Annotated in this window: 58 protein-coding genes (1 of these 58 running past the window's edge); 30 read left to right on the top strand and 28 right to left on the bottom strand. The window is 72.7% G+C overall.

The window, feature by feature from the left end; translation table 11 throughout:
- Positions 1-182: 182 nt before the first annotated feature.
- Positions 183-746 (top strand): GNAT family N-acetyltransferase, encoded by a 564-nt coding sequence (locus AB0H53_RS15200; RefSeq protein WP_362112042.1) that lies wholly within the window; start codon positions 183-185, stop codon positions 744-746.
- Here the strand turns inward: AB0H53_RS15200 and AB0H53_RS15195 are convergent.
- The 9 genes from AB0H53_RS15195 to AB0H53_RS15155 all read right to left on the bottom strand — a co-directional run bounded on the left by AB0H53_RS15195 (position 736) and on the right by AB0H53_RS15155 (position 11,054).
- Positions 736-2,316 (bottom strand): type VI secretion protein, encoded by a 1,581-nt coding sequence (locus tag AB0H53_RS15195; RefSeq protein WP_362112039.1) that lies wholly within the window; start codon positions 2,314-2,316, stop codon positions 736-738. The genes AB0H53_RS15200 and AB0H53_RS15195 overlap by 11 nt on opposite strands.
- Before the next feature lies 1 nt (position 2,317).
- Positions 2,318-3,754 (bottom strand): ATP-binding protein, encoded by a 1,437-nt coding sequence (locus AB0H53_RS15190; RefSeq protein WP_362112036.1) that lies wholly within the window; start codon positions 3,752-3,754, stop codon positions 2,318-2,320.
- An 11-nt stretch (positions 3,755-3,765) separates the two neighbouring features.
- Positions 3,766-5,319 carry an SCO6880 family protein gene (locus tag AB0H53_RS15185; RefSeq protein ID WP_362112033.1) on the bottom strand — a complete coding sequence of 518 codons (1,554 nt, stop codon included), beginning with the start codon at positions 5,317-5,319 and terminating at the stop codon, positions 3,766-3,768.
- On the bottom strand, positions 5,316-6,677 hold the full coding sequence (locus AB0H53_RS15180) for a hypothetical protein (RefSeq protein ID WP_362112030.1): 1,362 nt from the start codon (positions 6,675-6,677) through the stop codon (positions 5,316-5,318). Before AB0H53_RS15180 ends, AB0H53_RS15185 begins: the two co-directional genes overlap by 4 nt.
- Positions 6,667-7,500 (bottom strand): hypothetical protein, encoded by an 834-nt coding sequence (locus AB0H53_RS15175; protein ID WP_362112027.1) that lies wholly within the window; start codon positions 7,498-7,500, stop codon positions 6,667-6,669. The genes AB0H53_RS15180 and AB0H53_RS15175 overlap by 11 nt, the downstream gene beginning before the upstream one ends.
- A 120-nt stretch (positions 7,501-7,620) precedes the next feature.
- On the bottom strand, positions 7,621-7,929 hold the full coding sequence (locus tag AB0H53_RS15170) for a hypothetical protein (RefSeq protein WP_362112081.1): 309 nt from the start codon (positions 7,927-7,929) through the stop codon (positions 7,621-7,623).
- Positions 7,930-8,281: 352 nt separating this feature from the next.
- On the bottom strand, positions 8,282-8,776 hold the full coding sequence (locus AB0H53_RS15165) for a hypothetical protein (protein ID WP_362112025.1): 495 nt from the start codon (positions 8,774-8,776) through the stop codon (positions 8,282-8,284).
- A gap of 58 nt (positions 8,777-8,834) precedes the next feature.
- On the bottom strand, positions 8,835-10,610 hold the full coding sequence (locus AB0H53_RS15160) for an alpha/beta hydrolase (protein ID WP_362112022.1): 1,776 nt from the start codon (positions 10,608-10,610) through the stop codon (positions 8,835-8,837).
- Positions 10,611-10,613: 3 nt separating this feature from the next.
- Entirely contained in the window at positions 10,614-11,054 is a 441-nt protein-coding gene (locus AB0H53_RS15155; protein ID WP_362112019.1) for a hypothetical protein, read from the bottom strand.
- 249 nt (positions 11,055-11,303) lie between these two features.
- Between AB0H53_RS15155 and AB0H53_RS15150 the strand changes: the two genes are divergently transcribed.
- A complete protein-coding gene (locus tag AB0H53_RS15150; protein WP_362112078.1) occupies positions 11,304-12,320 on the top strand; it encodes a bifunctional lytic transglycosylase/C40 family peptidase in 1,017 nt (338 codons plus the stop codon).
- A gap of 135 nt (positions 12,321-12,455) precedes the next feature.
- A complete protein-coding gene (locus AB0H53_RS15145) occupies positions 12,456-13,163 on the top strand; it encodes a phosphatase PAP2 family protein (RefSeq protein WP_362112016.1) in 708 nt (235 codons plus the stop codon).
- 58 nt (positions 13,164-13,221) lie between these two features.
- On the opposite strand, the gene AB0H53_RS15140 is transcribed toward AB0H53_RS15145, so the two are convergent.
- Positions 13,222-13,464 carry a hypothetical protein gene (locus tag AB0H53_RS15140; RefSeq protein ID WP_362112013.1) on the bottom strand — a complete coding sequence of 81 codons (243 nt, stop codon included), beginning with the start codon at positions 13,462-13,464 and terminating at the stop codon, positions 13,222-13,224.
- Between the two features lie 149 nt (positions 13,465-13,613).
- Here AB0H53_RS15140 and AB0H53_RS15135 point away from each other — a divergent pair, with 149 nt between their 5' ends.
- Entirely contained in the window at positions 13,614-14,429 is an 816-nt protein-coding gene (locus AB0H53_RS15135) for a hypothetical protein (protein WP_362112010.1), read from the top strand.
- 96 nt (positions 14,430-14,525) lie between these two features.
- Positions 14,526-14,729, top strand: coding sequence for a hypothetical protein (locus tag AB0H53_RS15130; protein WP_362112075.1), 204 nt, complete (start codon positions 14,526-14,528; stop codon positions 14,727-14,729).
- 10 nt (positions 14,730-14,739) lie between these two features.
- Here the strand turns inward: AB0H53_RS15130 and AB0H53_RS15125 are convergent, their stop codons facing one another.
- Positions 14,740-15,093 carry a metal-sensitive transcriptional regulator gene (locus AB0H53_RS15125; RefSeq protein WP_362112008.1) on the bottom strand — a complete coding sequence of 118 codons (354 nt, stop codon included), beginning with the start codon at positions 15,091-15,093 and terminating at the stop codon, positions 14,740-14,742.
- Between the two features lie 194 nt (positions 15,094-15,287).
- On the opposite strand from AB0H53_RS15125, the gene AB0H53_RS15120 reads away from it, so the two are divergent.
- The gene (locus tag AB0H53_RS15120) at positions 15,288-15,908 is read left to right on the top strand and encodes a DUF47 family protein (RefSeq protein ID WP_362112005.1); all 621 of its coding nucleotides are present in this window, start codon (positions 15,288-15,290) and stop codon (positions 15,906-15,908) included.
- Between the two features lie 5 nt (positions 15,909-15,913).
- Positions 15,914-16,912, top strand: coding sequence for an inorganic phosphate transporter (locus AB0H53_RS15115; protein ID WP_362112002.1), 999 nt, complete (start codon positions 15,914-15,916; stop codon positions 16,910-16,912).
- A gap of 392 nt (positions 16,913-17,304) precedes the next feature.
- Here AB0H53_RS15115 and pstB read toward each other — a convergent pair whose 3' ends face one another.
- The 9 genes from pstB to mshD form a co-directional block, all read right to left on the bottom strand.
- On the bottom strand, positions 17,305-18,081 hold the full coding sequence (gene pstB, locus AB0H53_RS15110; protein WP_362111999.1) for a phosphate ABC transporter ATP-binding protein PstB: 777 nt from the start codon (positions 18,079-18,081) through the stop codon (positions 17,305-17,307).
- A 23-nt stretch (positions 18,082-18,104) separates the two neighbouring features.
- Positions 18,105-19,178 (bottom strand): phosphate ABC transporter permease PstA, encoded by a 1,074-nt coding sequence (gene pstA / locus AB0H53_RS15105; RefSeq protein WP_362111996.1) that lies wholly within the window; start codon positions 19,176-19,178, stop codon positions 18,105-18,107.
- On the bottom strand, positions 19,175-20,164 hold the full coding sequence (gene pstC / locus AB0H53_RS15100; protein ID WP_362111993.1) for a phosphate ABC transporter permease subunit PstC: 990 nt from the start codon (positions 20,162-20,164) through the stop codon (positions 19,175-19,177). The genes pstA and pstC overlap by 4 nt, the downstream gene beginning before the upstream one ends.
- A gap of 148 nt (positions 20,165-20,312) precedes the next feature.
- Complete coding sequence (gene pstS, locus AB0H53_RS15095; protein WP_362111990.1) at positions 20,313-21,443, bottom strand: phosphate ABC transporter substrate-binding protein PstS; 1,131 nt, start codon at positions 21,441-21,443, stop codon at positions 20,313-20,315.
- Positions 21,444-21,831: 388 nt separating this feature from the next.
- Positions 21,832-22,248 carry an NUDIX hydrolase gene (locus AB0H53_RS15090; RefSeq protein ID WP_362111987.1) on the bottom strand — a complete coding sequence of 139 codons (417 nt, stop codon included), beginning with the start codon at positions 22,246-22,248 and terminating at the stop codon, positions 21,832-21,834.
- Positions 22,245-23,171, bottom strand: coding sequence for a CHAD domain-containing protein (locus AB0H53_RS15085; RefSeq protein ID WP_362111984.1), 927 nt, complete (start codon positions 23,169-23,171; stop codon positions 22,245-22,247). The genes AB0H53_RS15090 and AB0H53_RS15085 overlap by 4 nt, the downstream gene beginning before the upstream one ends.
- Positions 23,158-25,383, bottom strand: coding sequence for an RNA degradosome polyphosphate kinase (locus tag AB0H53_RS15080; RefSeq protein ID WP_362111981.1), 2,226 nt, complete (start codon positions 25,381-25,383; stop codon positions 23,158-23,160). The genes AB0H53_RS15085 and AB0H53_RS15080 overlap by 14 nt, the downstream gene beginning before the upstream one ends.
- A gap of 355 nt (positions 25,384-25,738) precedes the next feature.
- Positions 25,739-26,194, bottom strand: a complete 456-nt coding sequence (locus AB0H53_RS15075; protein ID WP_362111978.1) for a hypothetical protein — start codon at positions 26,192-26,194, stop codon at positions 25,739-25,741.
- Positions 26,195-26,270: 76 nt separating this feature from the next.
- Positions 26,271-27,206 (bottom strand): mycothiol synthase, encoded by a 936-nt coding sequence (mshD, locus tag AB0H53_RS15070; RefSeq protein ID WP_362111975.1) that lies wholly within the window; start codon positions 27,204-27,206, stop codon positions 26,271-26,273.
- Between the two features lie 139 nt (positions 27,207-27,345).
- Between mshD and AB0H53_RS15065 the strand changes: the two genes are divergently transcribed.
- Both AB0H53_RS15065 and AB0H53_RS15060 read left to right on the top strand, forming a co-directional pair.
- Positions 27,346-29,169 carry a bifunctional metallophosphatase/5'-nucleotidase gene (locus AB0H53_RS15065; protein ID WP_362111972.1) on the top strand — a complete coding sequence of 608 codons (1,824 nt, stop codon included), beginning with the start codon at positions 27,346-27,348 and terminating at the stop codon, positions 29,167-29,169.
- A gap of 101 nt (positions 29,170-29,270) precedes the next feature.
- Complete coding sequence (locus AB0H53_RS15060) at positions 29,271-30,140, top strand: phosphatidylinositol-specific phospholipase C (protein WP_362111969.1); 870 nt, start codon at positions 29,271-29,273, stop codon at positions 30,138-30,140.
- Here the strand turns inward: AB0H53_RS15060 and AB0H53_RS15055 are convergent.
- Both AB0H53_RS15055 and AB0H53_RS15050 read right to left on the bottom strand, forming a co-directional pair.
- A complete protein-coding gene (locus tag AB0H53_RS15055; protein WP_362111966.1) occupies positions 30,120-31,538 on the bottom strand; it encodes a HAMP domain-containing sensor histidine kinase in 1,419 nt (472 codons plus the stop codon). The two genes, AB0H53_RS15060 and AB0H53_RS15055, sit on opposite strands and share 21 nt — an antisense overlap.
- Positions 31,535-32,254 (bottom strand): response regulator transcription factor, encoded by a 720-nt coding sequence (locus tag AB0H53_RS15050; RefSeq protein WP_362111963.1) that lies wholly within the window; start codon positions 32,252-32,254, stop codon positions 31,535-31,537. Before AB0H53_RS15050 ends, AB0H53_RS15055 begins: the two co-directional genes overlap by 4 nt.
- A gap of 175 nt (positions 32,255-32,429) precedes the next feature.
- Here AB0H53_RS15050 and AB0H53_RS15045 point away from each other — a divergent pair, with 175 nt between their 5' ends.
- On the top strand, positions 32,430-32,792 hold the full coding sequence (locus tag AB0H53_RS15045) for a hypothetical protein (protein WP_362111960.1): 363 nt from the start codon (positions 32,430-32,432) through the stop codon (positions 32,790-32,792).
- 31 nt (positions 32,793-32,823) lie between these two features.
- Here the strand turns inward: AB0H53_RS15045 and AB0H53_RS15040 are convergent, their stop codons facing one another.
- Both AB0H53_RS15040 and AB0H53_RS15035 read right to left on the bottom strand, forming a co-directional pair.
- A complete protein-coding gene (locus AB0H53_RS15040; RefSeq protein ID WP_362111957.1) occupies positions 32,824-33,849 on the bottom strand; it encodes a LacI family DNA-binding transcriptional regulator in 1,026 nt (341 codons plus the stop codon).
- A 24-nt stretch (positions 33,850-33,873) separates the two neighbouring features.
- Positions 33,874-34,644: a response regulator transcription factor gene (locus AB0H53_RS15035; protein WP_362111954.1), complete on the bottom strand. Its 771-nt coding sequence runs from the start codon at positions 34,642-34,644 to the stop codon at positions 33,874-33,876.
- Positions 34,645-34,881: 237 nt separating this feature from the next.
- Between AB0H53_RS15035 and AB0H53_RS15030 the strand changes: the two genes are divergently transcribed.
- The 8 genes from AB0H53_RS15030 (at position 34,882) to AB0H53_RS14995 (ending at position 40,001) form a co-directional block, all read left to right on the top strand.
- The gene (locus AB0H53_RS15030) at positions 34,882-35,691 is read left to right on the top strand and encodes an alpha/beta fold hydrolase (protein ID WP_362111951.1); all 810 of its coding nucleotides are present in this window, start codon (positions 34,882-34,884) and stop codon (positions 35,689-35,691) included.
- A gap of 49 nt (positions 35,692-35,740) precedes the next feature.
- Positions 35,741-35,995 (top strand): MoaD/ThiS family protein, encoded by a 255-nt coding sequence (locus tag AB0H53_RS15025; RefSeq protein WP_362111948.1) that lies wholly within the window; start codon positions 35,741-35,743, stop codon positions 35,993-35,995.
- Positions 35,996-36,005: 10 nt separating this feature from the next.
- On the top strand, positions 36,006-37,211 hold the full coding sequence (locus tag AB0H53_RS15020) for a hypothetical protein (RefSeq protein WP_362111945.1): 1,206 nt from the start codon (positions 36,006-36,008) through the stop codon (positions 37,209-37,211).
- Positions 37,212-37,319: 108 nt separating this feature from the next.
- Complete coding sequence (locus AB0H53_RS15015; protein ID WP_362111942.1) at positions 37,320-38,009, top strand: DUF2993 domain-containing protein; 690 nt, start codon at positions 37,320-37,322, stop codon at positions 38,007-38,009.
- 183 nt (positions 38,010-38,192) lie between these two features.
- Positions 38,193-38,300: a putative leader peptide gene (locus AB0H53_RS15010; RefSeq protein ID WP_362111939.1), complete on the top strand. Its 108-nt coding sequence runs from the start codon at positions 38,193-38,195 to the stop codon at positions 38,298-38,300.
- A gap of 143 nt (positions 38,301-38,443) precedes the next feature.
- Positions 38,444-39,289: a sulfurtransferase gene (locus AB0H53_RS15005; RefSeq protein ID WP_362111936.1), complete on the top strand. Its 846-nt coding sequence runs from the start codon at positions 38,444-38,446 to the stop codon at positions 39,287-39,289.
- Positions 39,290-39,322: 33 nt separating this feature from the next.
- On the top strand, positions 39,323-39,610 hold the full coding sequence (locus tag AB0H53_RS15000) for a DUF1416 domain-containing protein (RefSeq protein WP_362111933.1): 288 nt from the start codon (positions 39,323-39,325) through the stop codon (positions 39,608-39,610).
- Between the two features lie 97 nt (positions 39,611-39,707).
- Entirely contained in the window at positions 39,708-40,001 is a 294-nt protein-coding gene (locus tag AB0H53_RS14995) for a DUF3099 domain-containing protein (protein WP_362111930.1), read from the top strand.
- 92 nt (positions 40,002-40,093) lie between these two features.
- Here the strand turns inward: AB0H53_RS14995 and AB0H53_RS14990 are convergent, their stop codons facing one another.
- Positions 40,094-40,456: a DsrE family protein gene (locus tag AB0H53_RS14990; protein ID WP_362111927.1), complete on the bottom strand. Its 363-nt coding sequence runs from the start codon at positions 40,454-40,456 to the stop codon at positions 40,094-40,096.
- A 264-nt stretch (positions 40,457-40,720) separates the two neighbouring features.
- On the opposite strand from AB0H53_RS14990, the gene AB0H53_RS14985 reads away from it, so the two are divergent.
- The 3 genes from AB0H53_RS14985 (at position 40,721) to AB0H53_RS14975 (ending at position 42,799) form a co-directional block, all read left to right on the top strand.
- Positions 40,721-41,293, top strand: a complete 573-nt coding sequence (locus tag AB0H53_RS14985) for an FABP family protein (protein WP_362111924.1) — start codon at positions 40,721-40,723, stop codon at positions 41,291-41,293.
- Positions 41,294-41,371: 78 nt separating this feature from the next.
- Positions 41,372-41,809: a Fur family transcriptional regulator gene (locus AB0H53_RS14980; RefSeq protein ID WP_362111921.1), complete on the top strand. Its 438-nt coding sequence runs from the start codon at positions 41,372-41,374 to the stop codon at positions 41,807-41,809.
- Positions 41,810-41,818: 9 nt separating this feature from the next.
- A complete protein-coding gene (locus AB0H53_RS14975) occupies positions 41,819-42,799 on the top strand; it encodes a folate-binding protein (protein ID WP_362111918.1) in 981 nt (326 codons plus the stop codon).
- A 64-nt stretch (positions 42,800-42,863) separates the two neighbouring features.
- Here the strand turns inward: AB0H53_RS14975 and dtd are convergent, their stop codons facing one another.
- Positions 42,864-43,289, bottom strand: coding sequence for a D-aminoacyl-tRNA deacylase (gene dtd / locus AB0H53_RS14970; RefSeq protein WP_362111915.1), 426 nt, complete (start codon positions 43,287-43,289; stop codon positions 42,864-42,866).
- Between the two features lie 115 nt (positions 43,290-43,404).
- Between dtd and AB0H53_RS14965 the strand changes: the two genes are divergently transcribed.
- The 9 genes from AB0H53_RS14965 (at position 43,405) to AB0H53_RS14925 (ending at position 52,546) form a co-directional block, all read left to right on the top strand.
- Positions 43,405-44,016, top strand: coding sequence for an ABC transporter substrate-binding protein (locus AB0H53_RS14965; RefSeq protein ID WP_362111912.1), 612 nt, complete (start codon positions 43,405-43,407; stop codon positions 44,014-44,016).
- A gap of 46 nt (positions 44,017-44,062) precedes the next feature.
- Positions 44,063-45,037 carry an asparaginase gene (locus AB0H53_RS14960; protein ID WP_362111909.1) on the top strand — a complete coding sequence of 325 codons (975 nt, stop codon included), beginning with the start codon at positions 44,063-44,065 and terminating at the stop codon, positions 45,035-45,037.
- 72 nt (positions 45,038-45,109) lie between these two features.
- Entirely contained in the window at positions 45,110-46,354 is a 1,245-nt protein-coding gene (locus tag AB0H53_RS14955; RefSeq protein ID WP_362111906.1) for a GNAT family N-acetyltransferase, read from the top strand.
- Between the two features lie 49 nt (positions 46,355-46,403).
- Positions 46,404-47,021 (top strand): TetR family transcriptional regulator, encoded by a 618-nt coding sequence (locus tag AB0H53_RS14950; protein WP_362111903.1) that lies wholly within the window; start codon positions 46,404-46,406, stop codon positions 47,019-47,021.
- 65 nt (positions 47,022-47,086) lie between these two features.
- Complete coding sequence (locus tag AB0H53_RS14945; RefSeq protein ID WP_362111901.1) at positions 47,087-49,102, top strand: AAA family ATPase; 2,016 nt, start codon at positions 47,087-47,089, stop codon at positions 49,100-49,102.
- Between the two features lie 296 nt (positions 49,103-49,398).
- Entirely contained in the window at positions 49,399-50,859 is a 1,461-nt protein-coding gene (gene rox / locus AB0H53_RS14940) for a rifampin monooxygenase (RefSeq protein WP_362111899.1), read from the top strand.
- Between the two features lie 100 nt (positions 50,860-50,959).
- Entirely contained in the window at positions 50,960-51,409 is a 450-nt protein-coding gene (locus AB0H53_RS14935; RefSeq protein WP_362111897.1) for a helix-turn-helix transcriptional regulator, read from the top strand.
- A gap of 26 nt (positions 51,410-51,435) precedes the next feature.
- Complete coding sequence (locus AB0H53_RS14930; protein ID WP_362111895.1) at positions 51,436-51,978, top strand: hypothetical protein; 543 nt, start codon at positions 51,436-51,438, stop codon at positions 51,976-51,978.
- 223 nt (positions 51,979-52,201) lie between these two features.
- Positions 52,202-52,546, top strand: coding sequence for a DUF2516 family protein (locus AB0H53_RS14925; protein WP_362111893.1), 345 nt, complete (start codon positions 52,202-52,204; stop codon positions 52,544-52,546).
- Here the strand turns inward: AB0H53_RS14925 and AB0H53_RS14920 are convergent.
- Both AB0H53_RS14920 and AB0H53_RS14915 read right to left on the bottom strand, forming a co-directional pair.
- A complete protein-coding gene (locus tag AB0H53_RS14920) occupies positions 52,528-53,931 on the bottom strand; it encodes a SpoIIE family protein phosphatase (protein ID WP_362111888.1) in 1,404 nt (467 codons plus the stop codon). The two genes, AB0H53_RS14925 and AB0H53_RS14920, sit on opposite strands and share 19 nt — an antisense overlap.
- Positions 53,932-54,176: 245 nt before the next feature.
- Positions 54,177-54,936: the 3' portion of a C40 family peptidase gene (locus AB0H53_RS14915; RefSeq protein ID WP_362111885.1), read on the bottom strand. It continues 320 nt past the right edge of the window; only the last 760 of its 1,080 coding nucleotides appear in the window; its start codon lies beyond the right edge, outside the window; the stop codon is at positions 54,177-54,179.

Genomic DNA, 54,936 nt, shown 5'->3' with positions numbered 1-54,936 from the left:
GAAGCTAAGCCTTTCAGCGCCGATGGTACTGCAGGGGGGACCCTGTGGGAGAGTAGGACGCCGCCGAACAATTTTTGAGCCTCGGTCCCCGGACAGTAATGTCCGGGGACCGAGGCATTTTTGCGTTGTGCGTGCACCCAAAATGCGTTGCCCGGTCGCCCGGGGCCGGTCAGGATCCAGGTATGAAGTATGTGATCCGGCCCGTACGGGCCGACGAGTGGCGCAAGGCCAGGGCGATCCGCTTGGACGCGCTCCAGGACCCGGCCGCGCCGGTCGCCTTTCTCGACTCGTACGAGGAAGCGCGCGGCCGGTCGGACGCCTACTGGCAGGAGCGGACGGCCGGGGCGGCGGACGGCAGCGCGGCAGCGCGGCAGTTCATCGCCGAGGCAGCGGACGGCTCATGGGCCGGGACGACCACCGTGCTCGTGGAGCGGTCAGGTACCAAGGCCCGGTTCGGCGAGGCGCCGACGACGGACCAGACGCATGTGGTCGGGGTGTACGTACGGCCCGAGGTGCGGGGCAGCGGGGTGGCCGGCGGGCTGCTCCGGGCGGCGCTGGCGTGGTCCTGGTCCCTGGAGGAGCCGGTGATCCAGCGGGTACGGCTCCATGTGCACGGGGAGAACCCCCGGGCGGCGGCGTTCTACCGGAAGGTCGGCTTCCTGCCGTCCGGCCGTACCGTGCCCATGGCGGGGGAGCCCACCGGGTGCGAGTTCGAGTACGAGGTGAGGCGTCCCGTCAGGGAGTGAGGCTGTGGCCCGGCCAGCGGGCGCGGCCCTGCTCCGCCGATCGCATCAGGACAAGCGCTGGGAGCCCGATGCCCTGGCCGGCCGTCAGCAGCTCGGGCAACAGGGGCAGCGGGGCGACGGCGGCGACGTCGTCGAGGACGAGGGTCATTGGTGGGTCGAGCCGACCGTCGGATGACCGTGCGGCCATGCGGCGGCCGTGCTCGACCACGTGCGAGGCGAGCGCGGTGAGCAGCGGCATCGCGCCCGGGCCGGTACGGGGATCCTCGATCGGTTCCCCCACTACATAAAGGGTGCCCGCTTCACGTACGAATGATTCCAAGGTCAGGGAATCAGTTCGGTTGGACGTGCAGGCTTCCCTGATGTGGACGGAGGAGAGGGACGACAAGGCCCGTACGGTCAACTCCTGGGCGACCTCACGGCGTTCCGGATAGGCGGTGAGGGCGGACTCCAGCAGGCCGGCATGGCTGTTGGTCGCCCTGGGGTGCGTACGGAGAATGCGTACGGCTTCGTGGGTGCCGTTGTTCTGCGCCCAGCGGTGGACCTGCTTGAAGGGGCGGCCGTCCACGGCGGCGGCGTGCAGCCAGCAGCGGAGGAGTGTTTCCGCGGTGTCGGCCACGGCGGCGTCGACGCGGGCGCGGGGCCGTACCGGGGCCAGCAGCGCGCTCGCGCGGGCGGCGGCGGTGTCCGTGTCCTCGCAGCCCTCGGTGGGCGACCAGTGGAGCCTGGCGGGCGTGTCGCACAGGTGGCCGGGGTCGTAGACGAGGACCGGACCGAGCTTGCCGCGGGCGTCCTTGGTGTCGGCCCACACGCTGGGGTCCGAGGTGACGACCAGGGCGGGGCCCTCGGCGTCCATGATGGCCTGGAGGGCGGTGGGGCGCCGGTCGGCGGGACCGCCGTAGACGACGCGGGGCGTACGGGGGGCCGGGACGGCGGGCAGGTGCGGCGTGCCTCCCGCAGGCACGTCCGCAGACACGTCGGCAGGCACAGCCACGGCCGGTGGCCCGGCGGCGGGCGGCACCACGGGCACGGGTGCCGACACGTGTGTGACGACCGGCGCGGGCGTGGCCATGGGTGCGGGCGCCGCCGGCGCGTGCCCCGCGCCCGGCGGGGTCTCCGGCACGGCATGTGTCACCGTATCCGTCACCGGGGCGGCCGACGGGGTCCGGTGCGGGACGCCGGCCGGGGCGTCACCGGCCAGCAGGGCGCGTCGCTGCTGCGCGCGGGCCGCCCGGACCGCCCGCCACCGTGCCGTGGTGCCGAGCACGAACACCGTCAGCACCACCAGCACCAGCAGCTCCCCGATGAACAGGCCCCAGAACAGGCCGTACCCGGACAGCCGGCCCACCGGTGTGCCCGGCCAGGCGGCCGGCAGGTCGTGCGGGTGGGAGACCAGGGACCGTATGGCGGCCGGGGTGTTGGAGAAGGTGACCCCGTCCGGCCACGCGCCGTGGGTGAACAGCGCGGCCAGGCCGGTGGCCGTCCACACCAGCACGGTCACACCCAGCAGGAACCCCAGCAGCCCCACCAGCAGGCCGTCCGGAATGCCTCCGTCCGTCGACTTGCGCTCCATCTCATGCCACCGTCGACCGCGGGGGCGCCTTCATCGGCCCGTTCGCCGGCCCGCCGGTCTGCTGTTCGATGAGGGCCGCGCGCTGCTCCGCCTCCCACTCCGCGGCCCGGAGGTCCTCGGGCAGTTCATCGGGCTGTGAGGACTCCGTCATCGCGCGGTCCGTGTAGACCAGTGGCCGTTCAGCCTCGGTGATCAGGTGCTTCACCACCTGCACGTTGCCGTTGACGTCCCACACGGCGATACCGGGCGTGAGCGTCGGGATGATCTCCACCGCCCAGCGCGGCAGCCCCAGCACACGGCCGGTCGCTTTGGCCTCGTCGGCCTTCTGGGCGTAGATGGTCCGGGTGGAGGCCATCTTCAGGATGGCCGCCGCCTCTCTGGCCGCCGCGCCGTCCACCACGTCGCTGAGGTGGTGGACGACCGCCACGAAGGACAGGCCGAGCCGGCGGCCGAACTTCAGCAGCCGCTGGAAGAGCTGCGCCACGAACGGGCTGTTGATGATGTGCCACGCCTCCTCCACCAGGAAGATGCGCTTCTTGCGGTCCGGACGGATCCAGGTGTGTTCCAGCCACACACCGACGATCGCCATCAGGATGGGCATGGCGATGGAGTTGCGGTCGATGTGGGAGAGGTCGAAGACGATCAGTGGGGCGTCGAGGTCGATGCCGACCGTCGTGGGGCCGTCGAACATGCCCCGGAGGTCACCGTCGACCAGCCGGTCCAGTACCAGGGCGACGTCCAGGCCCCAGGCCCGTACATCGTCTATGTCGACGTTCATCGCCAGGGCGGACTCCGCCTCCGGGTGGCGAAGCTGCTCCACGATGTCGGTGAGCACCGGCTGGCGGTCGGTGATCGTCGCGTTGACGTAGGCGTGTGCGACCTTGAGCGCGAAGCCCGACCGCTCGTCCAGCCCGTGGCCCATGGCGACCTCGATGATGGTGCGCAGCAGGGCGAGCTGGCCGGTGGTGGTGATGGCCGGGTCGAGCGGGTTGAGGCGGATGCCGCCGTCCAGGGCGGTCATCGGGTCGAGCCGGATGGGAGTTATTCCCAGCTGCTCGGCGATGAGGTTCCACTCGCCGACGCCGTCCTCGCCCTGGGCGTCCAGGACGACGACCTGGCGGTCGCGGAAGCGGAGCTGGCGCAGGACGTAGGTCTTCTCCAGCGCCGACTTGCCGTTGCCGGACTCGCCGAGCACCAGCCAGTGGGGGGCGGGCAGTTGCTGGCCGTACAGCTGGAAGGGGTCGTAGATGTACCCCTTTCCGCTGTACACCTCGCGGCCGATGATCACGCCGGAGTCTCCGAGGCCGGGTGCGGCGGTCGGCAGGTAGACGGCCTGGGCCTGGCCCGTCGAGGTACGGACGGGCAGGCGGGTCGTCTCCACCTTCCCGAACAGGAAGGAGGTGAAGGCATCGGTGAGGACGGACAGCGGATCTCGCATCGATCAGGCCCCTATCGGCGGATGCCGGTCGCGAACGGCAAGGTGTTCACAAAGGCCCGGTGGTGTTCGCGGTCGCACCACTCCAGCTTCAGATACGACTTGCCTGCCGAGGCCCTGATCGTCCGCTTGTCCCGGGCCAGGGCCTCGGGTGAACGGGACGACACAGTGATGTACCCGACAAGATTGACGCCTGCCGCGCCGCTCGCGAGATCTTCACCCCGCTGGTCGAGCCGGCCGTGTGCCGCGATGTCGCGGGGGTCGACGGTCCGGTTCATCTTGGCGGCCCGGCTGGCCTCGGCCTCGTCGTTGGTCTTCTCGGTCAGCATCCGCTCGATGGCGACCTCGGTCGGTTCGAGGTCCATGCAGACCGCGACCGTACGGATCACATCGGGGGTGTGCACCAGGAGCGGCGCGAGGAAGTTGACCCCGACGGGCGTCATCGGCCACTCCTTGACCCAGGCGGTGGCGTGGCACCAGGGGGCGCGGGTGGACGACTCACGGGTCTTGGCCTGGAGGTACGTCGGTTCGACCGCGTCCAGCTCGGCCGGCCAGGCGTTGCGCTTGCTCATCGCCTGGATGTGGTCGATGGGGTGGTCGGGGTCGTACATGGAGTGGACCAGGGAGGCCAGGCGGCTCTGGCCGAGCGGCTGGCGCACCCGGATGTCGGCCTCCGCGAGCCGGGCGCAGATGTCGGTGAGCTCGCGGGCCATGACGACGGCGAGGCCGGCGTCCTTGTCGAGCCGGCCGGCGCCGGAGGCCTGGCGGGCGGCGCGGGCCATGGCGTGGGCCTCGGCGGCCAGTTCGCGCGTGTAGTGCATACAGGCGACGAGGTAGGCGCGGTGCTGCTCGGACGAGGTGGAGACCATGGACTGGAGCTGGTCGTAGGACTCGCGGAGCCAGGCCGGGGCGTTGGTGTCGCCGCGCTGGGCGACGTCCTTGGCGTGGGCGTCGGGGTCGGCGGGGAGGGTGCGGGCGAGCATCTGGATGCGGGTGACGAAGCCGTCGCCGTTGGCGACGTGCTTGAGGAGGGTGCCGAAACGGTCCACCAGGGCTTCCTGGTCCTCGCTGTCGCGCAGGCCGACGCCCGGGCCCTCGATCTCGATGGCGGCGGTGACGGTGCGGCGGTCGGCGTGGAGCAGCACGGCGATCTCGTCGGGGCCGAAGGGGGCGGCGAGCCAGTTGATCCGGCCGATGCCGGGAGGCGGGCCGACCTCGACCTCGCGGCCGTCGAACTTGGTGCCGGCCTCCATGGCGGTGGAGCGGTAGGCGGTGCCCCGGCGCAGGGTGCGCTTGTAGCTGCGGTTGATCTCGAACCACTTGTAGAAGGTGCGGTGCTTGTACGGGACGTACACCGCGGCGAGGGCGAGCAGCGGGAAGCCCGTCAGCAGCACGATCCGCAGGGACAGGACGGGGACCAGCAGTCCGCTCATCATGCCGAGGAACGCGCCGGCGATGATCAGCGCGATCTCGCCGGTCTCGCGGTTCTTGCCGACGATCGCGTTCGGCCGGGCGCGGCCGATGAGATACGTGCGGCGGGGCGCGATCGGATGGGACTGGGTGGTCAACGCCCTCCACCTCCTGTGCTTCCTGTGCCGGTGCTCTTGCGGTGGCTGTGCGGTGTGCTGGTGCCGGGGCTGCCGCCGACGGTGCCGCTGCCGGGGCTGCGCGGCGGGGGCGCGGCGGCGGTGACTCCGCCGCCCCCGCCCTGGGCGGTACGGGTGCTGTGGGCGGCCACGCCGCCGCTGACCGGGTTGGCGGGCCGGGCGTCGCCGCCTCCGCCGCCCTGCTGGTGGCTGCGGCTGCTGTGGGTCTTGATGCCCTGGGAGACGAGCGCGGCGGGCGAGGAGATGACGGCGGCGGCCTGGGCCCCGTCGGTGGCCTGCTTGCGGTTGGTGCGGGCGGCGGCGATCTCGTCGCCGAAGCCGGGGACGAAGCGGTAGATCATCGCGGAGGCGAAGATGGCCAGCAGGATGATCGCCAGACCGGACACGACGGCGGAGACGGCGTCCGGGCCGTCGTCGGAGGAGAGCGCTCCGGCGAGGCCGAGGACGATGACGACGACCGGTTTGACGAGGATCACCGCGATCATGATCCCGGCCCAGCGGCGGACGTGGCCCCACATGTTCTTGTCGACGAGGCCGGCGTAGACGACGGTGCCCAGCAGCGCGCCGACGTAGAGCAGGGCGGCGCGGATGACCAGCTCCAGCCAGAGGATCCCGGCGGCGAGGATCGACACCAGGGACACCACGATCAGCATGATCGGCCCGCCGCCGATGTCGTCGCCCTTCTTGAGCGCCTCGGCGAAGGACCCGAAGAACGCGTCGGTCTGGCCGCCGGTGCCGCGCGCGATGACCTCGGTGACGCCGTCGGCCGCCGAGACGACCGTGTAGAGGACCAGCGGGGTGAAGGCCGAGGCGAGCACGGTGAGCCAGAGGAACCCGATGGCCTCCGACATGGCGGTGGCCAGCGGTACGCCCCGGATGGCCCGCTTGGCGACGGCCAGGAGCCACAGGACGAGGGTCAGGATGGTGGAGGCGGCGAAGACGACGGCGTACTGCTGGAGGAACTTGGGGTTGGTGAAGTCGACCGTGGCGGTGCTCTTGACGGCCTCACTGAGCTTGCCGACGATCCAGGCGGCCGCGTCGGCGCAGCCGCGCGCGAGGGAGGCCAGCGGGTCGAGCGCGGTGGTGGGGTCGGTGGGCGCGGCGGGGGCCCGGCGGCCGGCCTCGCCGGTCTCGCAGTACTGGCGGGCCAGACCGGGGACGTTCTGGCAGGCGTCGCTGCTGGGGCTGGGGGTCGGCGTGGGCACCGGCGGGGTCGGCGCGGCCGTCGCCTTCGCCGCGAGGACGAACACGGCGGTCTGCACGGCCGCGAACACCGTCAGGACGCGGCGGCCGGCGCGGGACGGAGAGCTAACGGGCATAGGTGAACCCTCCATACTCGTTGACCGCCGCGGCGATCTCGTCGGATCCGGACACGGGGTTGTCGCCGGTGACCGGGGTGGGCCCGGTCCTCTGGGAGGTCTCCAGCACCTTCCAGTCGGAGCCGTTCCACTTGAGCTTGAGGTTCATCGTGAACCAGCCGCTGGTCACCGGCTTGGTGGACGTCTCACCGGTCAGCCCGAACAGGTGGACGTACCAGACGTCGACGTCGGCGGTGCCGCCCCCGAAGTCCTTCACCTTGGTGCCGGCCGGGAGCGTGCGGTTGACGAACGTCGCGCCGGCCGGGGCGGTGCCGTCGGCGGCGAGGCCCATCTGGGCGAGGAGCCCCTTGGAGTACGCGGTGTCGAGCGCGGCCTGGAGCTTCTGCGCGGTGCCGGCGTCCGCGACCGCCTGGACGATCTCGTGCCGTCGCTGCGTGTTGAACATGCCGTCGGAGCCCAGCGCCACCGCGTAGTTGGCCGCCGCGCTCTGGGCGCCCTGTTCGGTGTGCGCGAAGCCGGAGGGGATCGCGGCGCCGTTCCTGCCGGCCACCGGCCGCACGCCGGTCGCGGCGGTGGCGGCGGCCGGGCCCTTGCCGGTGGCGCCGGCCGGGTCGTCACCGCCGGCGTCACCGCTCCTGTTGGCGAAGGCGATGGCGGCGATCAGCAGCACCACCACACCGACCACCGTGATGAGCGACCGGGAGCTGCGGGTCGGGCGGCGGGCGCCACCGTACACGTCGCCGGAGCCGCTGTCGGGGAGGCGGGTACGGGTCTGGCCCGTGCCGCCTCCCATGCCGCCGCCGTTCTCCTCGCCGAGGCTCATGACGGGTACGCCCCCTCAACCGTGTGCTGTTCCGCGTGGCCGTCGTACGACGGTGGCCGTGTGTGGTGACTTGACATCAGGTGACGCAACCTCAGGGGAGCCGGACGGGCCGATGGAGGGTCAGACGGCCATCCCGTACACGATGGTGAACAGCGTTCCCAGTGATCCGATGATGAAGACACCGGTCAGACCGGCCACGATCAGCCCCTTGCCCTGCTCGGCGCTGAAGGTGTCCCGGAGCGCGGTCGCCCCGATGCGCTGCTTGGCCGCGCCCCAGATCGCGATGCCGAGGCACAGCAGGATCGCGATCGCCATCACGACCTCGATCATGACGCGGGCCTCGTTGCCGAGGCTGCCGAAAGGCCCCCAGTTGGGAGCGATTCCGCCGATAATGGTGGTGATGTCGCCTTTTTCAGCCGCCAGGTACATGTAACTCACCGCCCCTGTTGGGTAGTTCGACGCCCCTGCCCCACGGCACGGGTCACCGCACTATCTTCGCTGATGAAACCGCGCTCGCACGCACGGTTCGCGGGTCTCTTTACCCGATCGCCGCACGTTTGACCGAGCCGGCCGCCCTGACCTGCGCCGGCGGCGGTCCCCAGCTGCGCGAGTACGCGTATGGTCACTCTGTGTATCACGGAGCGTGACTCCGGGCAATGACTGTCGTTGGTGCACCTTTGGGGCACGGGGGCGCGCGGCCGGCGCGGGACCGCGCCGGGACGGAGCGAGGCCCGGGCCCGGCGGCGCCGCGGCCGCCGGGCCCGGGCCGGGACGGGTGGGGTCAGTAGTGCTCGACCGTCTGGCCCTCGGGGACCTGGTAGCAGCCGGAGACCACGTTGACGATCAGCGAGGGCGGGTTCTTGTCGCCGCCGCGGTCCTGCTTCCAGAAGGCGATGTTGAGGCCGAACTTCCGTTCGTCGTTGTCCGCGACCAGCTCCAGGTTCTTGGAGGGGCTGGTGTCGGGCCCGTACCTGACGATCTTCCAGCCGTGCCGGGGGAGCTCCTCCTTGAGGCGGGCCATGGCCCGGGCGAGCTCCTCGTCGGTCGAGGCGGTCAGGCTCCAGGGGTGGTTCATGATGAAGAACCTGTCCCGGTCCTTGCCCTCGCAGGACATGACACCGGGGCCGCCCTGGGAGGTCTTCCCCTTGACCGCGATCAGGTCGAGGATCTGGCTGGACATCTGCTTGGTCTCGGCGTCCACCTCGTCCTGCGGGCGGGTGCCGACGACCTTCACCGGCTCGTCGTTCGCCGTCTCGTCCTTCGCCGAATCGGACATGCTGCATCCCGTGAGTGTGAGAAGTGTCGCGGCCACCACCAGGGCACCGGCCCGGAACTCATTCAACGTGCTTCACCTCGCTGTACTGGCCGGCCACGACCGCCGCCTGGTTGCGCAGGCTCTGGGTGTTCGCCTTCCAGTAGTCGCTGTGGCCGGTGGTGTCCGTGGACATCTGATTGGCGCCGAAGGGCTCGTCGCTGGGTACCAGCCATACCCCGCCGCCGAGGCGCCACTGGCTGCCGCCGTGCCCGTAGCGGCCGATGTCGGGTACCGGGTCGTCGTCGGCCTCCTCGTTCCACACGTGCCCCTTGGGGACGTCCATCTCCTCCGCCGAGCCCACCTGGACACCGGGGCTGCCGGCCAGGATGACGTCGTCCGCGGGGAGGTCGCCCTGGCGGGCGGCCGATCCGATGAGCGTGGTGCCGTAGGAGTGGCCGATGGCCGTGGTGTGGCTCTTGTCGGGGCCGCCCTGGGCGGTCTCCAGGCCGTTCATGAAGCGGTTGTACGCCGGGGCGCCGTCGTTCGCGTAGTGGCTGAAGGGGGCGTCCTTGACGATGGACTGCGGGGCGTCGTACCCCAGCCAGGTGATCGTCGAGACGTTGCCGGCGCCCGGCATGCGGGCCGTCTCGCGCCACAGGTTGGCCATCCGGTCGATGTCGCCGCCGACCTTGCCGAGGTTGGACGTGGTTCCGGGGACGTAGACCGCGGTGTGGTCGGCGGTGTCGGGGTTGCCGTTGGCGACGACGGCCCGGCCGTGTCCTTCCGGTGAGAAGGCCAGCAGGTAGGCCTCGGGCAGTCCGTTCCTGCCGGTCTGGTTGAAGCGGTTCTCGATGGCCCTCATACCGCTCAGGGAGCTCTCCAGATGGGCCCGGCGGTCCCCGTACTTCTTCTCCCACTGCCGCCACGCCTCGTTGGTGACGACGGCCGGGTAGCTGCCGGTGGGGTTGGGCAGGTAGCGCTGCGGCTCCGGCGGGATGCCCTTGAGGTCCTGCTGGTACTGGGCCTTCGCCTCGGCCAGGACCATGCGGTTGGCGTCGTCGCGCACGCTCGACGGCAGGCCGTCGAGCGCCCCGACGGAGGCCGGGTAGAGCGTGGCGTACTCGTCGCGCTGCTCCTGGGTGAGGCCGTTCCACCACTGGGCGTTCTCGGCGGGCGACTTGTCCTTGGGGATCCTGGCGTCGTCGGCGTAGCCGCCGGCCGCCTCCTGGAGGGCCTTGGTGTCCGCGGCCGCGTCGATGAACGTGCTGTCGTCGACGGTGAGCCCGGGGGCGGCCTTCAGCTTGTCCAGGACACGGGAGTAGCGGCCGTCGATCTCGGCCGCCTCGCGCAGGGCGCCGTCGATCTTCTCGGCTATCTCCTCCGCCTTGCCCTTGTTGGGGTCGCCGTTGGCCTCGGCCTGGCCGGGGACCATCGGGACGGGTGCGCCGGGTGTGGCGCTGCCCCGGCCGTCGGGGAGCTTCATCGGGGCCGTCGGTGACTGCGGGTACTCGACGGAGCCGTCGGCGTGGACGGTGAACTTGAGGTTCTCCGCGTCCTCCAGGGCCTGCTTCAGCTTCTTCTGCGGGCCGGCCAGCTCGGCGGCCAGGCCGTTCAGGGCGGTGCGGATCAGGCCACACTCGGTGTGCAGGTACTGGTAGTTGCGGCTGAGCTGTTCCAGATCGGCGGTCGCCTTGTCGGCGGTGGTGCCCTTCTGGGTGTCGCGGATCTTGGCGAGCATCTCGTTGTCGACCCGGTCCTTGGCCGCGTTGGCCTGGCTGGAGAGCTTGCCCCAGCCGTCGGCGGCGGCCGTGTACTCGTCGAGCTTGAGGTCGCGCAGTTGCTGCCAGGTGGGCATGGCCTACCAGCTCCCGCTGCTGGGCCGCCCGGGAGTGGCGCTGGTCATCTTCCGGGTCGTGTCCGTCTCGCGTTCCCCGAAGTCCTTGCCCGCGCTCCTGAGCGCGCCCGCCAGCCGGCCGCACTCGTCGCGTACGGCGCCCAGGCGGGTCTTCCAGGAGTCGTGGACGGCGTTCAGGGTGGCGGTCGAGCCGAAGCCCTCGGTGCCCGCGGCCACGCCCTCGTGGGCGGCCGCCAGCTCTCCCACGGCGGTCGCGGTCGTGGTGCGCAGCTCACCCGCCACGCCGCCGGAGGACGTCCAGGGCCCCTGGTCGGCCTTCAGGTCGGGGCCGCCGCCGTCACCACCGCCTCCCGGGCCCGCGGGGGCGTTCGCCGACGCCAGCGTCATGCCGGCGGCGGTCCCGTCCCCTCCGAACAGCTCGTCCCACTTGGCGTTCAGCGCCATAGGGTCCCCCGTTGTCAGGTTGCGTCTGCTGGCCGGGAACCTAGCAACAATCCCGGCCAGGCGTGCCGCCGGGGGGCTCCTCGCCGGGTGCGCCCGGGCTCCGGCGCCCGCCCGCGGACGGGGGGTGTGGAACGCGCGACGGGGCGCGGTCACCGGACGGCCGGCCTTCCACGTCCGCCCCCTGAAACGGGGGTACGACACCTACACTGGCGCTCGGCGGACTGCCGAGGCGTATAGGGGTGGTTGACGGTGCGTAGGGTCTGGCTGGTCGCCGGAGTCTCCGTCGGGCTGTGCGTGTGTTTCGTCGCGCTGCTCGTCGTCGGGACCTACTCCGCCGCCTCCGGGCTCCTCGGGGCCGGCCGGGGGCTCGGCGGGGCCGTGGGGCTGGCGAAGGGCGCCGTCCCCGCCGCCTACCAGCCGCTGGTGCAGAAGTGGGGCAACCTGTGTCCCGCCATCAACCCCGCCCTGCTCGCCGCCCAGCTCTACCAGGAGAGCGGCTGGAACCCGAGAGCCGTGAGCCCGGCCAACGCCATGGGCATCGCCCAGTTCATCCCCGGCACCTGGGCCGGTCACGGCATCGACGGGGACAAGGACGGCGACCGCGACGTGTGGGATCCGGCCGACGCGATTCCGTCGGCGGCCTCGTACGACTGCGAGTTGGCCGGATACGTTCGGAAGGTGCCCGGCGACCCCACCAGCAACATGCTCGCCGCGTACAACGCGGGGGCCTACCGGGTCATAAAGGCCGGCGGGGTCCCGCGGATCAGCGAGACCCAGAACTACGTCAAGATCATCAGGACGCTGGAGCAGAGCTTCGCCCGGCCCGTCGGCCGGGTCGAGCCGTCCCGGCAGGCCGCCGGGGCCATCCACTTCGCCCAGGGCAGGCTCGGTACGAAGTACCTGTGGGGCGGGACGGGGACGGCCGAGCAGGGCGGCCGTTTCGACTGCTCAGGGCTGACCCAGGCCGCGTACCGCACGGTCGGCGTCGAGCTGCCCCGGGTGGCGAACGACCAGTACAACGCCGGGCCGCACCCCTCGCGCGAGGAGCTGCTCCCGGGCGATCTGGTGTTCTTCTCGGACGACCTGACCAACTCGCGGGCCATCCGGCACGTGGGGCTGTACGTGGGCGGCGGATACATGATCAACGCGCCGTACACCGGGGCCGTCATCCGGTTCGACAAGATCGACACGCCCGACTACTTTGGCGCCACGCGGGTCACCGAGGATGGCGCGAAAGCGCTGCCCAGGGCGGGCGACTCCCGGTGAAACCAACGGCCTGAGCTGCGATGACGTGTCACTCTTCGGTAACGTCATGGTGATCGTTCGGTGGAGAGTGGAACGTACCCCTCCCGCAGGTCGTTCCCTGGACTGACACAGTGACAAGGCAAGGGGCCGCGGCAGATGGCTGGACTCGCATCGGACGGTTCGAACCCCGATGTCAGCCTGCTCTACGACATCAACGGACTCGCCAAGGACGCCCCGTCCTGGTTCGACCGGGTCATGGAATTCACCGGCGAGTACGGGATCATGCTCGCGATGGTGCTGACCGTGCTCTGGTGCTGGTGGAGCGTGCGCCGGCGCGGTACGCCGGAGGACTCCGTCGCCTCGGTCGCCGGGCTGGTGTGGGCCCCCCTGGCCGCCGGTGTCGCCCTACTGGTCAACATCCCCATCCGCGACTTCGTGGAACGGCCGCGTCCGTTCCTCGACCACCAGGGCCTGGAGGTCCTGGTCGCCGGCAAGACCGACTTCTCCTTCGTGAGCGACCACGCGACCATGGCCATGGCCATCGGCGCCGGGCTCTTCGTCGCCCACCGCGGCTTCGGGTTCGCCGCGATCGGCCTCGCCCTGGCCGAGGGCTTCTGCCGGGTCTACATGGGCGTGCACTACCCCACCGACGTGGTCGGCGGCTTCGCCCTCGGTACGGCGGTGGCCCTGCTCCTCGCGCCGCTCGCCCTCGCGCTGCTCACGCCCGTGGTGGCGGCGGTCGCCCGGTCCGAGCGGGCCGGCCGGCTCGTACGGTCCAGGCGGGCGCCGCTGTGGGAGCGGCACGAGACCCTGGGCATCCCCGAGCCCCGGCTCGGCACCGGCGAGAGCGACCTCGCGGCCTGAAGGCCCCGCCGTCAACCGTGAGGTGACGGCGCCTCAGCGCGCCCGACGCGGCGGTGCCTCAGCGCGCCGCGTCCGGCGCGGACCGGTGCGCGTCGGCGTCCGTACGGGCGCGGTCCCGGGACCGTCTGGCCGGGCCCGCCCAGCCACAGCCGCACCGGGCCACGCAGAACGAGCCACGTTCGGTGGTGGTGGTGTCATGGGTGCCGTGCCCGCCCTGGGCGCCGTACCCCTCGTATCCCTCATGTCCCTGGTGCCCGTCGTGCGCGCCTGTGACGGAAGGCGCCTGCTCCTGCGAATGCACGCCTCCACGGTACCGGTGGACTCGTCCCGGCGGGCGTGACGGGCAGCCGGGGTGGTCGTTATGCGGATGGGGTCTCCCCGGGTTCCAGGGTCCGGGGGAAGGGTGGGGTTTCGGACAGCCAGCGGCACAGCGTTGGGGGTTGGCAGGCGATGGTGGTGCAGCAGCACAGGCGCGGGGGCGGCGCGTTTGCCGCGTCCGCCGCCGTGGTGGCCACGATGGTCACCGGATGTTCGGTTCCGGCCGACGCCAGACCGGGGGCGGATCCCGGCGACGCGGTACGCGCGGCGCCGGCGGCGCTGACCCACGCGGGTACGGCCAAGGCCCGTACGTCCATGGAGATGGCGACCGGCGGGACGCGGGTCACCATCCGGGGCGAGGGCGCCTACGACTTCCGCGCGCGCCACGGCCGGCTGCGGGTGGTCCTGCCCAAGGGCGCCACCGGCGCCAGCGAGCACCGGCCGATCACCGAGCTCCTGGTGCCCGGTGCGCTGTACATGAAGAACCGCGGTGCCGGGGTGCCCGCCGACAAGTGGGTGCGGGTGGACACCGCGACCCTGACCGACGGCAACCTGGTCACCGGCGGGGCCACCGACCCGGCCGCCGCCGCCGAGCTGCTGCGCGGTGTGCTCGACGTGGCCTACGTCGGCGAGGAGGAGCTCGCCGGGGAGCCGGTGACGCACTACCGGGGCACGGCCGATCTCGGACGGGCCGCCCGGGCCGCCTCCCCCCAGGTGCGCGGGGCTCTGGCGGCGGCGGCGAAAGGGTTCACCAGGGACGCCGTCCCGTTCGACGTCTACCTGGACCGGGAGGGGCGGCTGCGCAAGGTGCGCCACCAGTTCAGCTTCACCAACCAGGGCCGTACGGTCGCGGTCGCCTCCACGACCCTGCTGTACGAATTCGGTGCCGCCGTCCATGTGGAGCTGCCGCCGCGGGGGGACATCTACGCCGGGAGGATCAGGGCCTGACGGGGTTCCCAGGGGCCAGAAGAATGGTCCGGACGTGCCATGCGCGGTATGTCCCCGCTCCCTACGCTAGGAAGCCGGCAGCGGCAGGAAGAGGTGATGCGCGTGGCCCCGCCCACAGCGACGACAGTCCAGGACCACGTCGCCCTCGCCGAGATCGAGCTGTGCGGTGAGTTGATGATCGCGGCGTCGGCGACGGACGGGGAACGGCTCAGCGCGGATCTGATCGACGCGGTACTGAAGGTCAGCCCCGGCGGAGGCCAGGAGGGGCGCGGTGGTCACAGAGCCTCCGCGCCCCGGTGAGCGGTTCGGCTCAGGTACGCATCATGCGGGCGATGGCCTTCGTGGCCTCCTCGACCTTCGCGTCGATCTCGTCGCCGCCCTTGACCGCCGCGTCGGCGACGCAGTGACGCAGGTGCTCCTCCAGCAGCTGGAGCGCGAAGGACTGCAGGGCCTTGGTGGACGCGGAGACCTGGGTGAGTATGTCGATGCAGTAGACGTCCTCCTCGACCATCCGCTGGAGGCCCCTGATCTGGCCCTCGATCCGGCGCAGGCGCTTGAGGTGCTCGTCCTTCTGCTTGTGGTACCCGTGCACGCCGTGACCGTGGTCCGGGGCGTCCCCGTGCGGTTCCGTGACCGGAAGGCCGGCCGCCTCGGTGGTCGTCATGCGTCCTCCCGTTGTCCAGTAAGGGCTGCTATACCCCACGTGGGTATATGGTACCGATCCCCGCGGGAACGTGGGTGGGGCCCAGTTCTGTTCACTGTGCCTGATGGGCGACACTGAATGACGCCGGTTAGCCGTGGCCGGATGATGCGCCTAGCATCACCCTGACCGAAACCCATGCACCTAGAGGACCCCACGTGCGCTTTCGTCTGACCCCCAGGGAGACGAGCTTCTACGACATGTTTTCCGCCTCCGCGGACAACATCGTCACCGGCTCGAAACTCCTGATGGAACTGCTCGGAGCGGAATCTTCCGCACGGGCCGAGATCGCGGAGCGGATGCGGGCAGCGGAGCACGCGGGCGACGACGCCACCCACGCGATCTTCCACCAGCTGAACTCCTCGTTCATCACGCCGTTCGACCGCGAGGACATCTATGCCCTGGCGTCGTCGCTCGACGACATCATGGACTTCATGGAGGAGGCCGTCGACCTGGTCGTCCTCTACAACGTCGAAGAGCTCCCCAAGGGTGTCGAACAGCAGATCGAGGTGCTGGCGCGTGCGGCGGAACTGACCGCCGAGGCGATGCCCCATCTGCGGACGATGACGAACCTGACCGAGTACTGGATCGAGGTCAACCGGCTGGAGAACCAGGCGGACCAGATCCACCGCAAGCTGCTCGCCCAGCTCTTCAACGGCAAGTACGACGCCATCGAGGTACTGAAGCTGAAGCAGATCGTGGACGTGCTGGAGGAGGCGGCGGACGCCTTCGAGCACGTCGCGAACACGGTGGAGACCATCGCGGTCAAGGAGTCCTGAGCTTCGTGGACACCTTCGCACTGATCGTGACGATCGGCGTCGCGCTCGGTTTCACCTATACGAACGGCTTCCACGACTCGGCGAACGCCATCGCCACCTCCGTCTCCACCCGGGCCCTGACCCCGCGCGCGGCGCTGGCCATGGCGGCGGTGATGAACCTCGCCGGTGCCTTCCTGGGCAGCGGGGTGGCCAAGACGGTCAGTGAGGGCCTGATCCAGACGCCCGAGGGCCAGCGGGGTATGGGCATCCTCTTCGCGGCCCTGGTCGGCGCGATCGTCTGGAACCTGATCACCTGGTACTTCGGCCTGCCGTCGTCCTCCTCGCACGCCCTGTTCGGCGGCATGGTGGGGGCGGCGCTGGCGGGCGGGACGACGGTCTACTGGTCGGGTGTCGTCGACAAGGTCGTCATCCCGATGTTCGTGTCACCGGTCGTCGGCCTGGTGGTCGGTTACCTGGTGATGTGCGCGATCATGTGGATGTTCCGCAAGGCCAACCCGCACAAGGCCAAGCGCGGCTTCCGGATCGCCCAGACCGTCTCGGCGGCCGGCATGGCGCTCGGCCACGGCCTCCAGGACGCCCAGAAGACCATGGGCATCGTGGTGATGGCCCTGGTCATCGCCGATGTCGAGCAGGCCGGCGACCCGATCCCGGTGTGGGTGAAGGTCGCGTGCGCGGTGATGCTGTCGCTGGGCACGTACGCCGGAGGCTGGCGCATCATGCGTACCCTCGGCCGCAAGATCATCGAGCTGGACCCGCCGCAGGGCTTCGCGGCCGAGACGACCGGGGCCTCGATCATGTTCGGCTCGGCGTTCCTGTTCCACGCGCCGATCTCGACGACGCACGTCATCACCTCCGCGATCATGGGCGTGGGCGCGACCAAGCGCGTCAACGCGGTGCGCTGGGGCGTCGCGAAGAACATCATCCTCGGATGGTTCATCACGATGCCGGCCGCGGCGCTGGTCGCGGCGACGAGCTACTACCTGGTGCTGCTGTTCTTCGGCTGAGGTCTCCTGCCGGTACGGATGTGAACGGGCCCGCCCCCTGCTGAAGGGGGCGGGCCCTTCGCCTTGCGGTGGCACCGCCATGCCAGCACCGCCCGACGGGTGACCCAGCTCGGGGTGACCCGAGCCGGGGGCCTGTGTGGTCGCTGTTTGGTGGGGGGTGGTCCGGGGTGGTCCGGGGTGACCCAGCTCGGGGTGACCCGAGCCGGGGGCCTGTGTGGTCGCTGTTTGGTGGGGGCACCCGGGCCGCTGGTCGCCGGGCCTCGCCGGCGGCGGGTGCGTGGGGCTCCGCAGAAAGGTTTCTGCGGACCGGGGCCGGGGTTCCCCGGGCTCGGTGCGTTGCTGGGTGCCCCGGTGGCGCGCAGCCCCGGCCGGGGCACCCAGGCCCGTCGCGGTTATCCGAAGCGGCCGGAGATGTAGTCCTCGGTGGCCTGGACGGACGGGTTGGAGAAGATGCGGTCCGTGTCGTCGATCTCGACCAGCTTGCCCGGCTGGCCCACCGCCGCCAGGTTGAAGAAGGCCGTGCGGTCCGAGACGCGGGCCGCCTGCTGCATGTTGTGGGTCACGATGACGATCGTGAACCGCTCCTTCAGCTCGGAGATCAGGTCCTCGATGGCCAGCGTGGAGATCGGGTCCAGTGCCGAGCACGGCTCGTCCATCAGCAGGACGTCCGGCTCGACCGCGATCGCGCGGGCGATGCACAGGCGCTGCTGCTGGCCGCCGGAGAGGCCGGAGCCGGGCTTGTTGAGGCGGTCCTTGACCTCGTTCCAGAGGTTCGCGCCCTTGAGGGACTTCTCGACCGTCTCGGCCAGCTCGTTCCTGCGGTACTTGCCGTTCAGCCGCAGGCCGGCCGCGACGTTGTCGAAGATGGACATGGTCGGGAACGGGTTCGGGCGCTGGAAGACCATGCCCACCGTGCGGCGCACGGCGACCGGGTCGACGTCCTTGCCGTACAGGTTCTCGTCGTCCAGCATCACCTTGCCCTCGACGCGGCCACCGGGGGTGACCTCGTGCATCCGGTTCAGGGTGCGCAGGAAGGTGGACTTGCCGCAGCCGGACGGGCCGATGAAGGCCGTCACGGACCGGGGTTCGACGGTCATCGAGATGTCGTCGATCGCCCGGTGGGAGCCGTAGTAGGCGGTGAGGCCGCTGACGTCGATTCGCTTGGCCATTTCAACATCACTTCCAGGTGGCCTTAACGGCCGGTCTTCGGGGCCTTCCAGCGGGCGATGCCGCGGGCCACCAGGTTGAGGATCATGACGAAGGCGATCAGGACGAGGGCGGCGGCCCAGGCGCGGTCGTACGACGCCTCGCTGCCGACCCGGTACTGCTCCCAGATGTAGAAGGGGAGCGAGGACTGGGCGCCTTCGAACGGGTTGGTGTTGATCAGCTGGCTGCCGAAGACCAGCAGCATGATGGGGGCGGTCTCACCAGCGATACGGGCGATGGCGAGCATCACACCGGTGGCGATGCCACCGACCGCGGTCGGGATGACGACCTTCAGGATCACGCGCCACTTCGGTACGCCCAGGGCCAGGGCGGCCTCGCGCAGCTCGTTGGGGACGAGCTTGAGCATCTCCTCGGTGGAGCGGACCACGACCGGGATCATCAGGATGGCCAGGGCCAGGGCGCCCATCAGGCCGGACGGGGCCAGGCCGGCCATCAGCATGATGGAGAGGATGAACAGGCCGGCGACGATGGACGGGATGCCGGTCATCACGTCCACGAAGAACGTGACCGCCTTGGCCAGCGTGCCCTTGCCGTACTCCACGAGGTAGATGGCCGTCAGCAGGCCGATCGGCGCGGAGACCAGGGTGGCGAGGCCCACCTGCTCCAGGGTGCCGACCAGGGCGTGGTAGACACCGCCGCCCACCTCGAAGCCGGGCACCCCGGCCATGGAGTGGGTGAGGAAGTAGCCGTCGAAGACCTTCATGCCCCGGCTGACCGTCACCCAGATCAGCGAGAGCAGCGGGATCACGGCGAGGACGAAGCACACCCACACGACGCTGGTGGCGAGCCGGTCCTTGGCCTGGCGCCGGTTCTCGACGGCCGAGGTGACCGTGTACGAGACGAGGACGAAGAGCGCGGCGGCGATCAGGCCCCACTGGATACGGCTGGCCAGGCCGGTGGCCGCGCCGATGCCGCAGCCGAGGGCGACGGACACGGCGGCGAAACCGGCCGGTGCCCACCGGGGCAGGCTGCGGTGGCTGAGGCTGTCGTGACGCTGGGCCGCGGCGGGCACGGGCGCGTCCTGGATGGCGTTGCTCATGCGTTCGCCCCCGAGTACTCCTTGCGGCGCGCGATGATCAGGCGGGCCGCGCCGTTGACCAGCAGGGTGAGGACGAAGAGGACCAGGCCGGAGGCGATCAGGGCGTCCCGGCCGAGCTCGTTGGCCTCGTCGAACTTCGCGGCGATGTTCTGCGCGAACGTACCGCCGCCCGGGTCGAGCAGGTGCAGCGAGATCACGAAGTTCGGGGAGAGGACGGTCGCCACGGCCATGGTCTCGCCGAGCGCGCGCCCGAGGCCGAGCATCGAGGCGGAGATGACGCCGGAGCGGCCGAAGGGCAGGACCGAGAGCCGGATGACCTCCCAGCGGGTGGCGCCGAGGGCCAGGGCGGCCTCCTCGTTCATCCGCGGGACCTGGAGGAAGACCTCGCGGCTGACACTGGTCACGATCGGCAGGATCATGATCGCCAGCAGGATGCCCACGGTGAACAGCGAACGGGCGACGCCGACCTCGGTCTTGTCGAAGAGGTAGGTCCAGCCGAGGAACTGGTCCAGCCAGAGGTTGAGGCCCTCCAGGTACGGGACCAGGAAGAGGGCGCCCCAGATGCCGTAGATGATCGACGGCACGGCGGCGAGGAGGTCGACGACGTAGGCGAGGGGCGCGGCCAGCCGGCGCGGCGCGTAGTGCGAGATGAACAGCGCGATCCCGACGGCGATCGGCACGGCGATGACCATCGCGATGAGCGAGCTGACGACCGTGCCGAAGAGGAGGACCGCGATGCCGAAGACCGGCGGCCGGCCGGCCGGGTTCCAGTCGAAGGTGGTGAGGAAGTTGCCCTCGTCCTGGGAGATGGCGAGCGAGGCCCGGTAGGTGAGGAACACGGCGATCGACGCCATGATCACCAGGAGCAGGATGCCCGAGCCGCGGGACAGGCCGATGAAGACCTTGTCGCCGGCGCGGCCGGTGGACCGGCCCGGCTTCTCTCCGGTGACCGGCGGAGCCGGTGCTTTGTCAGTGGTTATGGCCATGATCTTTCCGGTCTGGGTGGGGGAAGTCCGCGGGTGCGGCTCCCCTGGCGGCGGTGCACCGGAGGGGGGTGGGAGCCGGCCCGGAGGGTGTTCCGGGCCGGCCGGCAGGTGTCGCGGGTAGGACGGGTGGCCGGTGAGGGCCGGGTGGTCAGGACAGGCCCTTGACCGTCTCGCGGACCTTGGCGTTGATCTCGGCGGGGATCGGGGCGTAACCGGCCTCGGAGAGCACCTTCTGGCCCTCGTCGCCGGCGGCGTAGGTGAGGAAGGACTTCACCGTGCCGAGGGTCTCGGCCTTGTTGCCGGAGTCGCAGACGACCTCGTACGTCACCAGGACGATCGGGTAGGCGCCCTCGGCCTTGGTGGTGTAGTCCAGCTCCAGTGCCAGGTCCTTGCCGGTGCCCTTGACCTTGGCGGCGGCGATGGCCTTGGAGGCGTTCTCCGAGGTGGCCGGGACCGGGGCGGAGGCGCCGGTGTCGATCTGGACGACGGGGATGGACTGCGAGGCGGCGTAGGAGAGCTCGAAGTAGCCGATCGCGCCCTCGGACTGCTTCACCTGGGCGGCGACGCCGGAGGAGCCGGACGCGGCCTGGCCACCGGGGGCCGGCCACTTCTTCTCGGCCTCGTACGGCCAGTCGGCCTTGGCGGCCTTGCCGAGGTACTTGCCGAGGTTCTGGGTGGTGCCGGAGTCCTCGGAGCGGTGGAAGGCCTGGATGGCGGTGCTCGGGAGCTTGGCGCCGGGGTTGAGCTTGGCGATGGCCTCGTCGTCCCACTTCTTGATCTTGTTGTTGAAGATCTTGGCGATGGTGGGGGCGTCCAGGACGAGGTCCTTGACGCCGGACAGGTTGTAGCCGATGGCGATCGGGCCGCCGACCATCGGCAGGTTGATGCCCTGGCCGCTCTTGCAGACCTTCTTGGACTCGGCGACCTCGTCGGGCTTGAGCGCCGAGTCGGAGCCGGCGAAGCCGACGGTGCCCTGGTTGAAGGCGACGATGCCCTCACCGGAGGAGGAGGACTTGTAGTTGATCTCCACGCCCGGACAGGCGGCCATGTAGTTCTTGACCCACAGGTCCATGGCGTTCTTCTGGGCGCTGGAGCCGGAGGCCAGCAGCTGGCCCTTGGCCCCCTCGCACGAGATGTTCGACGCGGCGCCGGTCTTCTTGCCGCCGTCGGGGGTGCCGGTGTTGTTGTCCGACCCGCACGCCGTGAGGACCAGGGCGCCGGACACGGCGAGGGCACCGAGCGCGGTGGCGCGAAGCCCGTTCTTGCGCTGAAGCTTCACTTTCGGGTGTTCCTTCCAGAAGCCGCCGGCTGCGTCTGTTCTCCGTACGGCGGCGTGTGCCGGGTTGGATGGTGGGGCGCGGCGCGGTGCCGGCTCACCGTGTTGAGGCCGAAATTAGGCAGAACAGGTGACGTGGCCTGCGGGGGAGAGTGAACGCCAAGTGAACCGTGACGGAATCCGCGGTGAGGCCCGGGGTGGGCCGTTCCCCGGGTGGTGGCCCATTGTCGTGGAGCGCGGACACCGGGCGTTCCGCCGGTGCGCCCCCGGTCCGGCCCGCGGCGCCGCCCGGCGGGGCGGGGCGCGGGGCGGCGCCCCGCGCCGCACCACCCGCGCGGGTGGCGCGGCGGCGGGGCGGCAGTCCCCCACGTGGGTTACGCCGGGTGGTGGCTCACTCCACGCCCAGGGCCGCCAGCAGCGCCGGGACGAGGTCGCGGTCCCGGGCATGGGTGAGGCGGGCGCGGGCCGCCCGCGGCGGCAACCACAGCACCCGGTCCACTTCCGCGTTCGGCCGGAAAGTGCCGCCGGTGGCCTCCGCAGCCCAGTAGGCGACCTCCTTGGGACGGCCCTTCGCCTCGTACCGGACCGTCGGCAGCCGTGCGCCGGGCACGCAGTGCCGGCCGGTCTCCTCCAGGACCTCCCGCAGCGCGCCCGCCAGCTCCGACTCACCGCGCTTGAGCTTGCCCTTGGGCAGCGACCAGTCGTCGTACTCGGGCCGGTGCACGAGGCACACCTCGATGCCCCCGCCGGGGGCGCGGCGCCACAGCACGCAGCCGGCCGCCCGTACCGTCCGGGGTGGCGGCGTCACCGCGCGGTCACCGCCGTACGCTGCCAGGCCCGCTGGAAGGCGCGGCGGGCGGCCTCCACCTCGTAGCGCTGGTCTGCGTGGAGCACGCCCAGCGCGTACGCCGTCGCGGGGGCGATCCTCGGGGTGCGGGCGGCGGTCGCGGCGGCGGCGGCGGCCTCGGCGGCGTCCCGGTGCCGGTCCAGCGCGCGGCCCGCCTCGTACAGCTCCGGCGGCCCGCCGAGCACCTCCCGCGCGTACCGGTGCAGCCGCAGCAGCAGCCGCACCTGGTGCCAGGAGCCGTCCTGCTGCTCACCGCCCACCGCGGGCGTCATCGGCAGCGCGGCCACCGCGTCCAGCAGGCGCCGCTCCACCACCTGGGCCGCCGGGTCCAGCACCTCGCCGGCGGGGGCGGTCGCGGCGGGCCCGAGCGGCACTTCGGAGGCGAGCAGCGCGACGGCGTCGGCGACCGCGTGGAACCGGGAGGAGCCCAGGGCCTGGAGCGCCGTCGAGTGCGCCCGGGTCCGGGCCAGGGTGAGCTGCCGGTCCAGCAGCGCCCCCGCCCGCGCGGCGCCCACGGTCAGGGTGGTGCCGCCGGAGCGGGGCGCGGGGACGGCCGCCGTGCCGCCGGAGAGTCGGGCAAGCGCCTCGACCAGCCGGACGAGCCGGGAGGTGCAGGCGTGCTCCTGGGCCAGGGTGCCGGACAGCCAGGCCAGTTCGGCGCGGAGCTGGTCGGCCCAGGCGCCGTCGAGCAGCGGGCGGAAGGTGTGCAGCGCGCCGCTGACGCGGCGGGCGGCGGCGCGCAGGGAGCGGGTCGCCTCCTCCGCGCACGCCGTGTCGGCCCCGCTGGCCGCGTGGTGCCGCAGGGCGCGCAGGAAGTCGGCGGCGCGGGCGTGGAGGTAGGGCGACAGGACCTCGCCGGCCGTCGTGTGGTCAGGGCTGTGCACGCCTGCGCCTCCGGGCGTCGATGAGCATTTCCTGGACATGGCGCAGCGGCTGGCCGTCGGCGTCCGTGGCGTGCCGGGTCCAGCCGCCGTCCGGGCTGAGGTGCCAGGAGGACGTGGTGTCGGACATGCCCGTCTCCAGCAGCCGGTGCAGCGCCGCGCGGTGGCCCGGGTCGGAGACCCGTACCAGGGCCTCGATCCGCCGGTCGAGGTTGCGGTGCATCATGTCGGCGCTGCCGAACCAGACTTCGGGCTCGCCGCCGTTGCCGAAGGCGAAGATCCGCGAGTGCTCGAGGAACCGGCCGAGGACCGACCTGACCCGGATGTTCTCCGACAGGCCGGGGACCCCGGGGCGCAGCGCGCAGATGCCGCGCACCCAGATGTCGACCGGCACGCCCGCCTGCGAGGCGCGGTAGCAGGCGTCCACGACCGCCTCGTCCACCATGGAGTTGGCCTTGATACGGACGAAGGCGGGCCGGCCGGCCCGATGGTGGGCGATCTCCTTGTGGATACGGGAGACCAGTCCGTCGCGCAGCGACTTGGGCGCCACCAGCAGCCGCCGGTAGGTCTCCCGGCGGGAGTAGCCGGACAGCCGGTTGAACAGGTCGGACAGGTCGGCGCCGACCTGCGGGTCGGCCGTCAGCAGGCCCAGGTCCTCGTAGAGGCGGGCGGTCTTGGGGTGGTAGTTGCCGGTGCCGACGTGGCTGTAGCGGCGCAGCGTCTCGCCCTCCTGGCGGACGACGAGCGACAGCTTGCAGTGGGTCTTCAGCCCGACCAGCCCGTACACGACGTGGCAGCCGGCCTCCTCCAGCTTGCGGGCCCACTTGATGTTGGCCTGCTCGTCGAAGCGGGCCTTGATCTCGACCAGGACGAGGACCTGCTTGCCGGTCTCGGCCGCGTCGATCAGGGCGTCCACTATCGGCGAGTCGCCCGAGGTCCGGTACAGCGTCTGCTTGATGGCCAGTACGTCCGGGTCGCAGGCGGCCTGCTCCAGAAAGGCCTGGACGGAGGTGGAGAACGAGTCGTACGGGTGGTGCAGCAGGACGTCGCGTTCGCGAAGGGCCGCGAAGATGTCGGGTGCGCTCGCCGATTCCACCTCGGCCAGGTCGCGGTGGGTGCCGGCGACGAACTTCGGGTACTTCAGCTCCGGCCGGTCCAGCGCGGCGATGCCGAACAGCCCGGTCAGGTCCAGCGGCCCGGGCAGTGGGTAGACCTCGGCGTCGGAGACCTTCAGCTCGCGGACGAGGAGGTCCAGGACGTACGGGTCTATCGACTCCTCGACCTCCAGGCGCACCGGCGGCCCGAAGCGGCGGCGCATGAGCTCCTTCTCCAGGGCCTGGAGCAGGTTCTCGGTGTCGTCCTCCTCGACCTCCAGGTCCTCGTTGCGCGTCACCCGGAACATGTGGTGGGCCAGCACCTCCATGCCGGGGAAGAGCTCCTCCAGGTGCGCGGCGATGACGTCCTCCAGCGGGACGTACCGCTGCGGGGAGGCCTCCAGGAACCGCGAGAGCAGCGGGGGGACCTTCACCCGGGCGAAGTGGCGGTGACCGCTGACCGGGTTGCGGACGACGACGGCCAGGTTGAGGGAGAGGCCGGAGATGTAGGGGAAGGGGTGCGCGGGGTCCACCGCGAGCGGGGTGAGGACCGGGAAGATCTGCTGGCGGAAGAGGGTGAAGAGCCGCGCCTGCTCCTTCTCGGTCAGCTCGGGCCAGCGGATGAGGTGGACGCCCTCGTCGGCCAGGGCGGGTGCGATGTCCTGCTGGAAGCAGGCGGCGTGCCGGGCCATGAGCTCGCGCGAGCGGTTCCAGATGAGGTCGAGCACCTCGCGGGGCTGGAGCCCGGAGGCGGAGCGGGTGGCCACACCGGTGGCGATGCGGCGCTTGAGGCCGGCCACCCGGACCATGAAGAACTCGTCCAGGTTCGAGGCGAAGATGGCCAGGAAGTTCGCCCGTTCGAGGAGCGGGGTCGCCGGGTCCTCGGCGAGCTCCAGCACCCGCTCGTTGAAGGCCAGCCAGCTGCGCTCCCGGTCGAGGAACCGGCCCTGGGGCAGCTCGGGGTCCGCCCCGTCGTCCTCGTACGCGTCGAGGTCGCCGTCGATGTCGGGCTCCAGATTGGTCACCGGACCCGAGGCGACGGTGTGCGGCCGGTGCGCGGCGATGGCCCCGACGGACGGCTGGACTGGCTGGGCCTGGGCCTCGGCGGGCTGCTGGTTCATGGCTCCATTCTTCCGCGCCAAGGGCAGGTCAAGCGCGTCGGAGCGGGCCGTGGTGGAGGGAAGTCTCCCCTTGGGCAGCCGCCCCTCGGGGAGCCGGTACCCGGATGGCTTCATTGGCCGAGCTTCGCAAGCGTGTCTGAATGTTCGGTAACGGCGACGTGACGTCCTGGGTGCGGCTGGGCGGAGCCCGCGCGCGGGTCACGCGCGGTCCCCCGTGCCGCGCGTGACCCGTCGTGCCCGCCCGGGGGCGGGCAGCCGCCGCCCGGGACGCCTTCGCGCCCCGGCGCCCCCGGAAGGTGCCCGCCCCCGGCTCCGGGTGCCGCCCGGCTCCGAGCGGGCCGCCCCGGCGGCGCGGTTACGCGTGGTGGCGGCGCAGCACCCGGAAGGCCAGCACGGTGGCCAGGGCCGCGAGGGCGAGGACGATGCCGGTCTCGACGAGCTGGAGGGGCCAGAAGTGGTCGCTCGGGTGGTACACCGCGTACCACTGGCGGGCGGAACGCGCCTCGTGGCACCACGCCTGCCCCTGGGTGCCCGCCTCGAGGCACTCCGGGATACGCCGGCCGGTCGGCGTGACCAGCCCGTGTTCGAGTCCCCAGGCTCCCCCTCCGACCTCGCCCCGGGAGTTCTTCCACACGACCTCGACGGGCGGCCAGAGCCGGTCACGCCACCATGCGCCGAGCACCATGACGAGTCCGGTGACGGCGAGAGCGATGCTCCCGGAGGGCAGTACCCGCCGCGTCAGCAGGGCTCTGAGCGCTCCGAGGGTGAGGGCGAGCAGCGCGTACGCCAGGAGCGCGGGACCCAGTGCCACGAAGAGGTGCAAGAGAGGGCGAGGTGTCAACCGGGAACGGCCGCCACCTCGCCCGCCTGCCCGCCCGCCGGGCCGGTCAGGTCTCCGTGCGGTACATCAGGTCCACCTCATGGGTGGTGAAGCCCATTCCCTCGTACACCCGCACCGCCGCGGTGTTGTCGGCGTCCACGTACAGCATCGCCGTCGGCAGGCCCTGGGCCGCCAGGTGGCGCAGGCCGATCGCCGTCAGGGCCTTGCCCAGGCCGCCGCCCTGCGCCTCCGGGGTGATGCCGACCACGTACACCTCGCCGAGCTGCTCCTCGGCGTGCACCTTGGTCCAGTGGAAGCCGACCAGCCGGCCGTCGGCGACCCGCTCCGCCAGGAAGAAGCCCTCCGGGTCGAACCACGGCTCGGCCTTGCGGTCGTCCAGGTCCCGCTGGGTCAGGGTGCCCTGTTCGGGGTGGTGGGCGAAGGCGGCGGCGTTCACCGCGAGCCAGGCCGCGTCGTCCCGGCCGGGGACGAAGGTGCGGACGGCGACACCGGGCGGCAGCACCGGCTCGGGGACGGCCGGCGCGTCCAGCGGGCGGCGCATCTGGCGCAGTTCGCGGAACAGGGTCAGCCCGAGGACCTGGGCCAGGTGGCGGGCGGCCGACCTGCCGCCGTGCGCCCAGACCCGCAGTCGCTTGCCCGAGGCGGCCAGCAGCGCCGCGCCCAGCGCCCGCCCGTGGCCCCGGCCGCGCTGCGCGGGGTGGACGACCAGTTCGGCGGCGGGAGCCTCGACCGGGTCGGTGTCCTCCAGCTGGGCGTAGCCGACGAGCTCGCCCGCGACCGTCAGCAGCAGGTGCCGCACCCCCTCGCGCCGTCCGCCGCGCAGTTGGAGCCGGCCCTGTTCGGAGACGGCCTGCGTCCCGTCGGCTTCGGCCGCCTCGGTGAGGAGGTCCAGGACGGCCTGGGCCTGCTCGGGCGAGAGTTCGTCGAGGGTGTCGATGCGGCGGCCCGGCTCAAGGGCCGCGACGGGGGCGTCAGTGGTCATGCCTACGAGCCTACGGCGCGCACCCGACGGCCGAAGGCAACCGCCTCGTAACCCGCCAACCCCTGTTGCGCTACGCGCGTTGACCCTAGGCTGCGCCTGGCACACCGACCCGTGCCTCGCACAGTTCACAAGGGGACAGATGTCAGCGACACCGCACAAGCAGCGCGCGGCCCGGCGCATTCTCGCCACCGCCGCCGGACTCGCCACCGCAGGCGCCCTGGTCGCCGCCCTGCCGGCCGGCGCCGACGACCGCGGCGAGAGCCCGGCGGCGGGCCACCACGGCAGCGGCAACGGCCGCACCGTCGACGTACAGCTGCTCTCCTTCAACGACCTGCACGGCAACCTGGAGCCCCCGGCGGGCTCCTCGGGTCAGGTCACCCACACCCGCCCGGACGGGACGGCCGAGAAGATCGACGCGGGCGGGGTGGAGTACCTGGCCACGCACCTGCGCACGGCCCGCGAGGGCAACCCGTACTCGGTGACCGCCGCCGCGGGCGACATGATCGGCGGCTCCCCGCTGATGTCCGGCCTGTTCCACGACGAGCCGACCATCGAGGCGCTGAACAAGCTGAGGCTCGACGTCTCGTCCGTGGGCAACCACGAGTTCGACGAGGGGGCCAAGGAGCTGGCCCGGATGCAGGACGGCGGCTGTCACCCGACCGGCGGCTGCTACGAACAGGGCAAGACCTTCAAGGGCGCGGAGTTCCCCTACCTGGCCGCCAATGTGACGGACGAGAAGACCGGCCGGCCGATCCTCGACCCGTACTTCGTCTGGGAGCGCAAGGGCGTCAGGATCGGCTTCATCGGGGTGACCCTGGAGGGCACGCCGAACATCGTCACCGCCGAGGGTGTCAAGGGCCTGAAGTTCGGCGACGAGGTCGAGACGATCAACAAGTACGCCAAGGTGCTGGAGCGCAAGGGCGTCAAGTCGATCGTCGCCCTGGTCCACGAGGGCGGCGCGCCGGCCTCCGCCTCGTACGACTACGACTGCGACAGCCCCGGTCCGGGCGACGGGGTCTCCGGCCCGATCGTGGACATCGCCAAGAAGGTCAGCCCGCAGGTGGACGCGCTGGTGACCGGCCACACCCACCAGGCGTACGTGTGCACGGTCCCGGACCCGTCCGGCAAGCCGCGCATGGTCACGTCGGCGTCCTCGTACGGGAAGCTCTACACCGACACCACGCTGACCTACGACCGCGGGACCAAGGACATCGTCCGGACCTCGGTGGAGTCCGCCAACCGCGTGGTGTCGCGCGACGTGCCCCGGGCCGCGGACATGACCTCGCTGATCCAGCGGTGGAACGCGCTGGCCGCGCCGATCGCGAGCAGGCCGCAGGGCTTCATCTCCGCCGACATCAACGGGCGCGGTTCCACCGCGTACGAGAAGCCGCTCGGCGACCTGATCGCGGACGCGCAGCTCGCGGCCCTGTCCCCGGCGGACAAGGGCGGCGCGCAGCTCGCCCTGATGAACCCGGGCGGTATCCGCTCCGACCTGGTGTACAAGGCGTCGGGCGGTGAGGGCGACGGCGTGGTGACCTACGGCGAGGCGTTCACCGTGCAGCCGTTCACCAACATGATGAACGTGGTCGACCTGACCGGCGCGCAGCTCGTCGCCGCGCTCCAGCAGCAGGTCAGCGGCTCCAACGAGGCGTCCCCGAAGATCCTCCAGGTGTCGAGGGGCTTCACCTACACGCTGGACCTGACCAAGACGGGCGCGGCCCGGATCGACGCGGCCTCGGTGAAGTTGAACGGCGCGCCGCTGGACCCGGCGAAGACCTACCGGGTCGCGATGAACGAGTTCCTGGCGGGTGGCGGCGACGGCTTCCCGGCCCTCGCCCAGGGCCGCAACAAGCTGGTCGGCGCCTCCGACCTGGACGTCTTCAACGCCTACCTGGCGGCGAACTCGTCGGCCGGCGCGCCGATCGCCCCGCCGGCGGCGGACCGGATCACGGTCGTCAAGTAGCCGGGCGGCCTGCGGGCGGTTGCGGGGCGGTGGGCCGTGCGGGCCTCACCGCCCCGCTCCTTTCCCTGGCATACTTGTCGTGCTCGCGTCATACTTCGCGCATGGACAGACGGAGCTTCCTCACGGGCGCCGCCGCGGTGTCCGCCACCGCCCTGCTCGGACCCGCGCCCGCCGCCCGCGCGCGGAACCGGGCGGTGGGCACCCGGGACTGGATGGCGGCGATCGGCGGCCACGTACCGCTGCGCGACCTGACCATCCCCGGCACGCACAACGCCGGCGCCCGCGCCGGCGGCCCCTGGGTGGCCTGCCAGAGCACCACCATCGCCCAGCAACTGGACAGCGGCATCCGGTTCCTGGACATCCGGTGCCGGGTCACCGGGGACTCCTTCGCCATCCACCACGGGGCGTACTACCAGAACCTGATGTTCGGCGACGTCCTCACCGCCTGCCGCGACTTCCTCACCGCCCACCCCACCGAGACCGTCCTGATGCGGGTCAAGCAGGAGTACTCCGAGGACGGCGACGCCACCTTCCGGCGGATCTTCGACCACTACCTGGACGGCAAGGGCTGGCGCCCGCTCTTCCGCATCGGCGACGGGCTGCCGGTGCTCGGCGAGGCGCGCGGCCGGGTCGTGCTGCTCGCCGACAACGGCGGACTGCCGGGCGTACGGTACGGCGACCCCGCGCTGTTCGACGTCCAGGACGACTACATGGCCGAACCCTCCGCCAAGTACCCCAAGGTGGAGGCGCACTTCAGGAAGGCCGTGGCCCAGCCCGGCAGGCTGTACGTCAACCACGTCTCCACCGCCGCGCTGCTGCCGCCCCGCTGGAACTCCGACCGGCTCAATCCGCGCGTCCACGGCCTCCTGGACAGCCCCGGGGCCGCCGGCTGGAAGGGGCTCGGCATCGTCCCGATGGACTTCCCCGCCACCCGTACCGGCCTGGTCGAGTCACTGATCCGGCACAACTGACCCGGGCGGCGGAGTGGGCGCCCCGGGCAGCCGGATCCAGGCGCGCGTACCGCCGCCCTCCGCCGCCGTCAGCGCCACCTCGCCGCCCGCCCGGCGTACGGTCCGGGCCACGATCGACAGACCCAGGCCCGAACCGGGCAGGCCGCGCGCCGACGGCGAGCGCCAGAACCGCTCGAAGACATGGGGCAGCTCGTCGGGCGCGATGCCGGGGCCGTGGTCCCGGACCGTCAGCTCGCCGCCGGCCAGCGCCACCTCGACGGTCCCGCCGGGCGGGGAGAACTTCACCGCGTTGTCAAGGACGTTCACCAGCGCCCGCTCCAGCGCCGCCGGCTCCGCCCGGACGTACCAGGGGCTCACCCGGTCCGCCGTGACCGTCAGCTCCGGGCCGCGCAGCCGGGCCCGCTCCAGCGCCGCGGCCAGCACCTCGTGCAGCGCGACCACCTCCAGCCGCCCGGTGCCCGCCGCGTCCGGCCGGGACAGCTCCTGGAGGTCGCCGATGAGGGAGGCGAGCTCCGTCATCTGGGCCTTCACCGACGCCAGCAGGGCCCGCCGGTCGTCGGGCGGGATGGCCCGCCCGGTCTCCTCGCTGCGGGCCAGCAGCTCGACGTTGGTGCGCAGCGAGGTCAGCGGGGTACGCAGTTCGTGCCCCGCGTCGGCGATCAGCCGCGCCTGCCGGTCGCGCGCCGACGCCAGCGCCGCCGTCATGGCGTTGAAGGAGCGGGACAACCGGGCGATCTCGTCCTCCCCCTCCACCGGGATACGGACGGTCAGGTCCTCCGTGCGCGCCACGTGCTCCACCGCCCCGGTCAGCCGGTCCACCGGCCTCAGCCCGGTCCTGGCCACCCACAGACCCGCGGCGCCCGCCCCGACCGCACCGATGCCGGAGACACCGACCAGCACCCAGAGCAGGGTGGACATCGAATTCTCGATCTCGCCCAGCGGCCGCGCGACCGAGACCGCCACCGGCCCGCGCCCCGCCTGCCGGTAGGTGTGCACGCGCATCTCCGCACCGTCGGCGGCCCGCGCCGTGTGGAGCGCGTCGGCCGCGTCCCCGCGCGCCACCGCCAGGTCCTCCGGCCGGGGCCGGACCGGCGAGGCCCCTGGCGCGGTGCAGGCAGAACCGCCGGCCGTGATGATCTGGACGGTGTACGAGCCGGGCACCGGCGGCACCGCCGCCTGTCCGCCCGACGCGCACGAGGCGAGGAGCGAGTCGACGTACCGGTCCTCGACCTCGGTGCCGCGCAGCGACGAGTCGAACTCGCCCATCAGCCGCGCCCTGGTGGCGAACCAGCACGCCACCGAGACCGCCGCCACCGCCACCGCGACCGCCGTCGCCGTCAGCAGCGCCAGCCGCGAGCGCAGGGGCAGGGTCCGCGAGCGCCGTACGGGAGCCGTCACTCGGCGCCCCCGCCGCGCAGCACGTAGCCCACGCCCCGCACGGTGTGCACCAGGCGCGGCTCGCCAGCCGCCTCCGTCTTGCGCCGCAGATACATCACGTACACGTCCAGGGAGTTGGAGCTGGGCTCGAAGTCGAAGCCCCACACCGCCTTGAGGATCTGCTCCCGCGTCAGCACCTGCCGGGGATGGGACAGGAACATCTCCAGCAGGGTGAACTCGGTACGGGTCAGCTCCACCGCCCGGCCGCCCCGCGTCACCTCACGGGTCACCAGGTCCATCCGCAGGTCGGCGAAGGCCAGGACATCGCCCTCGGGTTCGCCGGTGCCCGCGCGGGAGGCGTACGAGCTGCGCCGCAGCAGCGCCCGGATGCGGGCGAACAGCTCGTCCAGCTCGAACGGCTTCACCAGGTAGTCGTCCGCGCCCGCGTCCAGGCCCGTCACCCGGTCGCCGACCGTGTCGCGGGCGGTCAGCATCAGGATGGGCACGGTGGAGCCGCCCGCCCGGATGCGGCGGGCCGCGGTCAGCCCGTCCATCCGGGGCATCTGGATGTCCAGGACGATCAGACCGGGGGCGTACGCCGCCGTCTTCGCCAGGGCGTCGACCCCGTCGACGGCGACCTCGGTCCCGTACCCCTCGAAGGCGAGGCTGCGCTGGAGCGCTTCACGGACGGCGGGCTCGTCGTCCACGATCAGGATGCGGTCGGCGGTGGTGTTCATGGCCTCAGCGTCGCACGGGTCCACCTCCCGACCGGAGGCCGTCCGACGCCGGTGACCCGGCCGGTCGTGCCGATCGGGGCGCCGCCGAGCCGCCGGGGGGCGCCCCGAGAAGCCGGACAACGCGGCGGACGGCTCCGGCCGCATGGGGCACGGCGGCGCGGGTACGGGACAGAGCATGACGAACCAGCATCAAGGCCCCGATCCCGACCAGCGCGAGAAGGACGCCGCCGCGGCGGCGCGGGACGCCGAGGAGGAGCGCGCCCGGGCCCAGCCGTTCAGCTACCCCTACCCCGAGCGGCGCGCGGGCGTCCGCGCCACCCGCCACATCACCCGGGAACAGGCCGACGCCGACTCCGTGCCGGGCGTCCCCGGCGGCTACGGCACCACCGGCGGCGGCCAGCCCGCCGCGAACGACGCCGGCCTCGGGCCCGGCCGCCCCGACACCCTCGACCCGGCCGCCTACTCCGACACCGTCGGAGCCGGTGAGGCCGCCCCCGGCCCCGGTGCCGGCCCCGGTTCCGAGGCGGACGAGGACTGACGCCCCGGGCACCGCGCCGCCACGGCCCGGCTCAGCCCTCGCAGCCGCAGGAGCGGCGCACCACCAGCGCCGAGGGGAACTGCTTGACCCGCTCCCGGCGCGAGCCGGCCACCCTGAGCCCGTCGTCCAGCACCAGGTCCACCGCGGCGCGGGCCATCGCCGGACGGTCGGAGGAGACCGTGGTGAGCGGGGGGTCGGTCAGCGCGGCCTCCTTCACGTCGTCGAAGCCGGCCACCGCCAGGTCGCCCGGTACGTCGATGCGCAGTTCCCGCGCGGCCCGCAGGACCCCGATCGCCTGGTCGTCGGTCGAGCAGAAGATGGCCGGCGGCCGGTCGGGGCCCGCCAGGATCTTCAGGGCGATCAGATAGGCGTCGTAGCGGTTGTACGGCGCCTGGAACAGCCGGCCCTCCACCGGGCGGCCCGATTCCAGCATGGCGCGCCGCCAGCCCTCCTCGTGGTCGGCCACCGGGTCGCCGACCGCCGGGGTGGTCTCGATGCCACCGAGGCAGGCGACGTACTCGTGGCCGTGCTCCAGCAGGTGGCGGACGGCGAGCTGCGCCCCGCCGATGTCGTCGGTGACCACCGCGACGTCGTCGATGGCCTCGGGCCGCTCGTGCAGCAGCACCACACGGGCGTCCCAGGCGTCGATCTCCTGCGCGGCCCGCTCGCTGGGGCCCTGACTGACCAGGATCAGGCCGGCGACCCGCATCCCGAGGAAGGCCCGCAGGTAGTGCAGCTCGCGCTCGTCGCGGTAGTCGGAGTTGCCGACCAGGACCATTTTCCCGCGATCGGCGGCGGCCCGTTCGACCGCGTGCGCCATCTCGGCGAAGAACGGCTGCCGGGCGTCCGGCACGATCATGCCTATGAGGTCGGTGCGCCGCGAGGCCATCGCCTGGGCGACCCGGTCGGGCCGGTAGCCCAGTTCCTTGATCGCTGCGAGTACCCGCTCGCGCGTGGCCGGGGCGACCGGCCGGGGTCCGTTGTTGATGACGTAGCTGACGACCGCGGTCGAAGTCCCCGCCAGTCGTGCCACATCGTCCCGCGTCACCTTGGCCACGCGCGGCAGTCTACGCGGGGTGACCTACCTCCGGGCAGGTCGTACCGAGGCTTCCTCGGCCCCGTCGGATTCCTCCGTACGGGTGACTGCGGTCGCCTTGGCCTCCTCGGCCGCCCGCTCCACCTTCTCCGGCGTCACGAAGCGGTACCCGACGTTGCGCACGGTACCGATCAGCGACTCGTGCTCGGGCCCCAGCTTGGCGCGCAACCGCCGTACGTGGACGTCGACCGTCCGCGTGCCGCCGAAGTAGTCGTACCCCCACACCTCCTGGAGGAGCTGGGCGCGGGTGAAGACCCGGCCGGGGTGCTGGGCCAGGTACTTCAGCAGCTCGAACTCCTTGAAGGTCAGGTCCAGCACCCGGCCCTTCAGCTTGGCGCTGTACGTCGCCTCGTCCACCGACAGGTCACCGTTGCGGATCTCCATCGGGGAGTCGTCCGCGGTGATCTGCTGGCGGCCCATGGCCAGCCGCAGCCGCGCCTCGACCTCGGCGGGCCCCGCCGTGTCCAGCAGGACGTCGTCGACGCCCCAGTCGGCGGTGACGGCGGCCAGGCCGCCCTCGGTGACCACGAGGAGCAGCGGGCAGCCCGGTCCGGTCGACCGCAGCAACTGGCACAGCGACCGCACCTGCGGCAGGTCGCGGCGGCCGTCGACGAGGATCACGTCGGCACCGGGGGTGTCGACCAGGGCCGGTCCCTCGGCCGGGGCCACCCGCACGTTGTGCAGCAGCAGGCCCAGCGCCGGCAGCACCTCCGTGGAAGGCTGGAGGGCGTTGGTCAGAAGGAGCAGAGAGCTCATCGCGCGCCTCCTGCCGGGGTCGTCGTCGTGCGGTCGTCGTGCTCGGCCTGCTCGCCCATAACGTCGGTTCCTCCTCGGTCCCTGCGAGGACGTTTACGGCACTGCTTCCTGCGGCGGCCCCCCACGCCCAGGGAGCCTTTGTGAGCGTTTGTTCACCCGTCTGTTACAACAACGGGAAAACACAAAAGGATCCGGGGGCTGCGTTGCCCGGATCCTCTGCCCAGCACAATAGCCCACATGACTTCCGAGGCAGAGGGCGCATTTCACATGGTGGATGTCTCCTCGCTCACTGACGGCCCCCGGCGGGCCACCCTCCGTACCTCCGACGGCGTCCCCATCGAGGCACGGTACGAGCCGGGCGCGGGCGGGACGACCGGTACCGCCATTGTCGTCGCGCACGGCTTCACCGGCTCGGTGGACCGGCCCTCGGTGCGCCGGGCCGCGGGGGTCTTCGCGCGCCACGCGGCGGTCGTCACCTTCTCCTTCCGCGGTCACGGCCGCTCCGGCGGGCGCTCCACGGTCGGCGACCGCGAGGTGCTGGACCTGGCGGCCGCGGTGGCCTGGGCACGTGAGCTCGGTCACGCCCGGGTGGTGACGGTCGGGTTCTCCATGGGCGGTTCGGTGGTGCTGCGCCACGCGGCGCTGCACGGCTCCGGCGGGGCGCGCACCGACGCGGTGGCCGCGGTCAGCGCTCCCGCGCGCTGGTACTACCGCGGTACGCCCGCCATGCGGCGGGTGCACTGGCTGATCACCCGGCCCGCCGGGCGCCTGGTGGGGCGCTTCGGGCTGCGCACCCGCATCCACGACCGGGACTGGGACCCGGTGCCCCTCTCCCCGGTGGAGGCGGTGCCGCTGATCGCGCCGACCCCGCTGCTGGTCGTGCACGGCGACCGCGACCCGTACTTCCCGCTGGACCACCCCCGCGCGCTGGCCGACGCGGCGGACGGCGCCGCGGAGCTGTGGCTGGTCCCGGGCATGGGGCACGCGGAGAACGCCGCCGAGGACGCCCTGCTGGGCAGGATCGCCGACTGGCTGTCGGCGCCATAGCCCATGATGGATGCCGACGAGGCAGACGAGCCGATGAGAGGAGTGCGCCATGGCAGCGGGGACGATCCGCTTCTGGGCCGCGGCCAAGGCCGCCGCCGGGACCGCCGAGGAGCCGTACGCCGCGGAGAACCTGGCCGAGGCGCTGGACGCGGTGCGCGGCGCGCACCCGGGCGAGCTCGTCCGCGTACTCCAGCGGTGCTCCTTCCTGGTGGACGGGGACCCCGTCGGAACCCGGGACCATGAGACCGTACGGCTGGCCGAGGGCGGCACGGTCGAGGTGCTCCCGCCGTTCGCAGGAGGGTGACCCGCACAGCATGAGCAGCGACCAGCACTACCCGTACGACCCGGGTCAGCCGCCGTACCGCCCGGCCGGGCCGGGGCAGCCCCCCCACCCCGCCGACCCGACACACCCCTATCCACCGGCCGGCCAGGGGCAGCCCGCCCACCCGGCAGACCCGGCGGATCCGGCGCAGGGGTACGACGCGTACCAGGCGTACGGCCACGGGCAGGGGTACCAGGAACCCGCCGCGCAGACCTGGCAGGGGCAGACCTGGGACACCCAGTACCAGCCGGTGGCGGAGCCCGCCGCGCCCCGGCAGCCGGGCGGCGCCCTGCCGATGCCGCCGGAGGCCCCCGCGTACGCCGGGGCCCCCGGCCCGGCGGCGTACGACGACCCGCCGACCACCACGCTGCGGCCGGTCGCCCCGGCGCCCGCGCCCGCCGGTCCCGGGCACGAGGCCCCGGCCGCCGCGGGCCACGCCCGGATGACCGCCGCCCAGCGCGCCCGGGCCGAGGGCCGTTCACCGGTCATCGAGCCGGGGATGCAGCCGGCCGCGCTGACCGCCCTCCTCGGGATCCTGCTCGCGGCCGGCTCCGCCGCCGGCCGGTACGGGCTGCTCGTCCCGCTGGTGCTGCTCCAGGCGGTGACCGCCGCCGGGTGGTTCCGGCTCAACGGCATGTGGCCCGCGCGCCAGGGCATCGCGCTGGCCTTCGCGGGCGGCCTGGCCGCCGACGCCGCGCTGCTGGCCGTGGGGGCGGAGCACGCCCCGGCCGCCGTCCTGGGCACCCTGGGCGTATGGGTGCTGCTGGTCGTGGTGCTCCAACTGCGCAGCCACGCGGGCGCGGACGAGCGGATGTACGGGCTGATGGCCGCGGTCGCCTCGGCGGCGCTGACCGTCGTGGCGGCCGGTCACCTCGCCGCCGCCCCCGAGGCGGTCACCGTCGGGGCGCCGGCCGTCGCCGTCGCGGTCCTGGCCCGCGCGCTGCCGCTGCCCGGGCCCGCCTCCGTGGTGGTGGCCCTGCTGGCCGCCGCGGGCGCCGGTGTCGCCGTCGGCGGGGTGACCGGCATGGGCGCGCCGGGTGCCCTGCTGGGTCTGGCCGCCGGGGTGTGCGCCCTGGTCGGGCACCGGGTGGCCGCCTACGACTACCCGTCGCGGTTCGTGCACATGACGGCCGGGGTGGCGCTGCCGCTGACCGCCGCCGCGCCCGCCGTCTACCTGCTGGGCCGCGCCCTGGTGTGAGGGGAGCGGCGTTGTCCGGCGGGAACCATCGGGGCCCGCCGGACGTCGGTCATGCGTGACGGGGGGCCGGGCGCGAGCAGCGCGAACAAGGTGGGGGAACACCGAGCAATGCGTGCACTGCGAATACTTCTGATCACCGCGGTCGTCCTGGCGGGCCTGTTCGTGGCCGCCGACCGGCTCGCGGTGAACTACGCGGAGTCGGAGGCGGCCGAGCGGATCAGGGCGAGCCAGGGCCTGGCCACCACCCCCGACGTCTCCATCAGGGGGTTCCCCTTCCTGACCCAGGTCCTCGGCAGGGAGCTCGACCAGGTCGACATCGCCGTCACCGGTGTCGAGGCCACGGCCGGGGGCCGCAGGGTCCGCGTCGGCGAGATGAACGCGGAGCTCCGCCAGGTGCGGCTGGAGGGCGACTTCTCCCGGGCCGTCGCCCGCAGCGCCTCCGGCACCGCCCGGATCTCCTACCCGGACCTCGGCGCGGCGTCCGGCGAGGACGTCACCCTCGGCCACGGTGGCGACGGCAAGGTGAAGGTCACCGGCAGCGTCGAGGTGTTCGGCCGCACCATCACGCGCAGTGTGCTGTCCTCCGTCAGCATCGTGGGCGGCGACACCATCCGGGTCCGTGCCGACGAGGTGCCCGGCGAGGGCATCCCGGGTCTGGAGGACATGGTCCGGCAGCGCACCGACTTCGACCGCCAGATCGGCGGGCTGCCCGCCGGGCTGAAGCTGCGGAAGGTCGAGGCGCGGCCCGACGGCGTCACCGTTTCCCTGACCGGCGCGGGCGTCGTACTGGCGGGCTGAACACACCCCGGCCACATGCTGAGACGGAGTTGTCCGCGCCTCAGAAGGCCGACGGGAGGACCGCCCGGGGCGACGGGTCCGCGGCCGGTCCCGGCCGCTGTGCGTCTCACCATGTAGACGATCGTGTCTCATGATGCGACACGCCGGTGACACGGCCGCCCGTCCGTCCCTACGATCGGACCCATGCAGCGCAACTGGAGCGGTCCCCGTCCACGGGGACAGGCGGTTCTCACGAAGCGGCGGGCAGTCGACCTGTGCCGCGTCGCCGCCATGCTCTGTCGCTCCGTTTGAGCGGGAGCCCGACTCCCCGTGATCCACGGGTCCCGCGCCAGCGAGACCCATCCTGTGCCGAGCAGCCACGCACCCCTCTGCGACAAGAGTGCCCGGCACCGCCCTGCCGTACCCCGCCGCACACTGCCCCGGAGGAGAAAAGCATGAGCCGCAGCGACGTCCTGGTAGACGCCGACTGGGTCGAGGCCCACATCGACGACCCGAAGGTCGTCATTGTCGAGGTGGACGAGGACACGTCCGCCTACGACAAGAACCACATCAAGAACGCCGTCCGGATCGACTGGAAGAAGGACCTCCAGGACCCGGTCCGCCGCGACTTCGTGGACCAGGAGGGCTTCGAGAAGCTCCTCTCCGCCAAGGGCATCGCCAACGACGACACCGTCGTCCTCTACGGCGGCAACAACAACTGGTTCGCCGCCTACGCCTACTGGTACTTCAAGCTGTACGGCCACGAGAGCGTCAAGCTCCTCGACGGCGGCCGCAAGAAGTGGGAGCTGGACTCCCGCGACCTGGTCGACGGTTCCGAGGTCCCGCAGCGCCCGGCCACCCAGTACCGGGCCAAGCCGCAGGACACCTCGATCCGCGCGTTCCGTGACGACGTGCTGGCCGCCATCGGCAACAAGAACATCGTGGACGTACGCTCGCCCGACGAGTTCAGCGGCAAGCTGCTGGCCCCGGCCCACCTGCCGCAGGAGCAGTCGCAGCGCCCCGGCCACGTGCCCACCGCCCGCAACATCAACTGGGCCCACAACGCCAACGACGACGGCACCTTCAAGTCGGACGAGGAACTCACGGCCCTCTACGAGCAGCAGCAGGTCGACCTGTCGAAGGACACCATCGCCTACTGCCGCATCGGTGAGCGTTCCGCGCTGACCTGGTTCGTCCTGCACGAGCTGCTCGGTCAGACGAACGTCAAGAACTACGACGGCTCCTGGACCGAGTACGGCTCCCTCGTGGGCGTGCCGATCGAGCTCGGCGCCGGCAAGTAATCCCGCCCGACCTGCTAGACGGAGGACAGACACATGTGTGGAGCACAGGCCGGCGGCCCCGACGCTTCGACGATCAAGCCCGGTGAGACCACGATCCAGGGCCAGGTGACCCGCGACGGCGAGCCCGTCACCGGTTACGTGCGCCTGCTGGACGAGTCCGGCGAGTTCACCGCCGAGGTCCCGACCTCGGCGACGGGCCAGTTCCGCTTCTACGCGGCCGAGGGCACCTGGACCGTCCGCGCGCTCGTGCCGGGCGGCACGGCGGACCGCACGGTCGTCGCCCAGCCGGGCGGCCTCGCCGAGGTCGCCATCGCCGTCTGACGGACGCGACCGCTGTACCGGCCGAAGGGCCGCACCTCCTGGGGGTTGGACGCCGTTCCGGGATCGAGGTGCGGCCCTTCGGTCGTACGCTGGAGGTATGTACGCGCGTCGCCGGCACGCCTACTTCCTGCTGATGGGCACCTGCCTGGCGCTCTTCGTGGGCGGCTGGGCGGTGGTACGGCTGTGGTCGGTGCCCGCGGCCGTCGGGATGTGCCTCGCGGCCATGGTGATCCCGCCCGTCGCGGCGATGGTCGCCAACCGCCGCGGCCCGGAAGACCGCTGGTGGGACGACCCTCCCGCCGGGCCTCCCCGGACCGACGCCACCACCGGGGACCCGCAGTCCGACGAGTGGTGGGACGAACTCGACGGCCGCAGGAAGCGGAACTCCTAGGGACGCGGCCGTCGGGCGACGGCCGCCGGGCGCCGGGTCGGGCGGCCGGGCGCGGTCGTCCCGGTGCGCGGGACGGCCGGTGCGCGGGACGGTCAGTAGACGAGCGCCTGGACCCCGTCGGCCATGATCTCGCTGACGAAGACCTGCGCCCCGGCGATCCGGACGCCCTCCAGGACGTCCTTCTCGCCGATGTCGCGGCGGGCCGCGCACTGGGTGCACAGCGTGACGCGTCCGGCCGCCAGGACGGACTCGATCAGATCCGGCAGCGGCGCGGCGTGCGGCAGTTCGAACTCGGCGGCCCGGCCCGGCAGGGCGAACCACGAGGACTCGCCGGTCAGCCAGAGCGAGACCTCCACACCGCTGGCCGCCGCGACGGCCGCCACCGTGAAGGCCTGCGAGCAGCGCTCGGGGGCGTCGGCCCCGGCGGTCACCTTGATCACGAGCTTCTTCGCCATGGGGCGACTCTAGTGGGCGGCCGGGCGCGCGCCCGGCATCCGGGCGGATCTCACACCAGGGGCGCGGCCGCCACCCATTAGGCTGGTACCCGGCCCTTCGTACATCGCCCACACCGCTCACCGAGGAGCACCCCGTGCTTGAGGCTTTCTTCTCCGCCCTGCTGGTCCTGGTCTGCGTCGGCGTTCTCGCCTTCGTCGGTCTGACCGTGAAGAAGCTGTACCAGGGCCAGCGCTGATCCCCCCTACAGATCGACAGAGCCACTCATGATCGAGATCCCGTCCGACCTGAACCCGGCCCTCGTCCCCCTCGCGTTCCTGCTGGGCACGTGGGAGGGCGCGGGTGTGTCCGACTTCCCCGGGGCCGAGAAGTGCAACTTCGGCCAGTCCGTCACCTTCAGCCACGACGGCCGTGACTTCATCGAGTACACCTCGCGCTCGTGGGTGCTGGACGCCCAGGGCAACAAGGTGCGGCCGCTGGAGAGCGAGAGCGGCTACTGGCGCATCGACGCGGACCGCAAGGTCGAGATCGTGATGGTGCGCGACCAGGGCGTGGTGGAGGTCTGGTACGGCGAGCTCGCCGACCAGAAGCCGCAGATCGACCTGGCCACGGACGCCGTCGCGCGCACCGCGGCCTCGGGCCCGTACAGCGGCGGCAAGCGGCTCTACGGGTATGTGAAGGGCGACCTGATGTGGGTCGGCGAGAAGTCCACCCCGGACGTACCGCTGCGCCCCTACATGTCGGCGCACCTGAAGAAGGTCGTCACGCCCGAGCAGGTCGAGGCGTGGGCGAAGGACCTCGGTGACCTGCCCGACGACGGCATCGCCTTCTTCAAGTAACCCCGCGCTCCCCGGGGGCCGGGGCCCGGCCGACGTGCGGGCCCCGGGTCCGGCGGCCGGTGCTCCTACACTGGACGCGTGGTGAGCACCGACTGGAAGAGCGATCTGCGGCAGCGCGGTTACCGGCTGACTCCCCAGCGCCAGCTTGTCCTGGAGGCGGTGGACGCGCTGGAGCACGCGACCCCCGACGCCATCCTGAGCGAGGTGCGCAAGACCGCCTCCGGGGTGAACATCTCCACCGTCTACCGGACGCTGGAGCTGCTGGAGGAGCTCGGGCTGGTCAGCCATGCCCATCTGGGCCACGGCGCGCCCACGTACCACCTGGCCGACCGGCACCACCACCTGCACCTGGTGTGCCGGGACTGCGCGGACGTCATCGAGGCGGACGTGGAGGTGGCCGCCGAGTTCACCGGGAAGCTGCGCGAGGCATTCGGCTTCGACACGGACATGAAGCACTTCGCCATCTTCGGCCGGTGTGCGAACTGTTCAGCGAAGGACACCGCCGCCGAGTCGTAGGCTGATCCTATGCTGCGACATTCATCGACCAGCCCTCTGCTGTCCTTCCCCGGCGCCGTTGCCGCCGAGGGGCGGGACGAAGGGGTCGCCGCGCACTACGGCGACCTGTTCCGCGAGCAGCGGGCCCTCGCCGGCGGTGCCGGCCTCGTCGACCTGAGCCACCGCGGTGTCGTCACCGTCAGCGGCGCGGACCGGCTCGGCTGGCTGCACCTGCTGCTCACCCAGCACGTCAGCGAGCTGCCGGCCGGCCAGGCCACGGAGGCGCTGATCCTCTCCGCGCACGGGCACATCGAGCACGCGCTGTACCTGGTGGACGACGGCGAGACGGTCTGGGCGCACGTCGAGCCCGGTACGCGCGAGGCGCTGATCGCCTACCTGGAGTCGATGAAGTTCTTCTACCGGGTCGAGGTCGCCGACCGCACCGACGAGTTCGCGGTCGTGCACCTGCCGGCCGGCTCCATCGCCGGGGTGCCCGAGGGCGTCGCCGTACGGGAGACGCCGTACGGCCGGGACCTGTTCCTGCCGCGCGCCGATCTTGAGGCGTATGCCGGGGCCAACGGCCCGCTCGCCGGGATCTGGGCGTACGAGGCCCTGCGCGTGGAGGCGCACCGCCCCCGGCTCGGCTTCGAGACCGACCACCGCACCATCCCGCACGAGCTGGGCTGGATCGGCACGGCCGTCCACCTCCAGAAGGGCTGCTACCGCGGCCAGGAGACGGTGGCGCGCGTCCACAACCTGGGCAAGCCGCCGCGCCGGCTGGTCTTCCTGCACCTGGACGGCAGCGAGGTGCACCTGCCGGGGCACGGCACCCCGATCCGGCTGAAGGCCGACGGCGACGAGGGCCGGCAGCTCGGGTTCATCACCACCTCGGCCCGCCACCACGAGCTCGGGCCGATCGCCCTGGCCCTGGTGAAGCGGAACGTGCCGGTGGACGCGGAACTGCTCGCCGGCGACACCGCCGCCGCGCAGGAGACGGTCGTCGAGCCGTAGCCGGGCGCCCGGCCACGGCTCGGGCGCCGGAGCCGACCGGGGCCGGGCGGCCGCCCGGCCCCGGTCAGACCTCGACGAGGACGGTGAACGGGCCGTGATTCGTGAGCGAGACCCGCATGTCCGCTCCGAACCGGCCCGTCGCCACGGTCGCGCCCAGCTCCCGCAGCCGCGCCACCACCGCGTCCACCAGCGGCTCGGCCACCTCGCCCGGCGCCGCCGCGTTCCAGGTGGGGCGCCGGCCCTTGCGGGCGTCCCCGTACAGGGTGAACTGCGAGATCACCAGCAGTGGCGCGGCCACGTCCGAGCAGGACTTCTCGCCCTCCAGGATCCGCAGCGACCACAGCTTGGCGGCCAGCCGCGCGGCCTTCTCCACGGTGTCGTCGTGGGTCACCCCCACCAGGACACACAGTCCCTCGCCGGCGATCTCGCCGACGGTCTCCCCTGCCACCACGACGCTCGCGCCGTCGACCCTCTGTACCACTGCACGCATACGTACCAACGTAGCCGGGGCCGAACGGGTGCAGAGCACTGCACATCAGATGTGGGAGTGGCACCATGCCTTGCAGGCGGTGCGCCTTACGCACCGGTCGAGGGGACGGAACCACATGAGCACACCCGGCGCCGGGCAGACGCCACATCCCGTACCGATGTCATGTGCCAGCGGCACCAGCACCGCGCGACCACCGGTGCAGCGTGCCCCGGCCGATACGGCGGGGCCGTCGGTGCTCCCGGACGCCCGCCGGCCCGACCTGCGGACCATGCGGCTGCCCGAACTGCGCACGCTGCGGCGCGATTCGCACAGCGACGAGGCGGACCTGAGCTACGTGCGGCGGCTGCTGCAGGGCCGGATCGACATCCTGCGGGCCGAACTGGCGCGCCGCGGGGGCACCCAGGTGCCGGTCGTGGACCGGCTGTCGGAGATCCTCGCCGACACCCCCTCGCGGCACCGGTCGTCGGCCCGGCACGTGACGCTGTCCACCCCGCGCGGCGAGGAGTACCGCCGGCTGGCCGCCGAGATGCTGGGGGAGGTCGCGCTGTCGGACCTGGCCGCCCGTACGGACGAGGAGCTGCACGCGGCGATGGGGCGCCTGGCGCAGTACGAGCAGCAGGTCTCGCGCCGCCGCCAGCAGCTCCAGCGGACCGCCGACGATTGCAGTGCCGAAATCGCCCGCAGGTACCGTGAGGGCGAAGCACAAGTAGACGACCTGCTCACCTGAGGCGATCCCTCCCGGGCGGGTCCCCCGTCCTGGAAGGCCGACAACCATGACCCCCTCCGCCTCCGCAGCCGCCCCCGCGGCCCTGTCCCCGGTCCTCGCCGAGGTCGTCCGCTCGGGTTTCGTCGAGGGCCACCACCGGGGGTCGCTGGTCGTCCTGGCCGCGGACGGCAGCGTCGAGCTGTCGCTCGGCGACCCGGGAGCGCCGGTCTTCCCGCGCTCGTCCAACAAGCCCATGCAGGCGGCGGCCGTGCTGCGGGCCGGCCTGGAACTGGCCGGGGAGCGGCTGGCGCTGGCCGCCGCGAGCCACTCGGGCGAGCCGTTCCACCTGGAGCTCGCCCGCACGATGCTCGCCGAGCACGGACTCACCGAGGCGGATCTCCAGACCCCGCCCGACCTGCCCCTGGACCCGGTCGAGACGGAGACGTACCTGGCCTCCGGGCACCGGCGGCAGCGGATCACCATGAACTGCTCGGGCAAGCACGCGGCGATGCTGGCCGCCTGCGCGCTGAACGGCTGGGACCCGGCGACCTACCTGGACCCCGCCCACCCGCTCCAGCGGCTGGTCCACGAGGAGGTCGAGGCGGCGGCGGGCGAGCCGGTGGCCTCGGTCGGTACGGACGGCTGCGGGGCGCCCCTGATGGCGATCAGCCTGGTCGGGCTGGCCCGTGCGTTCCGGGGCTACGTCCTGGCCGAGCGGGGCACCCCGCAGCGGCGGGTCGCCGACGCGATGCGGGCGCACCCCGAGTACGTGGCCGGGACCCGGCGCCCGGACACCTGGCTGATGCGGGAGGTGCCGGGGACGCTGTCCAAGATGGGCGCGGAGGCGGTGCAGGCGGTGGCCCTGGCGGACGGCCGGGCGCTCGCCTTCAAGATCGAGGACGGCTCGGGCCGGGCCCTGGGCCCGGTGCTGGCCCGGACGCTGGAGCTGATGGGCGTCGAGGCCCCGGTGGTGGGCCGGATCGCGGACGCGCCGCTGCTGGGCGGCGGGCACCGGGTGGGCGGGGTACGGGCGGCCTTCTGAGCCGGGCGGTCCGTCCGGGGCGGAGGGAAAACCCGGTGCGTCACGGCGGGGCCCGCACCTAGCGTGACGCGCATGAGCCTCGAGGTCCGTACCGTCACCGACTCCGACTTCCCCGACTGGGTGCGCGCCCTGCACATCGGGTTCCTGCGGCCCCCCTCGGTCACGGACGCCGAGGTCGCCCAGCGGCGTCCGCACCTGGACCCGGCACGCGCGCAGGGGGCGTTCGACGCGGGGCGGTGCGTGGCGACCTTCCGCTCGTTCGCGCAGGAGCTGACCGCGGTGGGCGGCGCCGCCCTGCCGGTGAGCGCGGTGACCTCCGTGACGGTCTCGCCGACGCACCGGCGGCGGGGTCTGCTCGGCCGGATGATGGCCAGGGACCTGGCGGCGGCCGGGGAGCGCGGCGAGGCCGCGTCGACGCTGATCGCCGCCGAGTACCCGATCTACGGGCGGTACGGGTACGGGCCCGCGGCCTGGACCACCGAGTGGACCGTCGACCTGCGCCGGGCCGGCCTGGACCGGAGCCGGCCGGCCCCGGTGGGGGACGGCCGGATCGACCTGGTCGACCCGGCGGACGTCCGGGAGCTGGGCGCGGCGCTCCACGACCGGGTACGGGCGGTGCGGCACGGCATGGTCAGCCGGAACCGGCGCTTCTGGGACCTCGTCACCGGCGCCGCCGAGATGCCCGGCGAGCCGTGGAAGGAACCGTTCTTCGCGACGTACCGCTCGGCCGCCGGTGAGGTGGAGGGGTACGTCGCCTACACCGCCGACGACCGGTGGGACGACGGCAAGCAGCCGTTGAACACGGCGACCGTGCGGGACCTGGTGGCGCTCACCCCGGCCGCCGAACGGGCCCTGTGGCGGTTCGTCTGCTCGGTGGACTGGGTCACCCTGGTGAAGAGCGGTCACCGCGCCCCGGACGACCTGCTGCCGCTGCTGCTGCCCGATCCGCGCGCCGCGCGGGTGACCACGCACGCCGACTTCCTGTGGCTGCGGATCCTCGACACCGTACGGGTCCTCCAGGCGCGCACCTACGCGGCGGCCGGCTCGCTGGTGCTCCAGGTGCACGACGCGGACGGCCCGGCCGGGGGCCGCTTCCGGCTGGACGCCTCACCGGAGGGCGCGGTCTGCGCGCCGACCACCGGGCCGGTGGACCTCACCCTGGACGTGGCGGAGCTGGCGGCGCTCTACCTGGGTGACGAGTCGGCGGTGCGGCTGCTGGCCCTGGGCCGCGTCGAGGAGTCCCGGCCGGGGGCGGCGGAGCTGGTGGACCGGCTGCTGCGCACCTCGCGGCGCCCGTGGTGCCCGGACGTCTTCTGAGCGGGGCCGGCGGGACGGGCCGGTGGGCGGTGATGCGTACGCTCCTGTCATGAGCGGGTTGCGGGAGCGCAAGAAACAGCAGACGTACCAGGCGATCTCGGACGCGGCGATCGCCCTCTTCCTGGCACGGGGCTTCGACCAGGTCCCGGTCGCGGAGGTCGCCGCCGCCGCCGGTGTCTCCAAGCCGACCCTCTTCCGGTACTTCCCGGCCAAGGAGGACCTGGCCCTGCACCGGTTCGCCGACCACCGCGACGAGGCGGCGCGGGTGGTCGCCGGCCGCCCGGCCGGCCGGAGCCCGCTCGGCGCGCTGCACCGCCACTTCCTGGACGGCCTCGCCCGCCGCGACCCGGTCACCGGACTGAACGACGATCCGGACGTGCTGGCCTTCCACCGGCTGCTGTACGGCACGCCGAGCCTGGTCGCCCGGCTGTACGCCTACCAGGGCGCGTCCGAGCGGGCACTGGCCGAGGCGCTCGGGGGCGGGCTGCCGGCGCGGCTGGCGGCCGGTCAGATCGTGGCCGTGCAGCGGATCCTGGCGGAGGAGAACTGGCGGCGGATCGAGGGGGGCGGCGAGAGCGCGGACGCGGTCCACCCGGACGCGGTGAGCGCCGCCGACCTGGCGTTCCGCCAGCTGGGCGACGGCCTCGCGCCCGGCCACCCGGTCTGACGCACGACCGCACCACGATCGTTACCGAGTAAGAAAAGTTACTCGGTTGCTTTATGCTGTGCGGAATGACCTCACTCGATGACGAACTCCGCACGGAACGGACCTACCACGACACCTGCCGCGCGGCCCTGGACCGGATGGTCCGGGGCGCCGCCCACCGCGTCGTCACCGGTGCGGACGTCTCCGCGTCCGGCGCCGACGCCGAGACCCTCGGGTACCGGTTGCGCAGCCACGCCAAGGAGCTGCGCGAGCTGCGGCCCGGCCCGCTCTTCTTCGGCCGCCTGGACCGCGAGGACGGCCAGACCCACCACATCGGCCGCCGCCGCGTCAGCGAGCACCCCGCGGCCCCGCCGCTGGTCGTCGACTGGCGCGCCCCCGTCTCGCGGCCCTTCTACCAGGCGAGCGCCGACGACCCGCAGGGCGTGCGGACCCGGCGGCGGTACGGCTGGGCCCCCTTCGGCGACGGCGCGTCGGCGGACCTGACGGGCCTGGAGGACGAGCACCTGGGCGAGGGGCGCGGCGACGGCGCGGGCGCGATCCTCGCCGGGGAGGTCGAACGGCCCCGCGTCGGGCCCATGCGGGACATCGCGGCCACCATCCAGCCCGAACAGGACGACCTGGTACGGGCGGACCTCGGCGCCTCCCTCTGCGTGCAGGGCGCTCCGGGCACCGGCAAGACCGCCGTGGGGCTGCACCGCGCCGCGTACCTGCTCTACACCCACCCGCGCCGCATCCGGCGCGGCGGCCTGCTGATCATCGGCCCGAACCGCACCTTCCTGTCGTACATCTCCGAGGTGCTGCCCGCGCTGGGTGAGATGGACGTGCGCCAGGCGACGGTCGAGGAGGAGATCGCCCAGGAGCGCGAGGTGCGCGCGCACGACTCCGCGGCCGCCGAGGCGGTCAAGCACGACGTCCGGATGGCCGGTGTGCTGCACCGGGCCCTGTACGCGCGGGTGGGCGCACCGGCCGAGCCGCTCGCCGTGCCGGACGGCTCCTACCGGTGGCGGGTACCGGTCGCCGAGCTCGCCGACATCGTCGCCGGGGTACGGGCCGAGGCCCCGCCCTACGCGGTCGGGCGGGAGCGGGTGCGCAGCCGTGTGGTGCGGTCCGTCCAGCTCCGGGCGGAGCGGCGGGCGGGCCCGGTGCCCGCCGCCTGGGTGCGGCGGATCAGTCGGGCGCGGCCGGTGTCGGCGCTGGTGGACGCGTGCTGGCCGAAGGTGACGCCGGAGGAGGTACTGGCCGGGTTCCTGGCCGATCCGGCCGACGAGGCCCTGTCGGCGGACGAGCGGGAGGCGGTCCGCTGGACCCGGCCGCCGCGTTCGCACCGGTCCGCCCGGTGGACGGCCGCCGACCTGGTGCTGCTGGACGAGCTGGCGGGGCTCGTCGAACGGCCCGCCGGCTACGGGCACATCGTGATCGACGAGGCCCAGGACCTGTCGCCGATGCAGTGCCGCGCCATCGCCCGCCGGGCCGGCTCCGGCTCCCTGACGGTCCTGGGCGACCTGGCCCAGGGCACCACGCCGTGGGCGGCCCGCGACTGGCCCGCGCAGCTCGCCCACCTGGACCGTGAGAACGCCCGGGTGACCACGCTGACCAGCGGCTTCCGGGTCCCGGCGGCCATCGTGGAGCTGGCCAACCGACTGCTCCCGGCGCTGGACGTGGACGTGCCGCCGGCCCGGTCGCCGCGGGCGGACGGGGAGCTGACGGTCCGCGCGGCGCGGGACGCGGCGGACGTGGTGGCCGTGACGGTGGAGGCGGTGCGGGCGGCGCTCGGCCGGGAGGGGTCGATCGGCGTGATCGCGGCGGGGGAGGCGGCGGCCGGCCGGCTGCGCGAGGCGCTCGCGGACGCGGGCGTGGCGACGGCGCTCCCCGACGACCTGAGCGGCGCCGTGTCCCGGGTGACGGTGCTGCCCGCGACGGTCGCCAAGGGGCTGGAGTACGACCATGTCGTCGTCGCCGAACCGGCCGCGATCGTGGCCGCCGAGCCGCGTGGCGCGCACCGCCTGTACGTGGTGCTCACCCGAGCCGTGTCACGGCTCGACATCGTGCACGCCGAACCGCTGCCCGTGGACTGTCCGTAGAGCGGGGAGCGGCTCGGCCGTCGTCACCCGCGACGAGGGAGAGGAGGCTTGCCCACTCCTCTCCATGCTCAACGTATAGCGCACCGGGGGGCTTGCGGCAAGGCCCCGGTCGTGCCGCAGGATCGTCGCCCACGGCCGGAACCTGCGGAAACAGCGGGTTCGCCACGTATGTGCGCTGCTGTCGGCCTGCTGGTCGCGCGGGGACGCGCGGGGGGAAGAGCGCCGGGCGCCGAACCGACGTCGGCGCCCGCGGCAGGGCCGGCCGGGACCGGAGCGAGTTCGATGGGGGTTTTTTCATGCTGGACGTGATCGTGGTAGGCGCCGGGCCGACCGGCTTGGCGCTGGCCGGCGAGTTGCGGTTGCACGGGGTGCGCGTGGTCGTGCTGGAGAGGCTGGCGGAGCCCACCGCGCAGTCCCGCGGGCGCGGCCTGCACGTGCGCAGCGTCGAGCTGATGGACCAGCGCGGCCTGCTGGACCGGTTTCTGGCGGTCAGTGAGAGGTTCCAGGTCGGCGGCCTGTTCGGCGGCATCGTCAAGCCGTGGCCGGACCGGCTGGACACGGCGCACCCGTACGGCCTGGCCACCCCGCAGCCGGTCACCGAGCGGCTGCTCGGCGAGCGCGCCCTCGAACTCGGTGCCGAGATCCGGCGCGGCTGCGAAGTGGTCGGGCTGAGCCAGGACGAGGACGGGGTGACCGTCGAGCTGGCGCACGGGGGCACCCCCGCCAGTGGGGGAGGCACGTACCTGCGCTCGCGCTACCTCGTCGGCTGCGACGGCGGCCGCAGCGCGGTGCGCAAGTGGCTCGGCGTCGGCTTCCCCGGCGAGCCCGCCACGGTCGAGACGCTGCTGGGCGACATGCGGATGACCGAGGATCCGGCGACGGTCGCCGCCGTCGTGGCGGAGGTCCGCAAGACCCACCTGCGGTTCGGCGTCGTCCCCGACGCGGACGGGAACGAGGGGGTGTGCCGCGTCGTCGTGCCCGCCGACGGCGTGGCCGAGGACCGGACGACCCCGCCGACCCTCGAGGAGTTCCGGCGGCAGCTACGGGCGTTCGCGGGCACCGACTTCGGCGTGCACTCGCCGCGCTGGCTGTCCCGGTTCGGCGACGCCACCCGCCAGGCGGAGCGCTACCGGGTCGGCCGGGTGCTGTTGGCCGGCGACGCGGCGCACATCCACCCGCCGACCGGCGGGCAGGGGCTCAACCTCGGCGTGCAGGACGCGTTCAACCTCGGCTGGAAACTCGCCGCCGAGGTGGCCGGCTGGGCTCCGGAGGGGCTGCTGGACAGCTACCACGCCGAACGGCACCCGGTGGCCGCCGCCGTGCTGGACAACACCCGGGCGCAGATGGCCCTGCTGGGAACCGATCCGGGCGCGACCGCGCTGCGCGCGCTGTTCTCGACACTGATGGACTTCGAGGAGGTGAACCGGTACGTGACCGGGATGATCACCGCGGTCGGGGTCCGTTACGACTTCGGCGAGGGCCATGAGCTGCTCGGCCGGCGGATGCCGGACGTGGCGCTGAAGCGGGGCCGCCTGTACGGGCTGATGCACGGCGGCCGCGGACTGCTGCTCGACCAGACCGGCCGGCTCTCGGTGGCGGGCTGGGCCGATCGGGTCGACCACGTGGTCGACGTCAGCGAGGAACTGGACGTCCCCGCGGTGCTGCTCCGGCCGGACGGCCACGTGGTGTGGGCCGGTGAGGACCAGCGGGACCTGCTCACCCGGCTGCCCGAGTGGTTCGGCGCCGCCACCGGTTGAGCGGGCCCCGGGCCGGGCGCCGGGCGGGGTGAGGGGGCGGCGCGACACTCCAGCAAGCACTTGCTTGCAAAAGTTAGCGAGTGGGTGCACCATCGGGTCCATGGCATCGCTCAACGTCGGCAATCTCGGGGAGTACCTGCGCGAGCAGCGGCGCACCGCGCAGCTCTCGTTGCGGCAGCTCGCCGATGCCGCCGGGGTGTCCAATCCGTATCTGAGCCAGATCGAGCGCGGGCTGCGCAAGCCGAGCGCGGAGGTCCTCCAGCAGGTCGCCAAGGCGCTGCGGATCTCCGCCGAGACGCTGTACGTGCGGGCCGGGATCCTGGACGAGCGGGATCGCGAGGAGCTGGAGACACGCGCGGCCATCCTCGCGGACCCGTCGATCAACGAGCGGCAGAAGCAGGTGCTGCTCCAGATCTACGACTCCTTCCGCAAGGAGAACGGGCTCGATACGGAGACCAAGGGCGCCGAGGACACCTCCGACGGCACCGCCGGCGACGGCTCCGGCGCGACCGGCGGGAGCGGTGCCGGAAAACCCTCACCCGAACTCTGACTCTGCGATCCGGGAGGACCACAGTCATGGCCATGATCGAAGAACTGCGTACGCCCCTCTACTTCGCCGCCGGTACGGCGGATCTGGCCGTGCGGCAGGCCAAGAAGGTTCCCGGTCTGATCGAGCAGATCGCCGCCGAGGCGCCGGCCCGTATCGACGCGGTGCGCAACACCGACCCCAAGGTCGTGCAGCAGAAGGTGTCCGCGCAGGCCAAGGAGGCGCAGGCCACCGTGCAGGCCAAGGCCACCGAGGTGCTCGGCAGCATCGACACGGACCTGAAGAAGCTCGGCGAGACCGTCCAGGACCTGGCCCTGCGCAGTGTGGGCGTGGCGGCCGAGTACGCGGTCAGGGCGCGTGAGAAGTACGAGCAGGTCGCCGAGCACGGCGAGCAGGCCGTGCGGACCTGGCGCGGCGAGGCCGCCGAGGAGATCAACGACATCGCGGTGGCCGTGGAGCCCGACCCGGCGCCGAAGAAGGTCGCCGAGCCGGTGGAGGAGCCCCAGGCCGGGAAGACCCCGCCGGCCCGCAAGCCGGCGCAGCGGAAGAGCACCGCGCCGGCGGCCGAGTGACGTGACGGACCGGCCGCACGGCCGGCCGCGGTGACGCGCCGCGACGCCCCGGGAAGCCCGCTCGGGCCCCGGGGCGTCGGCGGGTCCGACACCCCCGCCCGGCCCCGCGGCGGGGCGCCGCGGTGTACGGCGGAGACCCGCGGGCACATTCGGGAGCGGCGGGGCGTTGTACCGATACCTTGGCCGCGAGGCGCTTCAACCCACTGACTAGGCGGTGCTCAGCATGTTGCTCGCAGGATTCGGCACGTTCCTCTCTCTGCTCAACCTCGCCATGCTCCTCATCGCCCTGGTCGCGCTGTTCATCGCCGTGACCGCGCGCGAGGACGCGTACCGCGCCGCCGACAAGCAGACCAAGATGTTCTGGCTGATCATCCTGGGTGTCACGGTCGCGGTGAACCTGCTGGTGCCGATGCTGTTCCTGCAGATCGCCGGCCTGGTCGCGTCGATCGTGTTCATGGTCGACGTACGGCCGGCCATCCGGCAGGTGTCGGGCGGCGGCCGTGGCGGCCGGCGCGGCGGCGGGTCCAGCAGCGACGGGCCGTACGGCCCCTACAACGGCGGCCGCTGACGGCCGGCCCGGCCGCGCTCGCGCTCGCGGCACGGGTCCGCCGCACGGGGGCGGTCCCCGGCGCGGGCACGGCCCTGGTCGCGGTCGCCTCCCCGGCGGCGGCTCCCGTCGCCGCCGCGTTCCCGGTCCGGGCCGCGGTCCCGGTCGCGGTCCAGCAGCAGCACCGCCACGTCGTCGGTCAGCTCACCGCCGTTCAGCTCCCGCACCTCGCCGACCGCCGCCTCGAGCAGTTCCTCGCCGCCCAGCCCCAGCGCGAGCTGCCGGTTGATCATCTCGACCATGCCGTCCTGGCCCAGCCGCGGGGTTCCCGGGCCTGCCGAACGGCCCTCGATCAGCCCGTCGGTGTACATCATCAGGCTCCATGAGCCACCCAGTTCCACCTGCCGGCGCGGCCAGCGGGCCCGGGGCAGCAGGCCCAGGGCGGGGCCCCCGTCCTCGTAGGGCAGCAGTTGCGCGGCCCGTCCGTGCCGGGCGATCAGCGGCGAGGGGTGGCCCGCCAGGCACAGCCCGGCCCGCCGCCCGTCCGGCGCGATGTCCACCGTGCACAGGGTGGCGAAGATCTCCTCGCTCTCCCGCTCGTGCTCCAGCACCTGCTGGAGGGTCGAGAGGAGTTCGTCGCCGCACAGCCCGGCGAACGTCAGCGCCCGCCACGCGATCCGCAGCTCCACCCCGAGCGCCGCCTCGTCCGGGCCGTGCCCGCAGACGTCGCCGATCATGGCGTGGACGGTGCCGTCCGGGGTGCGGACGGTGTCGTAGAAGTCACCGCCGAGCAGCGCGCGCGACCTGCCCGGCCGGTAGCGGGCGGCGAACCGCAGGTCGGAACCCTGGAGCAGCGGCGTGGGCAGCAGGCCCCGCTCCAGGCGGGCGTTCTCCTGGGCCCGCAGCCGCGACTCGGCCAGCTTCACCTGGACCGAGTCGGCGCGCTTGCGCTCCACGGCGTACCGGATGGCGCGGCTGAGCAGCGGTCCGTCCAGTTCCTCGCGGAAGAGGTGGTCCTGGGCCCCGGCGCGCACCGCCTCGGCCGCCAGCCCGGCCTCGGCGGACGTGGTCAGCGCCAGGACCGCGTGGCGCGGCGCGAGGCGCAGCACGTGCCGCAGCGGCTCCAGGGCGTCGCCGGAGCCGGGCCCGTCGCCGGAGCCCGGTGACGGCAGGGCGAGGCCGACGAGCACGCAGTGGACGTCGTCGGTGAGCAGCCGCTCGGCCTCGGTGAGGTTGCGGGCGGTGCGGATCCGGACCCGGGTCCCGGACGCGTCCCGTACGTCGGGGACGGTGAAGGTGCCCGCCGGGTCGTCCTCGATCACCAGCAGGGTGAGCTCGCCACCGGCGGTGTCCGCGACAGCGGTCCGGCCGGGGGTCACCCGCTGTCGCGGTACGGGTACGGGCATCGGTCTGTTTCCTTCCCTCCCCCCGAGGGCGCGGTGCGGCGCCGGTCGACGCCCCACCAGACGGGGACCATAGCGGGCCCGGGCGGTGGAACGGAATGGCGATCGGGGAGGAGGGAACGGCATATGCCGCGCATGGGGGCGTAGTTGGCCGCCGGGCCATGACGAACGTCACGCGCGGCGCCCGGCGACCACCGGCCGGTGTGTCGGACCCGTCACACCGGCCCCGGCCCGCCGGGCCGGCCGGCTCACTTGTCGGGGCGTACGACTCCGAGGATGGCCATCGAGCCCGCGCCCGCCACCGTCACGTTCCGCCCCGGCCGGGGCGCGTGCACGATCATGCCGTCGCCGATGTACATCCCGACATGGCTGGCGTCGGCGTGGTAGATGATCAGGTCGCCCGGCCGCATGTCCTTGACGTCGATCCGGGGCAGCAGCCGCCACTGCTCCTGCGAGGTGCGGGGAATGCTCCTGCCCGCCGCCGCCCAGGCCTGGGAGGTCAGCCCGGAGCAGTCGTACGAGTCGGGGCCCTCGGCGCCCCACACGTACGGCTTGCCCAGTTGCGCGGTGGCGAACTCGATCGCCTTGCTGCCCTGCGGGCCGGTGCCGGCGGTGGCCGGGCCCAGCGCGCCCGTGCCCAGCCACGCCGTCTGCGCCCTGCGCTGCTCCTCCCGCTCCAGCGCCAACAGCCGCTGCCGCTCGGTGACGCGCAGCCGTGACTCCAGCGCCCTGGCGGCGGCTATCCGGGCCTCGATCTCCTTCTTGGCCTTCGCCTGCTTGACGCGGCCGGCCTCCAGCCTGGTCCAGTGGCTGCTGGCGTCCTTGGTGTACGACTCCAAGTCGGCCTGGGCCTGCTCCAGTTCACCGAGGAGGTCCTTGGTCGCCTTCTGGCCCTGCTGGACGCGCCCGGCGCCGTCCAGGAAGAGCCGGGGGTCGCCGGAGAGGACCAGGCGGGCCCCGTCCGGTATCCCGCCGTTGCGGTACTGGGCGCGGGCCGCGGCGCCGGCC

Source organism: Streptomyces sp. NPDC050856, assembly GCF_040653855.1.
In the GTDB taxonomy this organism is placed as follows: domain Bacteria; phylum Actinomycetota; class Actinomycetes; order Streptomycetales; family Streptomycetaceae; genus Streptomyces.
Note: the sequence above shows the minus strand (reverse complement) of the source record. Positions and strands in the feature narration are given on the sequence as shown.

Excerpts from the sequence above, each read along its gene's own strand:
- dtd (WP_362111915.1), bottom strand. The coding sequence starts at position 43,289 with ATGCGTGCAGTGGTACAGAGGGTCGACGGCGCGAGCGTCGTGGTGGCA.
- AB0H53_RS14965 (WP_362111912.1), top strand. The coding sequence starts at position 43,405 with ATGAGCACACCCGGCGCCGGGCAGACGCCACATCCCGTACCGATGTCA.
- AB0H53_RS15130 (WP_362112075.1), top strand. The coding sequence starts at position 14,526 with ATGCGCGTGGCCCCGCCCACAGCGACGACAGTCCAGGACCACGTCGCC.
- AB0H53_RS14955 (WP_362111906.1), top strand. The coding sequence starts at position 45,110 with ATGAGCCTCGAGGTCCGTACCGTCACCGACTCCGACTTCCCCGACTGG.
- AB0H53_RS14960 (WP_362111909.1), top strand. The coding sequence starts at position 44,063 with ATGACCCCCTCCGCCTCCGCAGCCGCCCCCGCGGCCCTGTCCCCGGTC.
- AB0H53_RS15005 (WP_362111936.1), top strand. The coding sequence starts at position 38,444 with ATGAGCCGCAGCGACGTCCTGGTAGACGCCGACTGGGTCGAGGCCCAC.
- AB0H53_RS15035 (WP_362111954.1), bottom strand. The coding sequence starts at position 34,644 with ATGAGCTCTCTGCTCCTTCTGACCAACGCCCTCCAGCCTTCCACGGAG.
- mshD (WP_362111975.1), bottom strand. The coding sequence starts at position 27,206 with ATGACCACTGACGCCCCCGTCGCGGCCCTTGAGCCGGGCCGCCGCATC.
- AB0H53_RS14995 (WP_362111930.1), top strand. The coding sequence starts at position 39,708 with ATGTACGCGCGTCGCCGGCACGCCTACTTCCTGCTGATGGGCACCTGC.
- pstB (WP_362111999.1), bottom strand. The coding sequence starts at position 18,081 with ATGGCCAAGCGAATCGACGTCAGCGGCCTCACCGCCTACTACGGCTCC.
- AB0H53_RS15010 (WP_362111939.1), top strand. The coding sequence starts at position 38,193 with ATGCAGCGCAACTGGAGCGGTCCCCGTCCACGGGGACAGGCGGTTCTC.
- AB0H53_RS14920 (WP_362111888.1), bottom strand. The coding sequence starts at position 53,931 with ATGCCCGTACCCGTACCGCGACAGCGGGTGACCCCCGGCCGGACCGCT.
- rox (WP_362111899.1), top strand. The coding sequence starts at position 49,399 with ATGCTGGACGTGATCGTGGTAGGCGCCGGGCCGACCGGCTTGGCGCTG.
- AB0H53_RS15000 (WP_362111933.1), top strand. The coding sequence starts at position 39,323 with ATGTGTGGAGCACAGGCCGGCGGCCCCGACGCTTCGACGATCAAGCCC.
- pstC (WP_362111993.1), bottom strand. The coding sequence starts at position 20,164 with ATGGCCATAACCACTGACAAAGCACCGGCTCCGCCGGTCACCGGAGAG.
- AB0H53_RS15020 (WP_362111945.1), top strand. The coding sequence starts at position 36,006 with ATGAGCAGCGACCAGCACTACCCGTACGACCCGGGTCAGCCGCCGTAC.
- AB0H53_RS15190 (WP_362112036.1), bottom strand. The coding sequence starts at position 3,754 with ATGCGAGATCCGCTGTCCGTCCTCACCGATGCCTTCACCTCCTTCCTG.
- AB0H53_RS15145 (WP_362112016.1), top strand. The coding sequence starts at position 12,456 with ATGGCTGGACTCGCATCGGACGGTTCGAACCCCGATGTCAGCCTGCTC.
- AB0H53_RS15165 (WP_362112025.1), bottom strand. The coding sequence starts at position 8,776 with ATGTCCGATTCGGCGAAGGACGAGACGGCGAACGACGAGCCGGTGAAG.
- AB0H53_RS15180 (WP_362112030.1), bottom strand. The coding sequence starts at position 6,677 with ATGCCCGTTAGCTCTCCGTCCCGCGCCGGCCGCCGCGTCCTGACGGTG.
- AB0H53_RS15155 (WP_362112019.1), bottom strand. The coding sequence starts at position 11,054 with ATGGCGCTGAACGCCAAGTGGGACGAGCTGTTCGGAGGGGACGGGACC.
- AB0H53_RS15175 (WP_362112027.1), bottom strand. The coding sequence starts at position 7,500 with ATGAGCCTCGGCGAGGAGAACGGCGGCGGCATGGGAGGCGGCACGGGC.
- AB0H53_RS15025 (WP_362111948.1), top strand. The coding sequence starts at position 35,741 with ATGGCAGCGGGGACGATCCGCTTCTGGGCCGCGGCCAAGGCCGCCGCC.
- AB0H53_RS14975 (WP_362111918.1), top strand. The coding sequence starts at position 41,819 with ATGCTGCGACATTCATCGACCAGCCCTCTGCTGTCCTTCCCCGGCGCC.
- AB0H53_RS15080 (WP_362111981.1), bottom strand. The coding sequence starts at position 25,383 with ATGAACCAGCAGCCCGCCGAGGCCCAGGCCCAGCCAGTCCAGCCGTCC.
- AB0H53_RS14930 (WP_362111895.1), top strand. The coding sequence starts at position 51,436 with ATGGCCATGATCGAAGAACTGCGTACGCCCCTCTACTTCGCCGCCGGT.
- AB0H53_RS15160 (WP_362112022.1), bottom strand. The coding sequence starts at position 10,610 with ATGCCCACCTGGCAGCAACTGCGCGACCTCAAGCTCGACGAGTACACG.
- AB0H53_RS14935 (WP_362111897.1), top strand. The coding sequence starts at position 50,960 with ATGGCATCGCTCAACGTCGGCAATCTCGGGGAGTACCTGCGCGAGCAG.
- AB0H53_RS14985 (WP_362111924.1), top strand. The coding sequence starts at position 40,721 with ATGATCGAGATCCCGTCCGACCTGAACCCGGCCCTCGTCCCCCTCGCG.
- AB0H53_RS15200 (WP_362112042.1), top strand. The coding sequence starts at position 183 with ATGAAGTATGTGATCCGGCCCGTACGGGCCGACGAGTGGCGCAAGGCC.
- AB0H53_RS15125 (WP_362112008.1), bottom strand. The coding sequence starts at position 15,093 with ATGACGACCACCGAGGCGGCCGGCCTTCCGGTCACGGAACCGCACGGG.
- AB0H53_RS15195 (WP_362112039.1), bottom strand. The coding sequence starts at position 2,316 with ATGGAGCGCAAGTCGACGGACGGAGGCATTCCGGACGGCCTGCTGGTG.
- AB0H53_RS15045 (WP_362111960.1), top strand. The coding sequence starts at position 32,430 with ATGACGAACCAGCATCAAGGCCCCGATCCCGACCAGCGCGAGAAGGAC.
- AB0H53_RS14950 (WP_362111903.1), top strand. The coding sequence starts at position 46,404 with ATGAGCGGGTTGCGGGAGCGCAAGAAACAGCAGACGTACCAGGCGATC.
- AB0H53_RS14990 (WP_362111927.1), bottom strand. The coding sequence starts at position 40,456 with ATGGCGAAGAAGCTCGTGATCAAGGTGACCGCCGGGGCCGACGCCCCC.
- pstA (WP_362111996.1), bottom strand. The coding sequence starts at position 19,178 with ATGAGCAACGCCATCCAGGACGCGCCCGTGCCCGCCGCGGCCCAGCGT.
- AB0H53_RS15050 (WP_362111963.1), bottom strand. The coding sequence starts at position 32,254 with ATGAACACCACCGCCGACCGCATCCTGATCGTGGACGACGAGCCCGCC.
- AB0H53_RS14945 (WP_362111901.1), top strand. The coding sequence starts at position 47,087 with ATGACCTCACTCGATGACGAACTCCGCACGGAACGGACCTACCACGAC.
- AB0H53_RS14925 (WP_362111893.1), top strand. The coding sequence starts at position 52,202 with ATGTTGCTCGCAGGATTCGGCACGTTCCTCTCTCTGCTCAACCTCGCC.
- AB0H53_RS15030 (WP_362111951.1), top strand. The coding sequence starts at position 34,882 with ATGACTTCCGAGGCAGAGGGCGCATTTCACATGGTGGATGTCTCCTCG.
- AB0H53_RS15135 (WP_362112010.1), top strand. The coding sequence starts at position 13,614 with ATGGTGGTGCAGCAGCACAGGCGCGGGGGCGGCGCGTTTGCCGCGTCC.
- AB0H53_RS15065 (WP_362111972.1), top strand. The coding sequence starts at position 27,346 with ATGTCAGCGACACCGCACAAGCAGCGCGCGGCCCGGCGCATTCTCGCC.
- AB0H53_RS15170 (WP_362112081.1), bottom strand. The coding sequence starts at position 7,929 with ATGTACCTGGCGGCTGAAAAAGGCGACATCACCACCATTATCGGCGGA.
- AB0H53_RS15060 (WP_362111969.1), top strand. The coding sequence starts at position 29,271 with ATGGACAGACGGAGCTTCCTCACGGGCGCCGCCGCGGTGTCCGCCACC.
- AB0H53_RS15015 (WP_362111942.1), top strand. The coding sequence starts at position 37,320 with ATGCGTGCACTGCGAATACTTCTGATCACCGCGGTCGTCCTGGCGGGC.